At 33.3% G+C, this 57671-nt stretch carries 54 protein-coding genes, 1 tRNA gene and 1 pseudogene (2 of these 56 only partly in view); 9 read left to right on the top strand and 47 right to left on the bottom strand.

The window, feature by feature from the left end:
• Positions 1-965: the 5' portion of an ABC transporter ATP-binding protein gene (locus tag AC38BG_RS06710; RefSeq protein ID WP_489937090.1), read on the bottom strand. 124 nt of this gene lie to the left of the window's left edge; 965 of the gene's 1089 nt are visible here — the first part of the coding sequence; the start codon lies at positions 963-965; its stop codon lies off the left edge, out of view.
• A gap of 52 nt (positions 966-1017) precedes the next feature.
• Positions 1018-1920 carry a UDP-N-acetylmuramate dehydrogenase gene (gene murB, locus AC38BG_RS06715; protein ID WP_489937091.1) on the bottom strand — a complete coding sequence of 301 codons (903 nt, stop codon included), beginning with the start codon at positions 1918-1920 and terminating at the stop codon, positions 1018-1020.
• 97 nt (positions 1921-2017) lie between these two features.
• On the opposite strand from murB, the gene AC38BG_RS06720 reads away from it, so the two are divergent.
• A complete protein-coding gene (locus AC38BG_RS06720; protein WP_489937092.1) occupies positions 2018-2551 on the top strand; it encodes a 3'-5' exonuclease in 534 nt (177 codons plus the stop codon).
• 40 nt (positions 2552-2591) lie between these two features.
• Here AC38BG_RS06720 and tsaE read toward each other — a convergent pair whose 3' ends face one another.
• Genes tsaE through AC38BG_RS06735 form a run of 3 tightly spaced genes read right to left on the bottom strand, consistent with a single transcriptional unit; the run spans position 2592 to position 4770 of the window.
• Positions 2592-3071: a tRNA (adenosine(37)-N6)-threonylcarbamoyltransferase complex ATPase subunit type 1 TsaE gene (gene tsaE / locus AC38BG_RS06725; RefSeq protein ID WP_489937093.1), complete on the bottom strand. Its 480-nt coding sequence runs from the start codon at positions 3069-3071 to the stop codon at positions 2592-2594.
• Positions 3072-3076: 5 nt separating this feature from the next.
• Positions 3077-4060, bottom strand: a complete 984-nt coding sequence (pta, locus tag AC38BG_RS06730) for a phosphate acetyltransferase (protein ID WP_489937094.1) — start codon at positions 4058-4060, stop codon at positions 3077-3079.
• Between the two features lie 29 nt (positions 4061-4089).
• Positions 4090-4770, bottom strand: coding sequence for a uracil-DNA glycosylase (locus AC38BG_RS06735; protein ID WP_489937095.1), 681 nt, complete (start codon positions 4768-4770; stop codon positions 4090-4092).
• A 73-nt stretch (positions 4771-4843) separates the two neighbouring features.
• Between AC38BG_RS06735 and AC38BG_RS06740 the strand changes: the two genes are divergently transcribed.
• Both AC38BG_RS06740 and AC38BG_RS06745 read left to right on the top strand, forming a co-directional pair.
• Positions 4844-5719 (top strand): Cof-type HAD-IIB family hydrolase, encoded by an 876-nt coding sequence (locus AC38BG_RS06740; RefSeq protein WP_489937096.1) that lies wholly within the window; start codon positions 4844-4846, stop codon positions 5717-5719.
• Between the two features lie 13 nt (positions 5720-5732).
• Complete coding sequence (locus AC38BG_RS06745; RefSeq protein ID WP_489937097.1) at positions 5733-6248, top strand: LURP-one-related/scramblase family protein; 516 nt, start codon at positions 5733-5735, stop codon at positions 6246-6248.
• On the opposite strand, the pseudogene AC38BG_RS06750 reads toward AC38BG_RS06745, so the two are convergent.
• The 9 genes and pseudogenes from AC38BG_RS06750 to AC38BG_RS06790 form a co-directional block, all read right to left on the bottom strand.
• Positions 6241-6809, bottom strand: a pseudogene (locus AC38BG_RS06750) (GNAT family N-acetyltransferase). The gene AC38BG_RS06745 and the pseudogene AC38BG_RS06750 overlap by 8 nt on opposite strands.
• Before the next feature lie 9 nt (positions 6810-6818).
• Positions 6819-7274, bottom strand: a complete 456-nt coding sequence (gene smpB / locus AC38BG_RS06755) for an SsrA-binding protein SmpB (RefSeq protein ID WP_489937098.1) — start codon at positions 7272-7274, stop codon at positions 6819-6821.
• Between the two features lie 26 nt (positions 7275-7300).
• The gene (gene rnr, locus AC38BG_RS06760; RefSeq protein WP_489937099.1) at positions 7301-9568 is read right to left on the bottom strand and encodes a ribonuclease R; all 2268 of its coding nucleotides are present in this window, start codon (positions 9566-9568) and stop codon (positions 7301-7303) included.
• Between the two features lie 67 nt (positions 9569-9635).
• Positions 9636-9869 (bottom strand): preprotein translocase subunit SecG, encoded by a 234-nt coding sequence (gene secG / locus AC38BG_RS06765; RefSeq protein ID WP_489937100.1) that lies wholly within the window; start codon positions 9867-9869, stop codon positions 9636-9638.
• Between the two features lie 126 nt (positions 9870-9995).
• Positions 9996-11294 carry a phosphopyruvate hydratase gene (gene eno / locus AC38BG_RS06770; protein ID WP_489937101.1) on the bottom strand — a complete coding sequence of 433 codons (1299 nt, stop codon included), beginning with the start codon at positions 11292-11294 and terminating at the stop codon, positions 9996-9998.
• A 42-nt stretch (positions 11295-11336) separates the two neighbouring features.
• Positions 11337-12092 carry a triose-phosphate isomerase gene (gene tpiA / locus AC38BG_RS06775; RefSeq protein ID WP_489937102.1) on the bottom strand — a complete coding sequence of 252 codons (756 nt, stop codon included), beginning with the start codon at positions 12090-12092 and terminating at the stop codon, positions 11337-11339.
• A 12-nt stretch (positions 12093-12104) separates the two neighbouring features.
• Positions 12105-13316, bottom strand: a complete 1212-nt coding sequence (locus tag AC38BG_RS06780) for a phosphoglycerate kinase (RefSeq protein WP_489937103.1) — start codon at positions 13314-13316, stop codon at positions 12105-12107.
• A 101-nt stretch (positions 13317-13417) separates the two neighbouring features.
• Positions 13418-14440 (bottom strand): type I glyceraldehyde-3-phosphate dehydrogenase, encoded by a 1023-nt coding sequence (gene gap / locus AC38BG_RS06785; RefSeq protein ID WP_489937104.1) that lies wholly within the window; start codon positions 14438-14440, stop codon positions 13418-13420.
• Positions 14441-14491: 51 nt separating this feature from the next.
• Positions 14492-15523: a sugar-binding transcriptional regulator gene (locus AC38BG_RS06790; RefSeq protein WP_489937105.1), complete on the bottom strand. Its 1032-nt coding sequence runs from the start codon at positions 15521-15523 to the stop codon at positions 14492-14494.
• A 238-nt stretch (positions 15524-15761) separates the two neighbouring features.
• Here AC38BG_RS06790 and AC38BG_RS06795 point away from each other — a divergent pair.
• A tRNA-Arg gene (locus tag AC38BG_RS06795) sits at positions 15762-15833 on the top strand.
• A 128-nt stretch (positions 15834-15961) separates the two neighbouring features.
• A complete protein-coding gene (clpP, locus tag AC38BG_RS06800) occupies positions 15962-16546 on the top strand; it encodes an ATP-dependent Clp endopeptidase proteolytic subunit ClpP (protein ID WP_489937106.1) in 585 nt (194 codons plus the stop codon).
• A 58-nt stretch (positions 16547-16604) separates the two neighbouring features.
• Here the strand turns inward: clpP and AC38BG_RS06805 are convergent, their stop codons facing one another.
• From AC38BG_RS06805 to AC38BG_RS06865, 13 genes are all read right to left on the bottom strand, one after another.
• The gene (locus tag AC38BG_RS06805) at positions 16605-17087 is read right to left on the bottom strand and encodes a hypothetical protein (protein WP_489937107.1); all 483 of its coding nucleotides are present in this window, start codon (positions 17085-17087) and stop codon (positions 16605-16607) included.
• Between the two features lie 147 nt (positions 17088-17234).
• Positions 17235-18164 carry a DNA-binding protein WhiA gene (gene whiA / locus AC38BG_RS06810; RefSeq protein WP_489937108.1) on the bottom strand — a complete coding sequence of 310 codons (930 nt, stop codon included), beginning with the start codon at positions 18162-18164 and terminating at the stop codon, positions 17235-17237.
• Entirely contained in the window at positions 18164-19198 is a 1035-nt protein-coding gene (locus AC38BG_RS06815) for a gluconeogenesis factor YvcK family protein (protein WP_489937109.1), read from the bottom strand. The genes whiA and AC38BG_RS06815 overlap by 1 nt, the downstream gene beginning before the upstream one ends.
• 8 nt (positions 19199-19206) lie before the next feature.
• Entirely contained in the window at positions 19207-20082 is an 876-nt protein-coding gene (gene rapZ / locus AC38BG_RS06820) for an RNase adapter RapZ (RefSeq protein ID WP_489937110.1), read from the bottom strand.
• Positions 20083-20140: 58 nt separating this feature from the next.
• Positions 20141-20902: an ABC transporter ATP-binding protein gene (locus AC38BG_RS06825; protein WP_489937111.1), complete on the bottom strand. Its 762-nt coding sequence runs from the start codon at positions 20900-20902 to the stop codon at positions 20141-20143.
• Positions 20895-21794: an ABC transporter permease gene (locus AC38BG_RS06830; RefSeq protein WP_489937112.1), complete on the bottom strand. Its 900-nt coding sequence runs from the start codon at positions 21792-21794 to the stop codon at positions 20895-20897. Before AC38BG_RS06830 ends, AC38BG_RS06825 begins: the two co-directional genes overlap by 8 nt.
• Positions 21794-22780 carry a tryptophan ABC transporter substrate-binding protein gene (trpX, locus tag AC38BG_RS06835; protein WP_489937113.1) on the bottom strand — a complete coding sequence of 329 codons (987 nt, stop codon included), beginning with the start codon at positions 22778-22780 and terminating at the stop codon, positions 21794-21796. Before trpX ends, AC38BG_RS06830 begins: the two co-directional genes overlap by 1 nt.
• Positions 22781-23074: 294 nt before the next feature.
• Complete coding sequence (locus tag AC38BG_RS06840; protein ID WP_489937114.1) at positions 23075-23617, bottom strand: HdeD family acid-resistance protein; 543 nt, start codon at positions 23615-23617, stop codon at positions 23075-23077.
• Between the two features lie 130 nt (positions 23618-23747).
• Positions 23748-26606, bottom strand: a complete 2859-nt coding sequence (gene uvrA, locus AC38BG_RS06845) for an excinuclease ABC subunit UvrA (protein ID WP_489937115.1) — start codon at positions 26604-26606, stop codon at positions 23748-23750.
• Positions 26593-28641: an excinuclease ABC subunit UvrB gene (uvrB, locus tag AC38BG_RS06850; protein ID WP_489937116.1), complete on the bottom strand. Its 2049-nt coding sequence runs from the start codon at positions 28639-28641 to the stop codon at positions 26593-26595. Before uvrB ends, uvrA begins: the two co-directional genes overlap by 14 nt.
• A gap of 95 nt (positions 28642-28736) precedes the next feature.
• The gene (locus AC38BG_RS06855; RefSeq protein ID WP_489937117.1) at positions 28737-30461 is read right to left on the bottom strand and encodes a phospho-sugar mutase; all 1725 of its coding nucleotides are present in this window, start codon (positions 30459-30461) and stop codon (positions 28737-28739) included.
• Positions 30462-30591: 130 nt separating this feature from the next.
• Positions 30592-32403 carry a glutamine--fructose-6-phosphate transaminase (isomerizing) gene (glmS, locus tag AC38BG_RS06860; RefSeq protein WP_489937118.1) on the bottom strand — a complete coding sequence of 604 codons (1812 nt, stop codon included), beginning with the start codon at positions 32401-32403 and terminating at the stop codon, positions 30592-30594.
• Positions 32404-32590: 187 nt separating this feature from the next.
• The gene (locus AC38BG_RS06865; protein ID WP_489937119.1) at positions 32591-33226 is read right to left on the bottom strand and encodes a redox-sensing transcriptional repressor Rex; all 636 of its coding nucleotides are present in this window, start codon (positions 33224-33226) and stop codon (positions 32591-32593) included.
• 213 nt (positions 33227-33439) lie between these two features.
• Between AC38BG_RS06865 and AC38BG_RS06870 the strand changes: the two genes are divergently transcribed.
• Positions 33440-35338, top strand: a complete 1899-nt coding sequence (locus tag AC38BG_RS06870; RefSeq protein WP_489937120.1) for an ABC-F family ATP-binding cassette domain-containing protein — start codon at positions 33440-33442, stop codon at positions 35336-35338.
• A 51-nt stretch (positions 35339-35389) separates the two neighbouring features.
• Here AC38BG_RS06870 and purD read toward each other — a convergent pair whose 3' ends face one another.
• The 17 genes from purD to AC38BG_RS06955 form a co-directional block, all read right to left on the bottom strand.
• Complete coding sequence (purD, locus tag AC38BG_RS06875; RefSeq protein WP_489937854.1) at positions 35390-36652, bottom strand: phosphoribosylamine--glycine ligase; 1263 nt, start codon at positions 36650-36652, stop codon at positions 35390-35392.
• 24 nt (positions 36653-36676) lie between these two features.
• Positions 36677-38218: a bifunctional phosphoribosylaminoimidazolecarboxamide formyltransferase/IMP cyclohydrolase gene (gene purH, locus AC38BG_RS06880; protein WP_489937855.1), complete on the bottom strand. Its 1542-nt coding sequence runs from the start codon at positions 38216-38218 to the stop codon at positions 36677-36679.
• Complete coding sequence (purN, locus tag AC38BG_RS06885; RefSeq protein ID WP_489937121.1) at positions 38218-38799, bottom strand: phosphoribosylglycinamide formyltransferase; 582 nt, start codon at positions 38797-38799, stop codon at positions 38218-38220. The genes purH and purN overlap by 1 nt, the downstream gene beginning before the upstream one ends.
• The gene (gene purM, locus AC38BG_RS06890) at positions 38796-39842 is read right to left on the bottom strand and encodes a phosphoribosylformylglycinamidine cyclo-ligase (protein ID WP_489937122.1); all 1047 of its coding nucleotides are present in this window, start codon (positions 39840-39842) and stop codon (positions 38796-38798) included. Before purM ends, purN begins: the two co-directional genes overlap by 4 nt.
• The gene (gene purF / locus AC38BG_RS06895; RefSeq protein WP_489937123.1) at positions 39842-41317 is read right to left on the bottom strand and encodes an amidophosphoribosyltransferase; all 1476 of its coding nucleotides are present in this window, start codon (positions 41315-41317) and stop codon (positions 39842-39844) included. Before purF ends, purM begins: the two co-directional genes overlap by 1 nt.
• The gene (gene purL, locus AC38BG_RS06900) at positions 41293-43515 is read right to left on the bottom strand and encodes a phosphoribosylformylglycinamidine synthase subunit PurL (RefSeq protein ID WP_489937124.1); all 2223 of its coding nucleotides are present in this window, start codon (positions 43513-43515) and stop codon (positions 41293-41295) included. The genes purF and purL overlap by 25 nt, the downstream gene beginning before the upstream one ends.
• Positions 43512-44192, bottom strand: coding sequence for a phosphoribosylformylglycinamidine synthase subunit PurQ (purQ, locus tag AC38BG_RS06905; RefSeq protein ID WP_489937125.1), 681 nt, complete (start codon positions 44190-44192; stop codon positions 43512-43514). The genes purL and purQ overlap by 4 nt, the downstream gene beginning before the upstream one ends.
• Positions 44192-44440 (bottom strand): phosphoribosylformylglycinamidine synthase subunit PurS, encoded by a 249-nt coding sequence (purS, locus tag AC38BG_RS06910; protein WP_489937126.1) that lies wholly within the window; start codon positions 44438-44440, stop codon positions 44192-44194. The genes purQ and purS overlap by 1 nt, the downstream gene beginning before the upstream one ends.
• A 2-nt stretch (positions 44441-44442) precedes the next feature.
• Complete coding sequence (gene purC, locus AC38BG_RS06915) at positions 44443-45159, bottom strand: phosphoribosylaminoimidazolesuccinocarboxamide synthase (RefSeq protein ID WP_489937127.1); 717 nt, start codon at positions 45157-45159, stop codon at positions 44443-44445.
• Positions 45160-45172: 13 nt separating this feature from the next.
• Complete coding sequence (gene purK, locus AC38BG_RS06920; protein WP_489937128.1) at positions 45173-46297, bottom strand: 5-(carboxyamino)imidazole ribonucleotide synthase; 1125 nt, start codon at positions 46295-46297, stop codon at positions 45173-45175.
• Positions 46290-46778, bottom strand: coding sequence for a 5-(carboxyamino)imidazole ribonucleotide mutase (purE, locus tag AC38BG_RS06925; protein ID WP_489937129.1), 489 nt, complete (start codon positions 46776-46778; stop codon positions 46290-46292). Before purE ends, purK begins: the two co-directional genes overlap by 8 nt.
• A 217-nt stretch (positions 46779-46995) precedes the next feature.
• Entirely contained in the window at positions 46996-47829 is an 834-nt protein-coding gene (locus tag AC38BG_RS06930; protein ID WP_489937130.1) for a competence protein CoiA, read from the bottom strand.
• A gap of 74 nt (positions 47830-47903) precedes the next feature.
• Positions 47904-48605, bottom strand: coding sequence for an adaptor protein MecA (locus tag AC38BG_RS06935; RefSeq protein ID WP_489937131.1), 702 nt, complete (start codon positions 48603-48605; stop codon positions 47904-47906).
• 92 nt (positions 48606-48697) lie between these two features.
• Positions 48698-49096, bottom strand: coding sequence for a transcriptional regulator Spx (spx, locus tag AC38BG_RS06940; RefSeq protein WP_489937856.1), 399 nt, complete (start codon positions 49094-49096; stop codon positions 48698-48700).
• Between the two features lie 231 nt (positions 49097-49327).
• Positions 49328-51061, bottom strand: coding sequence for a phosphoenolpyruvate--protein phosphotransferase (gene ptsP, locus AC38BG_RS06945; RefSeq protein WP_489937132.1), 1734 nt, complete (start codon positions 51059-51061; stop codon positions 49328-49330).
• A complete protein-coding gene (locus AC38BG_RS06950; protein ID WP_489937133.1) occupies positions 51061-51327 on the bottom strand; it encodes a phosphocarrier protein HPr in 267 nt (88 codons plus the stop codon). Before AC38BG_RS06950 ends, ptsP begins: the two co-directional genes overlap by 1 nt.
• Positions 51328-51447: 120 nt before the next feature.
• The gene (locus tag AC38BG_RS06955) at positions 51448-51654 is read right to left on the bottom strand and encodes a hypothetical protein (protein ID WP_489937134.1); all 207 of its coding nucleotides are present in this window, start codon (positions 51652-51654) and stop codon (positions 51448-51450) included.
• A 119-nt stretch (positions 51655-51773) separates the two neighbouring features.
• Between AC38BG_RS06955 and AC38BG_RS06960 the strand changes: the two genes are divergently transcribed.
• Together AC38BG_RS06960 and AC38BG_RS06965 are read left to right on the top strand one after the other, a co-directional pair.
• Positions 51774-53969 (top strand): ATP-dependent Clp protease ATP-binding subunit, encoded by a 2196-nt coding sequence (locus AC38BG_RS06960; RefSeq protein WP_489937135.1) that lies wholly within the window; start codon positions 51774-51776, stop codon positions 53967-53969.
• 110 nt (positions 53970-54079) lie between these two features.
• Positions 54080-54358 (top strand): DUF1827 family protein, encoded by a 279-nt coding sequence (locus tag AC38BG_RS06965; RefSeq protein ID WP_489937136.1) that lies wholly within the window; start codon positions 54080-54082, stop codon positions 54356-54358.
• Positions 54359-54398: 40 nt separating this feature from the next.
• On the opposite strand, the gene AC38BG_RS06970 is transcribed toward AC38BG_RS06965, so the two are convergent.
• Together AC38BG_RS06970 and AC38BG_RS06975 are read right to left on the bottom strand one after the other, a co-directional pair.
• Positions 54399-55970, bottom strand: coding sequence for a peptide chain release factor 3 (locus AC38BG_RS06970; RefSeq protein WP_489937137.1), 1572 nt, complete (start codon positions 55968-55970; stop codon positions 54399-54401).
• Positions 55970-56833 (bottom strand): hemolysin family protein, encoded by an 864-nt coding sequence (locus tag AC38BG_RS06975; RefSeq protein ID WP_489937138.1) that lies wholly within the window; start codon positions 56831-56833, stop codon positions 55970-55972. The genes AC38BG_RS06970 and AC38BG_RS06975 overlap by 1 nt, the downstream gene beginning before the upstream one ends.
• A 102-nt stretch (positions 56834-56935) precedes the next feature.
• On the opposite strand from AC38BG_RS06975, the gene AC38BG_RS06980 reads away from it, so the two are divergent.
• Positions 56936-57382 carry a hypothetical protein gene (locus AC38BG_RS06980; protein WP_489937139.1) on the top strand — a complete coding sequence of 149 codons (447 nt, stop codon included), beginning with the start codon at positions 56936-56938 and terminating at the stop codon, positions 57380-57382.
• A 4-nt stretch (positions 57383-57386) separates the two neighbouring features.
• Here the strand turns inward: AC38BG_RS06980 and AC38BG_RS06985 are convergent, their stop codons facing one another.
• A protein-coding gene (locus AC38BG_RS06985) for a hypothetical protein (protein ID WP_489937140.1) crosses the window boundary here: on the bottom strand, positions 57387-57671 show its 3' portion. The gene runs 189 nt beyond the window's last position; the window shows 285 of its 474 coding nt (coding positions 190-474); its start codon lies off the right edge, out of view — the gene reads right to left on this strand; it ends in the stop codon at positions 57387-57389.

The raw sequence follows: 57671 nt of genomic DNA on the forward strand, positions 1-57671 counted from the left end.
TTAGTCGCATGAATCAACCATTCATTTTGATTATTATCTAGCGCTTTTATCTCATAATGATCTCCCAAAAATAATTGTGAAACCACATTAACCTGAATTTTTCCTTGATTAACACTAGTTATATCTAAATCTTCTGGTCTAATAACTACTTCAACTTTTTCTCCAGCATTAATTCCCGCATCAGCACATTCAAATATTTGATTATTAAACTCTACTTGATAATCTTGTGCCATCCTGCCTTGAATGATATTTGATTCTCCAATAAATCTTGCCACAAAATCATTAACTGGCTCATCATAAATATCTACTGGACTTCCGCTTTGTTGAATCACACCATCATTTAAGACAACTATTTCATCACTCATAGCTAAAGCTTCTTCTTGGTCATGAGTAACAAAAATAAAAGTAATTCCAAGCTTTTTTTGAATTTCACGTAATTCAAATTGCATATCTTTACGCAATCTTTTATCAAGTGCTGACAATGATTCATCTAATAATAAAACTTTGGGTTGATTTACAATTGCCCTAGCAATTGCTACACGTTGTTGCTGTCCTCCACTTAATTCAGAAATCTCACGATTGGCAAATCCATCTAACTGAATCATATGCAATGCATCTTTTACAGCTATCTTAATTTCATTTTGAGGAATTCTTTTCAATTTAAGACCAAATGCTACATTATCAAAAACATTTAAATGTGGAAATAAAGCATAATTTTGGAATACAGTATTTAAATGCCTTTTTGAAGCATCTAAATTAGTGATATCTTTTCCATCAAAAAATATTTGCCCACTAGTTACAGAACTAAGCCCAGCAATCAAACGCAAAATCGTAGTTTTTCCAGACCCAGAAGGCCCCACTAATGAATAAAACTTACCAGACTTAATTTTTAAATTAACCTTATTCAAAGCTACAAAACCATCATCATAGCTTTTTGTAACTTTTTTTAATTCAATTATATTCAATAATATTCACTCCAATAAAAAAGCTACCAGCTTTATTCAAGCTTGTAGTTTATTACTCATTAATTTTTTTACCAATAATTCTAACTTCTGTATGCAAATCAATGTCATATTTTGCTTTAATTACAGTTTGGATCTGATGAATTACTGCTAAATAATCTGTTGCTGTAGCATGACCTAAATTGACAATAAAACCCGCATGTTTTAATGAATCTTGTGCATCACCAATTCGCAATCCTTGCAGCCCAGCCTTAATAATCATTGGACCTACAAAATGACCTTTTGGGCGTTTAAAAACAGAACCACAAGATGGATATTCTAAAGGCTGTTTATAAGCTCTTAGTGCATTCAGATAATTCATTTGATCTAAAACTTTTAAGCGATCTGCTTTTTTTAATTCAAAGGTTGCACTTAACACTATATCTTTATTATCTTGCACTATAGAATGACGATAGCTGAATTTTAATTGCTCATTAGTATATGTTTTTATCTTACCCTCTCTAGTCAAAACTTGAGCTGATTTTAGTGCGTCACAAGTCTCTCCACCATAAGCTCCCGCATTCATAAAGACAGCTCCACCTACACTTCCAGGTATTCCTGCAGCAAATTCCAATCCACTAAGTCCAATTTTACCTGCTGCAAATGCAGTATCAATTATTTTAGCACCTGCATCTGCTATTACTTCATTATTTGTTACTTTAATTTTATTAATCTTTTTTAAAATTATGGTTAATCCAGACAATCCACCATCACGAATAATTAAATTTGAGGCATTGCCTATTATAGTTACAGGGAGAGTTTTTTCGTTGCTAAAAACGAGCAATTTCTTTAATTCATCAATATTTTTAGGAAACGCTAAATATTGAGCAGGTCCACCAGTTTTTGTGAATGTATATTTGCTTAAAGGAATGTTTTGCTGTATATCAACTCCACCGTTAACTAACTCTTCAAAGTTCAATTCTTCGCCCCCTATTAATTTTGTTACTACGCTTCTCTATTCTACACTATGGTTTATCTATGATATACTATTTTTGTCTTTTAAGAGGTAATTTTTAATGAATTTTACAGCAATGGATTTTGAAACAGCTAATCGCTATCCAGAAAGTGCGTGTTCACTAGCATTAGTTTTAGTTCGTAATAACAAAATTATTGATAAGTTTTATACAGTAATTAATCCACAAATGAACTTTGATAGTCAAAATATTAAAGTCCATGGAATTACTGCACAAGATGTCAAAGATGCACCAACAATGGCAGAAGTTTGGCCAAAAATCAAAGACTTATTTCAACCAGGAATGTTAGTCGCAGCACATAATATTAGATTTGATAGTAATGTATTAAAGCAATCACTTGCTAGATATGATATTGAAGAGCCTCATTATCTAATGATTGATACGCTAAAAACTAGCAGGTTATTTGAAAAAGGATTACCAAATTACAAACTTGATACTGTGTCACAAGCACTTGATGTCAACTTGTGGCATCACCATAATGCATTAAGTGATAGTGAAGCTTGTGCAGAAATCTTAATTAGCCAACAGCAGCGCTTTGGGGATGAACAAATAAAAAACTTAGTTCAATTAACTTAAAAAAGAGAGAATGATTCAACTTGATATCATTCCCCTTTTTTTATTTTATATATAATTTTTGCGTTTCTTGCCACCATTTTTTTGCATGATCGCCTTTTGCAATAACTTCAATTTTTCTTGTAGTTGACTCCCATGAATCATCTACTCGCTTAATTGTCAGTTGCAAATATTCATCTGGCAAATCACGTGCAATAATATTAGGCCACTCAATTACTACTATTCCAGACTCTTGTAAGTATTCATTTAAATCAATACTAGCTAAATCATCATTTTCTAAACGATACATGTCCATATGAAATAGTGGCAGTGTGCCTTCACGATATTCTCTAACAATTGTAAAAGTAGGGCTTTTAGCTGGTCTTTTAATTCCAAGGGCTTTTGCAATGCCTTGAGTCAAGGTAGTTTTTCCAGCACCTAAATCACCATTTAATAAAAGTAATGAATGCGCATCAGCGCTTTTACCTAAAGCCTGACCTAATTTTTGCATCTGTTCAGGAGAATCAATGGTTAAATTATCCATTTTATTTACCTTTCCATATTTATACTTTGTGCAGCAGTCAAGATCGCCATGTTATACACATCTTGCATAGAAGCGCCTCTAGATAAGTCATTAATTGGTGCAGCTAATCCTTGTAATACAGGACCAATTGCCTCGAATTTTCCTAAACGTTGAGCGATTTTATAACCAATATTGCCTGATTGTAATTCAGGGAATATAAAGATATTAGCATGCCCTGCAACACTAGAATCAGGTGCTTTTTTAGCAGCGACACTTGGCACTATTGCAGCATCAAATTGTAATTCACCATCTGCTTTAATATCACTATGATCTTTATGAAAAATCTCTACAGCATTACGAACTTTATCAACCATTGCACCTGCGGCAGACCCTTTAGTTGAAAAGCTCAAAAAAGCAACTTTAGGATCAATTCCTACCATATTAGCAGCTTGAACTGCTTGATATGCAATTTCACTTAATGTTTCACTATCTGGATCAATATTCATCGCACAATCAGAAAAAATATATGCTTTATTGTCACGTTCCATAATAAATAACCCAGATACACGCTTCATATTAGGTGCAGTCTTGACAATTTGCAAAGCAGGACGCACTGTATCTGCAGTTGAATGAGCAGCACCTGATACCATTCCATCAGCTAAATCCATATATACTAGCATAGTTCCAAAATAACTAACTTGTTTCAATAATTTTTTTGCTTGTTCTAATGTGTTTTTTCCATTACGTCTTTCGACGAATTTTTCACACATTTTGTCAAAATCCGGATAATTTTTTGGATCAATAATTTCGATATTTGCAAGATTTAAATTATTTTCTTGTGCTAATTTTGTAATTTCAATTTTATTGCCAAGCAAAATTGGTTCTACAAGGTTTTCTTTATTTAGTTTAACAGTAGCTTCTAAAACTCTGATGTCTGACCCTTCTGGGAAGACTATTTTTTTAGTTGAGTTATTAACGACAGTATTTTTTAAAGTTTCAAATATTTTCATTTTTTAGTTCCTCATATTTTTTATCTATATTATGCTGGATTTTGGGGTAATTGCCAATCAATTGGTGTTTCTCCAAATTTTTCTAAAGCTTCATTACATCTAGAAAATGGCCTTGAATGGAAAAAGCCACGACTTGCCGACAATGGACTTGGGTGAGCTGATTTAATAATAAAATTGTTTTTTTGATCAATTAAAGGAATTTTATTTTGGGCAAATCTCCCCCATAAAATAAAAACTACATGCCCTTTATCACTCAATGCCTTGATTGCACGATCTGTCACTAACTCCCAGCCTTTTCCTTGATGGGCATTTGCATGACCATAAGGCACAGTCAAAACACTATTTAATAATAAAACTCCTTGTTCAGCCCAATGTTTTAAATAGCCATGATTAACTGGTTGCGCACCAACATCATCGTATAATTCTTTATAGATATTAATTAAAGATGGTGGCAATTTTGCCCCAGGCATTACAGAAAAACTTAGACCATTTGCCTGATTAGGGTTGTGATATGGATCTTGCCCTAAGATTACTACCTTTGTCTTAGAATATGGAGTTAATTTAAAAGCTTCAAAAATGTGATACATGTCTGGATAAATTGTTTTTGTTTGATATTCTTGTTTAACAAAATTATGCAACTTATGATATTGCTCACTTTCAAAAACTGGATTTAAGATTTGATCCCAATCATTACCAATTAAATTTTTCATAACCTTACCTGCCCTTTTTACTTTATATACATGATATCATGGAATCATAAATAGTTATTGGAGGAATAGTATTTTGATTAAATTAATTGCCAGTGATATGGATGGAACTTTACTAAATGAAAATATGGAAATCTCTTCTGAAAATGTCAAAATGATAAAAGAAGTTCAATCAAAGGGAATTGAATTTATTGTTGCAACAGGAAGGGCTCATAAAGAATCATTACCAATTGTTGAGGATGTCGGTTTAAAAACTAGCTTTATCAATTTAAATGGTGCTATGGTTTATGATGCAGATGGCAATTTAGTTATCAAGCATCCCATTGAAAGCAATAAGGCATTAAAATTAGTAAAGTTATTAAGAAATTCTGGCTTTTATTTTGAAGTTATTACAGCAGATGATGTCTATTCTGATAACCAAGCTGCTAGAATTGAAAGTGTCGCTAGTTTACTAGTAGATTTAAACCCATATATGAGCTTTCAGCGTGCTGTAATATTAGCCGCTGGAAGTCCAACAATTATGAATATTAAGTTCGTTCCTGACTTAGTTAAATTTATTGAAAATAGTGATTTAGAAATAATGAAAGTTATGGCATTTGACAGTCGTGGTCAATCTGCATTTACTCAAATCAAAAAAGATATACTTAAATTAAATGATCTAGTTGTTGCTTCTAGCTCATCTGAAAATATCGAAATAAATTCAATTAAAGCGCAAAAAGGAATTGCTTTGCTTGATTATGCAAAATCAAAGGGCTTAAATCGCAAGCAAGTGGCTGCAATTGGTGATAATTTAAATGACGCTAATATGATTTTAAATGCAGGATTTGGTATTGCAATGAACAATGCAGTCCATAAAATCAAAACTTTAGCTCAATGGGAAACCAAATCAAATGCAGATGATGGAGTCGCATACGCCTTACAACATATTCTAAAAATGAACCAAGAAAATTAGGATCTAAAAAATTATGCAATATTTATTAGCTTTAAATCAAGGTAAGCAATATGGTCAAATACCGGCAATAGATGAAGATGGAAAAGTTAAATATTTAATTTTAGGCAGAGTGAACAGTGTTAACCACACATTGTTTTTAACTACTACTGCCCGCAAAGAAATTGGACGATTGTTTTTAGAAAGAAAGAAATTAGTTGCAGCTTATACAATTGATGTGGTAAATCACTCATTAGTTCATGTGATTAAGCCAAATTCGAATATTGGAAATTTCTTTTATGTCACACGCTTAAATTATTGGATACATGGAAGCATAAAAAAAGGCACTTACAACTTTCGTAGTGGTACTAAAAAAGTCGCAAGTGTCAAAACTGCGATTACTAAAAGTGGGTTATCTTTAATCTGTGATATTGATCGACCAGAAGATGTGCCGTTTGTTTTATTGATTGCAGTTTTATTTACGCAATATCATGTCACACCAATAGAATTACCTAACATTATGCCAAATAATCCAAAATGGTCAACTATTTAAGATCTTTTATCATGTGATGATACTTATGATCGCCAATAGTTAAAACTCTAGTTGTTTTAAACCCTAATTTTGTATATAATTTTTCAGCTCGAGGATTATCAAAGTCAACATTCAAACTGACTTTCTTAAATCTTTTTTTCTTTGCAATATCAAAGCCAGCTTTTAATAATTTCCCCCTATACCCTTACCTTGATATTTTGGATTTACTGCAACTGCATCATAGTACCATTCATGTGGTAGTGCTTCTTGATCTGTGAAAATTGTAGTTTCTGTTGGTAACCCAACTTTAGGCATTTGCTTTTTTAACATAAAATCTATGACACTTTGATCATAATATGAATACATTGCTAATATACCTACAACAACATTATTAGAATTTGTATATACTAAAATTCGTCGATAAGAATAGCGATAATTTTCTGAATAAAATCCTAACTTCATCAGGTCATAAAATTGATCCTCTGGTATTTTTTTGATACTTTGCATGTCCATTTCCTTAAATATTAAATTTAATATTGGAAAAACATATGGAAAATCATCTGGACGAGCTTGTCTAATCATATTTGCCTCTTAAATCTTATATTTTCGTCTTAATTCCCGCTCTTGATCACGTTTTTTAATCGTTTCTCTCTTATCATATTGCTTTTTACCTTGGCCAACACCAATCAATACTTTTGCAAATCCATGCTTTAAATACATCTTCAAGGGAATTATCGTCATCCCTTGCTGTGATTGTATCCCTGCAAGTCTTGCAATTTCTTTTTTATGCAATAATAAACGTCTTTGCCGCAAAGGATCATGGTTATATCTATTGCCTTGTTTATATTCACTAATATGAACATTTTCCAAATAAGCTGAATTGCCAATGATCTGCACATAACCATCTTTGAGGTTAACTCTTCTTTGTCTAACAGACTTAATCTCTGTTCCAGTTAGAGCAATTCCAGCTTCCAATGTTTCTTTTATCAAATAATCATGACGTGCTTTACGATTTTGTGCTAGCAAGGATGCCGTTTTTTCTGCCATTAGTTAACCTCCAATCTAACTAATTCTTATCTTCTGTTATTCCCTCTGAAATTTCTGCCATTTCGACGATTTCTGTCGTTTCTATTATTACCAAAACGTCTGCGATTATTATTGGGCTTTTTAGCATTAGGATCATATAATTCAAAGTCAAGCTGATGTTGCTCAATATTTGCATTAATAAGTGTTACTTTCACTGGCATCCCAATCTTAAACTGTCTATGACTAGTGCGACCAGTTAAAGTTAATGTTTTTTCATTATAGCTATAAAAATCATCAGTTAAGTTTGAAATATGGATCAAGCCTTCAATTAAGTTAGGCAATTGAATAAACATACCAAAGCTCATTACTGACGAAATAACTGCATCAAAATGCTGGCCAACCTTATCCGCCATATATTCAGTCATCTTCAAGTCATTAACTTCACGTTCTGTATCAATTGAACGTCTTTCTTGAGTTGATGTCTGCTCTGCAACTGCTGGCAATTTTTCTTTAAAGTGGTCTTGTACTTGTTCACCAGTACCTTGATCTGCATAAGTATGGATCATGCGATGCACCATTAAATCAGAATATCTTCTAATTGGTGAAGTAAAATGAGTATAATACTGTGCAGCTAGCCCAAAGTGACCTAGTGGTTCTTCTGAATATCTTGCTTGTTTTAAACTACGCAACATAATCATTTGAACTACTGCTTCTTCAGGAGTACCAGTAGTTTTAGCAACAACTTTTTGTAGATCTTTTGGCTTAACATGATTTGGATCTGCCTTGATATTTAATCCAAATGCACTAATGAATTCAAAAAAGCTCTGAATTCTTTCTGCATCTGGTGTTTCATGAACACGATATAGAAATGGTAGATTCTTTTTATAGTAGTCTTCAGCAACAGTTTCATTTGCCATTAACATAAATGACTCGATCATTTTTTCAGCAATGCCACGTTCGTGTAACTCAATGTCAATTGGCTTGCCTGTTTCGTCCACAATGATTTTTGCTTCAGGCTCTTCAAAATCAATTGCACCTCTTGCGTGACGTTTTTGATATAAAGCTTCATGCAAGTCGGCCATATCATGAATCATATCTTTTAATTTTAGATATTTTTCTGGCACATCAGTATCACCTGCCAAAACCTTATTCACATTATTATATGTAAATCGACCATGAGATTTCATTACTGAAGCATAAATCTTATAATTTACACGATCTCCAGCAGGAGTAATTTCCATATCACAAGATAAAGTTAAGCGATCCACACCCTCATTTAATGAACTAATTCCATTAGAAATTCTAAATGGTAGCATTGGAATAACGCGGTCTACTAAATAAGTACTATTTCCACGCTTAAATGCCTCCTGATCTAATGGTGAATTTTCAGTTACATAATGTGATACATCGGCAATATGAACACCTAAATGATAGTTTCCATTTGGCAATTTCCATACAACAACAGCATCATCAAAGTCTTTTGAATCATCACCATCAATTGTTACAGCTGGTTGATCTGTAATATCTATTCGATTCTTGCGATCTTCATCTGTAACATGGTCTGGAATGTCATTTGCTTGTCTCAATGCATCTTCATCCCATTCAGTGCGAATATCATGTGCTGACACAATAGACAAAATATCTACTCCAGGTTGATTTTTATTCCCAATAATTTGTACAACGGCACCAACCATTGTGTCAGGATTTTCCTCATCAGGATATTTTGCAATAGACACTTTTACCATATCGCCCATTTGCGGAATTAGACCTTCTTCAGGTGTTAAAATTCTATATTTTTTAAAGCGCTTATTAGTCGACAATACATATCCACTAAAATGACTCTTTTTTACTTGAAAATCATCAAAAGGATGGTATTCACCAACTAAATCAGTTGTTCCACGCTCTAAAATCTCTTCAACTTTACCTTCAGGTCCTTTACCATTCCAAGGATTACCTTCAGCAATTATTTTTACTTTCACACGATCACTATCTAAAGCAAACTTAGTATTATCAACACCAATGAATACATCATCTGCTTCTTCATCATCTAATCTTACAAATCCAAAGCCTTTTTCATTGGCTCGAAATTCCCCTTCAACGACTCTATCAACTTGAGTTAATTGATATTGTCCATTTCCATCAGTAGTAATTTGTTTTTCATTTTCTAAATATGTTAAAGCTTTTATCAGTTCTGTAAAATTCGCTATTCGTCTTTGTCTAGCCACTTTTTCCAGTCCTGCAACTTTAAATTTTCTTTGTGGGTTTTGTCTGAATATTTCCAAAACTCCAGCTAAAATTTTTTCATTTTTATCCATTAATTAACCTCAAAAATTCATAAAAAAAGCCCTCCGTTTTTGATCGGAAGGCTTATAGTTTGTTTTTTTACTTAGATGATAGCATTGCGATAACTATCGCTAACAAAAAGAAGATAACTAGCAATACAGCAGTTACTTTTTCCATAAATGCTTCAAATCCACGTTTTTTTGTTTGGCCACTAAACACCGCACCACCAGAAAGAGCATTCAATGCATCTTGTTGCTTCTGGGGTTGCATCATTGTAGCAATAATGATTAAGATCGACACAATAATCAACAGTGTCATAATAACGTTATACAATGAGGATGCCTCCATCGTTAATTTAAAATAAGAACTGTTAATAGTCTACCATATTTAGGATAAATTTGCGATAAAAAAAGGACTTTCCTTAAGAAAATCCTTTTTTCATTATATGTAATAAATTAATTAAAATTGTTTACCTAAGTTGTAAAAACTGTGAATACCCTTGTAAGTACCAGCAGAAGCTAATTCTTCTTCAATTCTCATTAATTGGTTGTATTTAGCAATACGGTCAGTTCTACTCATTGAACCAGTCTTAATTTGACCAGCATTTGTAGCAACAACTAAGTCAGCGATAGTAGTATCTTCAGTTTCACCTGAACGGTGTGATACAACTGCAGTGTATCCAGCTTCTTTAGCCATTTCAATAGCTTCAAAAGTTTCAGTTAAAGTACCAATTTGGTTAACCTTAATTAAGATTGAGTTAGCAACTCCCATTTGAATACCTTTCTTTAGGTAATCAGTGTTAGTTACGAACAAGTCATCACCAACGATTTGAACTTTCTTGTTCAAACGATCAGTTAATACTTTCCAGTCATCCCAGTCGTTTTCGTCCAAAGGATCTTCAACAGAAATAATTGGATATTTGTCAACTAAATCTTCAATTAATGAAGTCCATTCTTCAGCAGTATATTCACGACCATCAGCAACAGTTACATACTTGTGTGTTTCTTTGTTGTAAAATTCTGATGCAGCTGCGTCAAATGCGATAGCAATGTCTTCACCTGGCTTGTAACCAGCTCTTTGGATAGCTTCAACCAAAACTTCAAATGGTTCTTCGTTGTTCTTAAGGTTTGGAGCGAATCCACCTTCATCACCAACACCAGTAAAGTCTCCACGTTCTTTCAACAAGTTCTTTAATACGTGAAAAGTTTCTGAACCCATACGAACGGCTTCATGAATTGATTTTGCACCTACAGGCATAATCATGAATTCTTGAATATCAACGTTGTTGTCAGCGTGTTTACCACCATTGATAACATTCATCATTGGAGTTGGTAATACGTGAGCGTTAGGTCCACCTAAATATTCGTATAATGGCAAGCCTAATTCATCAGCAGCTGCACGAGCAGCACCTAATGATACACCCAAGATAGCATTTGCACCTAAACGTGCTTTGTTTGGAGTACCATCTAATTCGATCATAGTTTGATCGATTAAACGTTGATCAGTTACATCTAAACCAATAACTGCTTTTGCAATTTCTTCGTTTACGTTCTTAACAGCAGTTAAAACACCTTGACCGCCAAAACGTGATTTATCACCATCACGCAATTCAACAGCTTCGTGTTCACCAGTTGAAGCACCTGATGGAACAATTGCGCGACCAAAGCCGCCTAATTCAGTATAAACTTCAACTTCAACAGTTGGGTTACCACGTGAATCTAAAACTTCGCGTGCATGGATATCATTAATTACAGACATGGATTTTCTCCTTTATGTTTATAAAATAAATTGTTAACTAGTTTAATCTTGGTAGTTTACTAAAGCCAAGAATGAATCTGGCTCTAAAGCTGCTCCACCAATTAAACCACCATCAATATCAGGTTTAGCCATAATTTCCTTAACATTAGCAGGTTTTACAGAGCCACCGTATTGAATTCTAATATTTTCAGCAGTTTCTTCGTTGTATAAATCTTTAATAGTTTCACGAATAGTCTTGCACATTTCTTCAGCTTGGTCAGCAGTCGCAGTTTTACCTGTACCAATAGCCCAAATTGGTTCGTATGCGATAACCATTGAAGCAACTTGATCAGCACTTAAGCCTTCTAAGTCAGCTTTAATTTGGCCAATTACCCAATCATTTTGCTTATTAGCTTCGCGAACTTCTAGACTTTCACCACAACATAAAATTGGGGTTACACCAACTTTAAAAAGAGCCTTTGCTTTTTTATTTATGTCTTCATCAGTTTCGTGGAAGTATCCTCTACGCTCTGAGTGACCAATAATACAATAGTTAATGCCCATTTCCTTTAAAACTAAAGGTGAGGTTTCACCAGTAAAAGCACCTTCATTTTCAAAGTATGCATTTTCAGCACCAGTATGTAAATTTGAGCCCTTAGCACTTTCAACTAAAGCTTCCAAATCAACTGCAGGTGCAGCAATTGCTGCTTCTACTTTTTTAGGATCTGGCAATTTATCCTTAACAGCATTAACAAATTCTCTGGTTTGTACTGGATTCATATGTAATTTCCAGTTACCAGCAATAATAGGTGTACGCATTAAAATTCCTCCTTATTTATCAGAAATACTTGCGATACCAGGTAATTCTTTACCTTCAAGATATTCTAATGAAGCTCCACCACCAGTGGAAATATGAGTAATTTTTGGTGCGATACCTAATTGGATTGCAGCAGCTGCTGAATCACCACCACCAATAATAGTAGTAGCATCTTTCAAGTTAGCTAATTCCTTACCAATTTCAAGAGTACCTTTTGCAAAGTTAGGCATTTCAAATGCACCCATAGGTCCATTCCATACTACAGTCTTTGCATCTTTTAAAATGCTCTTAAACAATTCAATGGTCTTTGGACCAATATCCAAGCCCATTTCGTTATCAGGAATATCATCGCCAACCACTTCACGAGCAGCATCATTTGAAAATTCGCTAGCAACTACATTATCAACTGGTAAAACAATCTTGCCATCTGCTTCTTTTAAAAGTTCCTTAGCAAGTTCTACTTTATCAGCTTCAAATAATGATTTACCAATCTTATGACCTTGAGCTGCTAAGAATGTGTATGCCATTCCTCCACCAATCAAAATATGATCTGATTTTGGAATTAAGTTCTTAATAACACCAATCTTGTCTGAAACCTTTGCACCACCTAAGATAGTTACAAATGGGTGGACAGGATTTTCAATAGCATTACCTAAGAATTTGATTTCTTTTTCCATCAAAAATCCAGCAGCAACAGGTTTTCCTTCTGCCTTCATAGCAGTTGCAATACCTACGTTTGAAGCGTGACTTCTGTGTGCGGTACCAAATGCATCGTTGATAAACATATCACCCAAACTTGCCCAGTATTGACCAAGTTTTGGATCATTACCTGATTCACGCTTACCAAAGTCGTTATCAATATCTTGGAATCTAGTGTTTTCCATCAATAAAACATCACCATCGTGCATTTTATCAATAGCTTCTTCTAAATCTTTACCTTCATTACTTGCTACAAATTCAACAGGTTTATCTAATAATTCACTTAATCTTTTAGCAACTGGTTTCAAAGATAATTCTTTTTTATCAGCATCGCTCTTAATACGGCCTAAGTGACTAAGTAAAATTGCCTTACCACCATGTTCAATGATGTATTTAATAGTAGGCAATGCAGCAACAATTCTGTTATCATTGCCGATCACACCATTTTTAATAGGAACGTTAAAGTCAACACGAACTAAAACTTTCTTGCCCTTAACATCTAAGTCAGAAATTATTAATTTTGCCATTAGAAGTTTCCTCCGAATATTTTCATCTATTCTTTAAAAAAGGGCGAAGGAGAAATCCCCTCCGCCCTCTTTTATATCACTATACTTTTATCAATTATTGATTAAAGAGTAGCAAATTTTAATAAAGTACGAACCATTTGGCAAGTGAAGCTGTATTCATTGTCGTACCAAGCAACAGTTTTAACTAATTGCTTGTCACCAACAGTAGTTACTTCAGTTTGAGTTGGGTCAAAGATTGAACCAAATGTTGAACCTAAAACATCAGTTGAAACAATTTCGTCATCGTTGTAACCGAATGATTCGTTGCCTTCAGTATGCTTCTTCATAGCTTCGTTAACTTCATCAGCAGTAACTTTCTTGCCTAAGATAGTTACTAATTCAGTTAATGAACCGTCAACAACTGGTACACGTTGTGCATGACCTTGTAACTTACCATTTACTGATGGAACAACAAGACCAATAGCCTTAGCAGCACCAGTTGAATGAGGGATAATGTTTGCAGAAGCAGTACGTGCAGCACGAACGTTACCACCACGAACAGGTCCATCCAAGATCATTTGAGTTGAAGTAAATGCATGGATAGTAGTCATAGTACCTACTTCAATACCAAATTCTTTATCCAAGAAGTAAGCCATAGGTGCTAAACAGTTAGTAGTACATGAACCAGCTGATACAATAGTGTCATCATGAGTTAAAGTGTCATCGTTAACGTTGTAAACGATAGTCTTTAAGTCATTACCTGCTGGAGCAGAAATCAAAACTCTCTTAACACCAGCGTCTAAGTGAGCTTGTGATTTAGCTTTGCTTGTGTAGAAACCAGTACATTCAAGTACGAATTCAACACCATCATTTTTAACCCATGGTAAGTTTTGTGCTTGTGGTTCAGCATAAACACGGTATTTCTTACCATCAACAACGATTGAATCATCAGTAGCTGAAACTTCGTGGTTGAAAGTACCATGAGTTGAGTCATACTTCAACAAGTGAGCTAATAATGCTGGACTTGTTAAGTCGTTAATAGCAACTACTTCGATATCATTTGACTTTTCGCCTAAATCCATAATACGACGGAAAGCTAAACGACCAATACGACCGAAACCGTTAATACCAATTTTTACTGTCATATTTAAAATTCCTCCTCTAGGAACTAGTAACAATTTATTTTAAATGGGATTTCATTTCCCGTTTAAAATCATATTTGAGACAGCCTCATCTGTAATTAGCCATGTTTGATGAGGTGCATTTAACATATAACTTTTAATTGCTTCTGCTTTTTTAGAACCAGATGCAATTGCAAATATATGAGGTATTTTGCTAAGATCTTCAAATTGCAGGCCAATTCGAGGGATCCGTTCTACTATCTTGCCACTGCTGTTGAAAAAACACCCGAAACATTCAACAACAGCTCCTAATTCTCGCAGTTGAGATAATTCAATCGAATTAAACCCTCTTCTTTTTGCCATATCTTCCATAAGACCTATTCCATGAATCACAGCATCACTGCGAGAAATATCTTGCAATACTCCAGCAATTATTGGGTCTCTAATCAGTGAGCGATATGCTTCTTGAGAAACATTTTCTGGTAAATATAGTGTTTTATAATTACCATCTGTTGCTCTAGCCATATTCTGAACAATTGTATTGCTTTGCGTTTCAACACTTTCGCCTAAAGCTCCTCGACCTGGAACAAATTCTAATTGTCGATTTCTGCTTAATATAGGAGTTAGTTGATTTGCAACTTGTGCAATTGTTTTACCACCTAAGACTGTAATAATGCTTTTACCTAATGGTAATAACAAATTTAAAACAGAGTTTAATTGCTCACCCATTAGGTCAAACACTCTATCTTGTAAATCACTATCACCAGGAACTATTATAACGCGATCTATCTTTAATTGCTTAGCTAATTTTATTTCTAATAAACTAGCATTAAATAATCGATCGATTAATGGAGCAGCATCTTTTAACGCTTGTACACCCTTTTCAGTTAAGAACATACCGAAACTTTTAATTTCAATTAATCCTAACTGCTTCAAATATTCAGTTTCAGTTCTAATTGTTCGCTCACTTAAGCCAAGCTGTTGAGCTATACTTCTGCGCCCAATCGGAGACTTTAACGAAATTTGTTCAAGTACACGATAGCGTTGTCGAAACTTTTTTAAAATATCAGGGACAAATGTTTGTAGCAAGGTTAATTCCGAGTCCATTATATTGTCTCCTTTTGGTGGGACTATAAATGACCATGTATGTGTCTATTTACGACCCACGTATTCCAAAAAAATAAGAAAAATGATAATTCACTGTTAAGTTTAACTCACATTTTTCCCTTTCGACGTTTTAAGTATATCATATTTGTAATCCGTTGCAAGCAAAAAACTTAAATTATTTACACCAAAAACAAATTCATATTTGATAACGTTTTTGTTATAATACTTGTATTGTCAAGAGACCTTGGTGTAATGGATCGCACGTAAGATTCCGGTTCTTAAAATCTGGGTTCGATTCCCAGGGGTCCCATTTTTGCCATCAACTTATTTAGTTGGTGGCTTTTTAGTTGACATGATTAATATTGAGTGCAATAATTAGCACAGTGCTTATATGAGTGCTAAAAAATTAAAGAATATTATTTTTATGGAGGTTAACTTATGTTAGTACCTACAGTAATTGAACAAACTGCACGTGGGGAAAGAGCATATGATATATATTCTAGACTGTTAAAAGATAGAATCATCATGCTAAGTGGCGAAATCAATGACCAAATGGCCAACTCAATTATCGCTCAATTGCTCTTCCTTGATGCACAAGATAACACAAAAGATATTTCATTATATATTAACTCACCAGGTGGTGTAATTACCTCTGGTCTTGCAATCATGGACACAATGAACTTTATTAAATCAGACGTTTCTACTATTGCAATCGGTATGGCTGCATCAATGGCTTCAATTTTGTTGACATCTGGTACAAAAGGTAAAAGATTTGCGTTACCAAATTCAACAGTTTTGATTCACCAACCATTAGGTGGAGCTCAAGGTCAACAAACTGATATTCAAATTGCAGCTAATGAAATCCTGAAGTCACGTAAAAAGCTAAATGAAATTTTGCATGAAACTACAGGACAACCTCTTGAAAAGATCTTAAAAGATACTGAAAGAGATAACTACTTAACTGCACAAGAAGCAAAAGATTATGGTTTAATTGACGAAATTATGGTTAATAAAAAGAAATAATCTAAATATACAACTAAAGCGACAAGCTTGATATTATTCAAACTTGTCGCTTTTTTGTTTAGCTTGGGAATTTATCATCAAAAAACTTCTTAATTATTTTATAAATACCATGATGATATTCACCTAGTGCCCACCCATCCATAAATCTTGGATCATTAGTTTTTCCGTATACTTGTCCTAAACTCACTTCATTCCAAATATTAGATAAGCGCAAACTTCCTTCTTCATGAATTCCAAATTCATCACTATTATTGTCTGAATAATATGTTGATGAAGTAGATGATTTTTTCCATTCAGCGGTAATATTGTTCAACAGCCACTTTTGCCAAGATTGAACTCTATGCTGATGTAAATAAAATTCGCCTTGCAATTTATAAATAATTAATAACTCATCATAATTTGATTTTACAAATTCAACAAAGTTTTCATCCAGTATTGCATTATTTCGAACATTAAAATTCAACACTGAACCTATTTCCTTATCATAAGAAATATACGCTAATACTCCAGGCTCTGCATCTAATTCTTGAATATTATTCATCTTGACTTTCAACATAATTTTTATCCAATCTAATTAACTAACAAGAAATATTAATCCACTTTGATGTTCTATGCAATTATAACGAACGTAATTATATCAATTCCAAACAAAAAAGTTTCATCCCTTAAAGGATAAAACTTTCACTTCTTATTTATATTCTTGTGCAATAGCATGAATTTTCTTAAATCGGTGATTTACCCCCGACTTTGAAAGAGGACCACCTGGGATCTTTTCAGCTAGTTCCTTTAATGATAATTCTGGATTTTGCATTCTAAAATTAGCCAAAGTAGCTAACTTTTCTGGTAAATCATCAAATTTTCCATTATTCATTATTACCTCGATATCTTCAACTTGCTTTGCCGCAGCATTAGCGGTCTTTTTTAAGTTTGCAGTATCACAATTAACTAGTCTATTAACTGAATTACGCATATCACGCATAATTCTTAAATCTTCAAATGCAAGCATTGCATTTAGTGCTCCTACAATATGTAAAAAGTCACCAATTTTTTCAGCTTCTTTTAAATATACAATGTATCCTGAGCGTCTGTTTGTTATCTTAGCATTTAATGAGAAATAATGGTTCATTAACCATAATAAATCTTCATTATGATCTTCATAAGCTGAATAAATTTCTAAATGATACCTGCTGGTTTCTGGATTGTTAACCGATCCTCCTGCTAAAAATGCCCCACGTAAATATGACATTGCAAGTGTTTCAGAATCACGAATTTTTTTAGGTATTCTGGTCACTAAGCCTTCATCACTTAAAATGTCTAAATCTTTCATCACAAAAGTTAGATTCTGCTGCAAACGAACTAAATATTGATTGTTTTTCTTCAGTTTCATTTTCCTAGAAACTATTAGTAAAGGTTCTACGTTATAAGCATTTTTAATTAAAGTAAATATTCGCCTTGCAATTGCTGGATTTTCGGTAGTGATATCTAAACTATATTGATGATTGTGAATATTTAAAACACCATTCATTCTCAAAAATGCTGCTAATTCAGCTTTTCCATGCTCTGGATGAACTTTGATTGAAGTTAATTCTTTTTTTACATCACTTGCATATGAAACCATTAAATCAGTCCTTTATATTTACAATGTGATTCAAAAGCCAAATCAACTATCTCATGTGCAACTTTTGTTCCATCATGAAAAACTAAATTATTTTTCTGATCAATAAAATCATCTGTAATTACACGCACACCTTGGTTAACTAATCCCTTAAAGTCATTTGCAACAGGAGTCAAGTATTCATCATAATCTGCGGGATTAAATTTTGACATATCAATTTTTGCACCATTAACAAGGGCTGTGTCGATATAATGACCGCCTAAATGCTCATTTAATACTCTTACATGATCGGCGTCAGTGAAGTTATCAGTTTCGCCTTTTTGAGTCATAATATTACAAATATATATAATTTCGGCACGTGTTTGTCTGATAGCTTCTCCTAAATTACTAATCATTAAATTAGGCAAAATTGAAGTAAACAAACTACCAGGTCCCAAAACCACTGCATCTGCTTGCATAATTGCAGCTAAGACTGGTAATACAGCTTCTGGTTTAGCAGCAGAATTTGTATTAGTAACCCAGATTTTTTTAATCTGTTTGTCCATTGCAGTAATTTCACTTTCACCAGCCTGTACACTGCCATCCATGAATTCAGCATTCAATGTCAATGGTTCATTTGATGCAGGAAAAATATGTCCATCAACACGCATCATTTTGCTTAATGACTGTACAGCATCAAAGATATTGCCTTGCATTTCATTTAAAGCTGCAATTATCAAATTTCCAATTGCGTGACCTGCAAAGAATTTGTCAGATGAATCAAAACGATATTGGAAGATTTTTTTCTCTTCCTTTGGTAAATCACTTAGTGCAACTAACACATTACGAATATCACCAGGTGGAACAACGTTTATGAAGTTTCTAATTGTACCAGATGATCCGCCATCGTCTGCTACTGTAACAATTGCTGTGATATCAGAATTTAATTTTTTTAGTGATTTAACAATTACTGGTAGTCCAGTTCCACCACCAATAACAACTATTTTAGGTCTGCGCCCTTTAATAACACGAACTATTCGGTTTTCCGCATTACTCACTTATATACCTACTTTCTTAAATAGCGACTAATTTCACGGTGAGAAATATCAACTTCATATTTCTTAGCCAAATCTCGTGCTAATGCTTGTGCAATTGAAACACTGCGGTGTTGCCCACCAGTACATCCAATTGCGATAGTTAATTTTTCTTTACCTTCTTGAATATATCCAGGAATTATAGTTTCTAATAAATCTAAAAACTTTTGGTAAAAAACTTTGGTAACATCTTTGTCCATTACATAATCATATACGCGCTTATCTAATCCAGTAAATGGTTTTAAACTTGGTATATAAAATGGATTAGGCAAAAATCTAACATCCATTACGATATCTGCATCAATTGGTACACCATATTTAAAGCCAAAGCTCATCACTTCAATTGAAAATCTCTTATGACCATTTTCACTGAATTGGCTCACTAATTTTTGCTTTAATTGTTTAGGGGTTAAATCAGTAGTATCAATAATAAAGTTGGCAATATTTTTTATTGGTGCTAAAATTGCTCGCTCTTTTTGAATTCCATCTAATAATCTTCCATTAGCAGCTAATGGTGGCAAGCGGCGAGTTTCCTTATATCTAGCAACTAATGCATCATCAGAAGCTTCTAAAAATAAAATATTAGCTTGAACTTTTCCATTATCCTCTAAAGAATTAATTTCATCACTTAAATCTTTATAAAAATTCTTAACTCTTAAATCAATTACTACAGCAACCTTTTGGAAATCATTTGAAGTAATCATTAGATCCCAAAAGCTTCCTAATAGTGTAGGAGGTAAATTATCTACAACAAAATATCCCATATCTTCAAGACAGTGTGAAGCAACGGTTTTTCCTGCGCCACTCATCCCGGTAACAATTAATAATTGTTTTTTATCTGAAGCCATTATTGCATCCCTCTTTTCAATTAAAAATTATAACATACCGGGCGTTTCATTTTGGCGATTATGCAAAATAGTCTGCCAAATCACTAACTGTCAATTTTCTTTTAGCTTGTTCATCATAGTCTGCAACAATTTTTCCTGCATCTAATACAATTAAACGATTACCATAAGCCAAGGCGTTTTCCATATTATGAGTAATCATTAATGAAGTTAAATGTTCATCGTTGATTTTTTGGTTTGTAGTTTCCATTAGTTTTTGAGAAGTCTTAGGATCTAACGCTGCAGTATGTTCATCTAATAATAAAATATCAGGTCTTTTAATAGTAGCCATCAAAAAACTCAATGCTTGTCGTTGCCCGCCTGACAAAAATTCTGTTGCAGTTAACAATCTATTTTCTAATCCATTATTCATTGTTGCAGCAAGTGTTTTTAATTTAGATAAATTTTGATTTAAGTGTCTTGGCACAAGATATCTATGCATCCCGCATTTTTTTGCTAATAATAAATTCTCTGCCACATTCATTCTAGGGGCGGTTCCCATTTTAGGATCCTGAAAAACTTGTCCAATAAATTTAGAACGATTTACCTCAGTAGTTTTAGTAATATCTTTATTTTTTAAAATAATTTGACCAGATGTTATCGTTAAAACTCCACTGATAATATTGAATAAAGTTGACTTACCAGCACCATTTGTACCAACAACAGTAATAAAATCTCCATCATTAATTTTCAAACTAACATCATCCATAATGGTTGTTTGCCGAGGTGTTTTTTGATTAACAATTTTGGTTATATTTTTTAATTCTAAAATTACATTACTCATCTTTTTTCATCCCCTTGACTACAGTCTTTCTAATTCTGAATCTTTTTTCTAATGTTGGCAAAACCATAAATAATGTTAAAACAATTGATGAAGTTAAGTTCAAATCGTTTGCACTGAAGCCCATTGTTAACACTGCCAAAATAATTAAACGGTAAATAATGCTACCTAATGTTACTGCAACTAGTCTTTGATTTAATGTCAAATCTCCAAAGATTACTTCACCAATGATAATTGCAGCCATTGCAGCAACAATGATCCCAATCCCCATATTGACATCTGAATAACCATTATTTTGTGCAACTAATGCACCACTTACACTAACTAACCCATTAGAAAGCATTAATCCAAAAATTGTCATACGATCTGTATGAATCCCCATAGACTTTGCCATATTAGGGTTATCACCTGTTGCAATAAATGCTTGTCCAAAATCTGTCTGTAAAAATAAAATCAATAAAATTGTAATGACTGCAATAACAATAAATCCTACTGTTACACTATCAAAATATTTTGGCAAACTTTGTAAAAATGGATTAGAGAAAATTGTTTGTTTGCCAAGTAATGAAATATTAGATTTTCCCATTATCCGCAAATTCACTGAATAAGCAGCAGTCATGACCAAAATACCTGCTAATAAACTAGGAATATGACCTTTAGTATATAACAATCCTGTCACCATTCCTGCAAGTAATCCTGCTCCAAATGCCAAAATAATTGAAACAAATGGCGACATGCCATGTGTAATCGCTGCTACTGAAACTGCGGCTCCCATTGGAAATGTGCCTTCAACTGACATATCAGCAAAATTTAAAATTCTAAATGATATATACAACCCGACACCTAATAATGCCCATAATAATCCTTGTCCGATCGCTGAAACTATTAAACTCATTATCTATACACCGTCCCTTTCTTTTGTGCTTGTTTCAAAAAGTCTTTTGGCACTACAAGTCCTAATTTCTTTGCTTGCTTTAAATTTAAAATTGGTTCACCTTGTTTAATATATTCAACAGGCATATTAGTTGGCTTTTTACCTTTCAAAATTTTTACAACCATTTTAGCCCCCAGGCGCCCAAGTTTTTCTTGGTTAACTCCATAAGTCGCAACACCACCTTGTTTAACCATGATATCTGCAGCTGGGAAGACCGGCTTTTTAACAGCGTCAGCATTTTTTACTAAAGTCTGCATCGCTCCTGCAATTGTATTATCAGTTGGCACAATAACCGCATCTACTTGTTGCAACATTGTTTGTGAAACTTGATTCAAATCGTTGCTGTTTGCAATTGAATAAGATTGCAAGTTTACATGCATTTGCTTTGCTGCTTTAACAAATTCATCATGTTCAACAGTAGCAGAACTGTCGCTAGAAGTATAAATAATCCCAAACTTTGCATTTTTAGGCATAAATCTTTTATAAAGCGCTAGTTGCTCACGAATTGGAGCTTGATCAGATACCCCAGTTACATTGCCTCCAGGATGTTTATCATTTTTTACTAGTTTTGCCATTTTTGGATTAGTCACACCACTGAAAACCAAAGGAATCTTATGAGTTAAGTTAGCAATAGCTTGAGTTGATGGTGTTGTAATTGCATATAACACATCAGGATTATCATCAACTAACTTATTCGCCATAGTTTGCATATTACCTTGATCACCTTGAGCATTTTGGTACTCAATTTGGATATTTTTACCATTATGATATCCTTCTGCTGCTAATTCTTTGATAAAACCATCATAAATCTGATCTAGTGATGGATGATGCATTAAAGTTAATGCTCCAACTTTAGGAATTTTATTATGTTGCGGCTTAGCTTCTACAAAAAATGCAACCCCTAAAAAAGCAACTATTATTGTAATTAAGCCAATCATTCTTTTCATATTTTTTACCCCATATAACAAAAAAACAGAAGCCCATAATATTCGAGCTTCTGTTTTTATTAATATAAGGATTCAAAGCTCGCATATTATGGAACATCTTGCGAGCCTAGTTAAGCCAGCACAGATGCAATCTGAATTACTCAGACTGCTCTATGCGGCCTGAGTTACTGGCTTTGCCAACGTTTTGAACTAAAGTTTTGTAAATAACTCATTTTCCTTATCTCCTAAATACATATTTCTTATAAATTGATTAATCAAAGAATAAAAGATATATCCAAAATTGTCAAGCATTTTTTAACGGTGCATCCAAGCAAGCACAATTTGGTTAACTCCAAAGAACATAAAGTAAAATGCTACAACCATTAACATAGTTACTAATGCAAGACCTGGGTTCATCAGTAGGTAAATACTTAATCCTAAACTAATAATATTTAATATCAAGTAAAAGAAAAAATACCATCTTGATGATAATCTTCTCAAATGCCAACTAAAGATAATCCCAGCAATGGAGTCAGTCATAAACCAGAAAATGAACAAATAGGTCAAAAATGCAACCCCTGTTCCTAAATTCATCATGATCATAACTCCAATGATCAAATCCAAAATACCTGCGATTAATGTGATCCAGCTTGCACTAAACAATTCACGAAAGCCAAAATACATTGAAATCCATACTACACCTTGGACAATTGAAAGAATTGCAAAAGCTACTACAAAAACACTCAAACTTACTTTAGGATTACGTAAAATAAGAAATGACAAAATAACGGAAACAATTCCAACTAAAAATGGACCCCAGTCAAAACCACGTCTACGATTTATATCAGAATTAAACATATTTAAATTACCTCCTTTAAGCATATTTTACTCTTTCTTAATATATTTTTATATGAATTAAGGTACAAATCTTATACAAAAAAAGCTTTTAAACACTTTATTTCGGTATTTAAAAGCTTAATTAAGTATTTTATTTTTTGTCATCTTTTGCTTCAATTGTACGCTTAGTATCACGCTCTAGGATCGGTCTTAAATATTTTCCAGTCCAACTATCTTTTACTTGAGCTACTTTTTCAGGAGTTCCTTGAGCAACAATTGTGCCACCTTTTGCTCCACCCTCAGGACCTAGGTCAATCAACCAATCCGCATTTTTAATTACATCTAGATCATGTTCAATAATTAAAACTGTATTGCCATTATCAACTAATCGTTGCAAAACTTCTAATAAACGTTTTATGTCGTCAGTATGTAGACCAGTTGTAGGTTCATCCAAGATATAAAAGTTATTTCCAGAAGATAATTTTTGCAATTCAGATGCTAGCTTCATTCTTTGGGCTTCACCACCAGATAAGGTTGTAGCAGATTGCCCCAATTTTACATATCCTAATCCAACATCCACAATTGTTTTAAGTTTTCTATGAATCTTAGGGATATTTTTAAAAAATTCAGTTGCTTCATTGATAGTCATATTCAAAACATCAGAAATATTTTTTTCTCGATACATGACTTCTAATGTTTCAGAATTATATCTTCTACCATGACAAACTTCACAAGGTACATAAACATCTGGCAAGAAGTTCATTTCGATTTTAAGAATTCCATCACCATGACAGTTTTCGCATCGTCCACCTTTAACATTAAATGAAAATCTAGCTTTAGTATAACCTCGCATTTTAGCTTCATTCGTTTGAGCAAATAATGCTCGAATATCATCAAATACACTAGTATAAGTAGCTGGGTTACTTCTTGGTGTACGACCAATGGGGCTTTGGTCAATATCAATGATTTTTTCAATATTGTTATAGCCAGTAATTGATTTATATTTTCCAGGTTTTACTGGATTATGATTTAATTTTTGGGATAAGGCTCGTTTTAAAATTGTATTCACCAGCGTTGATTTTCCAGAACCAGACACTCCCGAAACTACAATAAATTTTCCTAAAGGAAATGAGACACTAATATCTTTTAAGTTATTTTCTTGTGCACCTTTAATAGTAATTTTTTTACCATTACCCTTGCGTCTTTTTAATGGAACAGGGATAAATTTTTGTCCAGACAAATACTGCCCAGTTAAAGATCTTGGATTAGCCATAACTTCTTCAGGAGTTCCAACGGCCATAACTTTTCCGCCATACACTCCAGCACCAGGTCCCATGTCAACAATGTAGTCTGCTTGTCGCATAGTTTCTTCATCATGTTCCACAACAATCAATGAATTGCCTAGATCACGCATTTTTTTCAATGATGCAATTAATCTATCATTATCTCTTTGATGTAGTCCAATTGAAGGCTCATCTAAAATATACATAACTCCGGATAAATTAGAACCAATTTGAGTAGCCAATCTAATTCTTTGAGCTTCGCCACCAGATAATGTTGCAGCAGATCTAGACAATGTTAAATAAGCTAGACCCACATTTATCAAAAATGTTAATCGATCTCTGATTTCTTTTAAAATTGGCTTAGCAATCATCGTCTTTTGTTCAGATAAATCAATTTTAGTGAAAAAATCTAAACCTTTTGATATTGGCAAACTAGACACTTGTGCAATATCTTGTCCCATGACTTTAACAGCTAATGCTTTAGGATTTAATCTTTTGCCATGGCATGTTGGACAGGTTAATTCAGTCATGAATTTACTCAAAACATCCCTCATAAAATTGGACATTGGATGATGATATCTGCGGTCAACATTTACCATTACTCCTTCAAATGGAGCAGTTACATCTTTGACATTTCCAAATTCACTTTTTAGATGAAAGTTGATTTTTTTAGTGCCAGATCCATGTAATAAGATATTTTGCTGACGCTTAGTTAACTTATTAAAGGGTTTATCCATTGAAATTTTTAGTGCATTGCAGGCTTGTTGCAACATCCCAAAATAATAATCAGAACTTGTATGCCAAGGAGCAAGTGCCCCTTGATTTAAAGTTTTACTTTTATCTGGAACTACTAAATCTTCATCAACTGCAAGCTTAACACCTAATCCATCACAATCAGGACAAGCTCCAAATGGAGCATTGAATGAAAATAAACGTGGCTCTAATTCACCAACTGTAAACCCGCAAATTGGACAAGCGTAATATTCAGAAAAGTTTAATTCATCTCCGCCAATTACAACAACATTCATATATCCATCGGATAAGCGAAGAGCTGCTTCAACTGAATCAAATAAGCGACTTCTAATGCCATCTTTAATAACAATTCGATCTACTACAATGCTGATATCATGACGCTTATTTTTATCTAGTTCAAACTCATCAGAGATTTCATACATCTCATTATCAACAATTACTCGAACATAACCTGCACGCTGAACTCTTTTGAACACATCTTTATGTGCTCCTCTTTTTGCTCTAATTACTGGAGCTAAAATTTGCAATCTAGTTTTTTCAGGCAATTCTAAAATTCGATCAACCATTTGGTCAACTGATTGTCTCTCTATCACAGTCCCATCATTTGGACATATAGGTTGGCCAACTCTTGCCCATAATAATCGCAAATAGTCATTAATCTCTGTTACAGTTCCAACAGTTGAACGTGGATTATGAGAAGTTGTTCTTTGATCAATTGAAATAGCTGGATTCAATCCATCAATTGAATCAACATCAGCTTTATCCATTTGACCTAAGAATTGTCTTGCATAAGAAGATAAGGATTCCACATATCTTCTTCGGCCTTCAGCATATAAAGTATCAAAAGCTAGTGAACTTTTTCCAGATCCTGATAATCCAGTAACAACTACTAATTCATCTTTTGGAATAGTTACATCAACATCTTTTAAGTTATGTTCACGAGCCCCATGTATTATAATTTTATCTTTTACCATTCAGCGTTTTCCCTTTTTTCGTAATTGGCTTTTTCACTGCATTTTGTAATTCCATAATAGCATCTCTTAGTGTTGCAGCTTCTTCAAAGTCTAATTTCTTAGCAGCTTGTTCCATCTGCTCAGTTAAAGTATTAATCATGCCCTTTTTTTGCTTGACAGTTAATTCATCAAAATTCAAATCCGCAAAGTTATCAGTATTTTCTTTAGTATCTCCACTAGGTTTGGTGATTGAAATTACATCTCTAATTGGTTTAACAATAGTTTTTGGTGTAATACCATGTTCTTTGTTAAATTCTATTTGCAAATGACGACGGCGATTAGTTGCATCAATAGCTTCTTTCATTGAATCAGTAATATTATCGGCATACATAATTACTGTCCCATTTTGATTACGAGCAGCACGACCAATTGTCTGAATTAACGGTCTAGTTGATCTCAAAAATCCTTCTTTATCTGCATCTAAAATTGCAACTAAAGACACTTCTGGTACATCAATACCTTCTCTAAGTAAGTTAATCCCAACTAATACATCGAATTTTCCAGCACGCAAATCGTGCAGGATTTGCATTCGCTCTAAAGTTTTAATATCAGAGTGTAAGTATCTAACTTTTATTCCTAAATCTTTAAGATAATCAGTTAAATCTTCAGCCATTTTTTTGGTTAAAGTTGTCACAAATACTCGCTCATGTTTTTCAATTCGTTTATTAATTTCACCAACTAAATCATCAATTTGCCCTTGAATTGGTCGAACATCAATCTTGGGATCAAGCAACCCAGTTGGTCTGATAATTTGTTCAACAATATGATCAGTATGACTTAACTCATAATCTCCTGGAGTAGCAGATACATAAAGTATTTTATTGATGTGTTTTTCAAATTCATCAATTTTTAATGGTCTGTTGTCTAATGCTGATGGTAATCTAAAGCCATAATCGATTAACGTTTCCTTTCTCTTGCGATCGCCATTATACATTGCCTTTAATTCAGGCATAGTCGCATGTGATTCATCAATAAAAATCAAAAAATCATCAGGGAAGAAATCAATCAAAGTATATGGTGGTTCACCTTTTTTACGGCCTTCCAAATGACGCGAATAATTTTCGATCCCATTGGTGTAGCCCATTTCACTAATCATTTCCATATCATAAGTAGTTCTTTGCTTGATTCTTTGAGCTTCTAATAACTTACCTTGACCTTCAAATTTTTTAACTTGAACATTCATTTCTGCACCAATTGACTTTAATGCTCTAGAAATTTGCTCTTCACTAGTCATAAAGTGTGTTGCAGGAAATAGTGAAACTGAATCTCTTTCACCAATTACCTCACCAGTTAGTGCATCAACTTCTGCGATTCGATCAATTTCATCACCAAACAATTCAATTCTATAAGCATGTTTAGTATTACCTGCAGGGAAAATCTCAACAATATCTCCATGAACTCTAAATCTTCCACGTTGAAAATCAATATCGTTTCGATCATATTGAATATTTACTAAATCACGCAATAATGTGTTTCTTGGATATTCTTCACCTTCATGAATCGTAATTACACTTTTGGCATATTCTGTTGGACTACCTAAACCAAAAATACAAGAAACAGAAGCTACCACAATAACATCATTTCGCTCCATTAACGCAGAAGTTGCACGATGGCGCAATTGATCGATCTCATCATTAATTGCTGAGTCCTTTTCTATATAAGTATCTGAGCTTGGAACATATGCTTCTGGTTGATAATAATCATAATATGATACGAAGTATTCCACTGCATTATGTGGAAAGAATTGTTTGAATTCACCATATAATTGACCAACTAAAGTTTTATTATGTGAAATTATTAAGGTTGGTTTATTTAACTTAGCAATTACATTAGCCATGGTAAATGTCTTACCAGTACCAGTGGCTCCTTCTAGGATTTGTTCTTTATCACCATCTTCAAAGCCTTTAACAAGCTTATCAATTGCTTGCTGCTGGTCTCCTGCTGGCTTAAATTTTGAAACTAATTCGAACTTTCGATTATTTTGTCGTTTTATCATAATTAATTCCTCGTAAAAAAAGTTGGACAAAGTCCAACTAAATATTTAATATATTTTATTTTACTACTTACGAACATATTTTCCTAAAATTCAGCTTAATTAATTAATTTATCAATAGCCTTGTTATAATCATCTGCTGCTTGTTGTGCTTGCTCATAATTTTTGCCAGTAGCCCCAACATAAGCCTTGATTACTGGCTCTGTTCCAGATGGTCTTAATGCAATCCAAGTACCATCTTCTAAGAAGTATTTCAAAACATTAGCTTTAGGAAAACCTTCTAGTTCATCAACTCCACCATTTTCATAAATAGTTTGCTTATCAAAGTCTTCAATGCGAACGACTTTTTTGCCAGCAATCTTAGTTAAATTATCTTCTCTTAATCTAGCCATAATTTCAAGCATCTTTTGATGACCATCTAATCCTGGCATCTCAATTGCACGAGTCACTTCACAAGTTGCACCATATTTATCCCAGATTTCATTTAATCCATCAAATACAGACATTCCCCTTGCTGCATAATAAGCTGCAACTTCAAAGAACATCAATGCGCCTTGCATAGCATCTTTATCATGGTCGAATGGTTTGAACAAATAACCATAACTTTCTTCAAATCCCATCAAGAATGTACCATCATGATCTGCTTGCATTCTATCAATTTCCTCTGCGATATATTTAAAGCCAGTTAAAACATACTTAGTTTTAATGCCATAACTTTTTGCAATCTTAAATGGTAAAGAACTAGAAACAACTGAAGTTACAATTTCATAATCAGGATCTAATTTTTGATTGTCTTTTAAAGTAGTCAATAAATAATTTGCCATCAATGTTGCAATTTGGTTTCCAGTTAATACTCTAAAGTCACCATTTGGTAATCTTACAGCTGCACCTAATCTATCTGCATCAGGGTCTGTAGCAACAATAATATCTGCATCAACTTTATTGGCAATTTTTATTCCTTCGTCAAATACTTGACGATATTCAGGATTGGGTTTAACTGTTGTCACAAATTCAGGGTCTATAATTGCTTGACTTGGAACAATAGTTACATTATTAAAGCCACTTTGCTGGAAAGCTCGATAATAAACAATTTTACCTGTACCATGAACTGGAGTGTATACAATCTTTAATTTATCAGCGGTTGTATCAATTAATGAATGGTCAACATTGACTGTCTTTAATTCTTTCAAGTATGCTTCATCTACATCTTCACCGATTAATTGCAGAGTTTTACTTGCTCTTAAATCTTCAATTGAAGTGGTTGAAATATTTAATGGATCTGCCACTTTTAATGCTTGATCAACAACAACTGCTGCACTTTCTGGTGGCATTTGTCCACCATCTGCACCATAGATTTTGTAACCATTATATTGTTTAGCATTGTGGGATGCAGTAATCATAATCCCTGCAAAAGTTTTTAAGTATCTCACTGCAAAAGACAATTCTGGTGTTGGTCTTAATTCATCAAATAAATATACATGAATTCCATGATGACCCAGAATTTTTGCAGCTAATTTTGCAAATTCTTCTGAGTGATATCTTGGATCAAAAGAAATTACAACACCTTGTTTTTTAGCAGCTTCACCAGTTTGCTCAATTAATTGAGCTAATCCTTCTGTTACTCGACCTACAGTAACAACATTAATTCTGTTAGTCCCAGGCTCTAATAACCCACGCATCCCAGCTGTCCCAAAGTCAATATTAGTGCCAAAAGCATCTTTAACCCAAGCGGGATTTTTGCCTAATTCAACTAATTGTTTGTGTAAGTATTTAGGTAAGCTAGTTGTATTTAACCAAGTTTTATAAGTTTCATTTGCTGTCATATTAATAACTCCCATTTAACTTTTAATAGATAACATACTTATTCTACTATTTTTTAGACAAAAAATGCTTGCAGATTGCAAGCTTTTAATAATTTTTGTATTCGCTTTCAAGCAAAAATGTTATTTTTATTTATTCAACAGTTACACTTTTAGCCAAATTTCTTGGTTTATCAACATCTAAGCCCTTATTTTTAGATGCATAATAAGCTAATAATTGAGTTGGAATTACCGATACTAATGGTGAAATATAATAATCAACATCAGGTAAAACTACATCATCTGTAGTTTGGGCAAATTTTTTATCAGCAAAAACCATCACATTTGCCCCTCTAGCTTGCACTTCACGGATGTTTCCTCTAGTCAAATCAGCAGTTGCTGGATCATTGATTATTGCAATAACTGGTGTGCCCTTTTCAATTAAGGCGATTGTTCCGTGTTTTAATTCAGCTGCCGCAAAACCTTCTGTCTGAATATAAGAAACTTCTTTTAACTTTAATGCTCCTTCTAGTGCAACATCATAATCAATTCCACGTCCAATATAAAAGGCATTACGAGTATTAGCTAAATATTTTTTAGCTAGATTATCAATTTTTTGTTTACCATCAACTATTTCTTGCATCCCTTCTGCAGCTATAGATAATTGATGTTTCAAATCAAAATCTGCTGCTTTTTTAAATTGCAATTTTTCTCCAATAGCTTTTGCTAAGATTGCCTGTACAGCAATTTGTGCAGTATATGCCTTAGTTGAAGCAACTGCAATCTCAGGACCTGCTTTCAGTAACATAGTATATGTTGCTTCTCTAGATAATGTCGAACCTTCCACATTAGTTATTGTCAAACTAGGCAATTGTCTTTTGTTAACTTCAGTTAAAACGACACGTGAATCTGCAGTTTCACCTGATTGAGATAAGAAAATAAAGAAAGGCTTTTTAGATAACTTAGGGAAATGATAACCAAATTCTGAAGCTAAACCAACTTCAACTGGAATATCAGTTAGATGTTCAATGATATCTTTACCAACTAATCCTGCATGATATGAAGTCCCTGCTGCCAAAATATAAATGCGATCACTTTGACTAACTGCATTGACAATTTTTTGGTCAACTAAAACTTTTCCATCTTGGTCAAAATATTCCTGTGCCAATTTGCGCATCACTGCAGGTTGTTCATCAATTTCTTTTAACATGTAAAATTCATATGTACCTTTAGAAGCAGCTGCTGGGTCGATAGTTAAAGTTTTAACTTTTCGTTCAACTCTTTGACCAGTAATATCTTCAATGACAATTTTATCTTTAGTTACATCTGCTACATCACCATCTTGTAAATCAATAAATTTTTTAGTTTGATCTAAAACGCTAATTGCATCAGAAGCAATAATATTAAATCCATCACCTATCCCAAGCATCATCGGTGATTTGTTTTTTGCAATAAAAATATGATCTGGTTCAGTATTATCTACTAATAAAAATGCATATGAGCCTTTAACTAATCTCAAAACTTTTTTAAAAGCTGTGAAAGCATTTATATTATCTTCTTTGGCAAATTTATCAATCAATTGCACAATAACTTCAGTATCAGTTTCTGATTTGAAATTAACATCTTGTAAATATTTTTCTTTTAATTCTAAATAGTTTTCAATAACTCCATTATGAACTAAATAAAATCTACGATCTTCTGAAAAATGAGGATGTGCATTATCTACAGTTGGTTTGCCATGAGTTGCCCATCTAGTATGACCAATTCCTGTAAGACCTTGTTCATCAGGAGTCAATTTATCTTCTAGATTTTTAATGCGACCAACGGCTTTAGTTAAATATTCATTGCCATTTAAATCATTTAGATAAATTCCTGCTGAATCATAGCCTCGATATTCAAGATTTTTCAATCCATTCAAAATTACATCTCTAGCAGGTTTCCCTACAACACCAACAATTCCACACATATTATTTTCTCGCTTTCAATATTTGGTCTAGTTCAATTATAAGAACTGGATTATTAAATAATTATTGTAACAATTGACATAATAATAGTTTTTTTGATATTGGTCAAGTGCATATTTTAGCATTGGTATGTTATTGGTCTAGACAAAAAAAGAACCATTCGAAATAAATCCAGATGGTTTTTAGTGATTACCTATTTTCTTCTGATTCCAAAAAGTAAATCAAAGTCTGCAATTCAGTAGCCAAATCAATATTTTGAATTCTCACATCAGCTGGTGCATACAATCTAATTGGTGTGAAGTTCATGATTCCCTTAATTCCAGCTTCGATCATTTTATTAGCAGTTTTTTGTGCATTTTCTTGTGGCACAGTCAAAATCGCCGTAGTAATTTGTTGATCACTGATTTGTTGTTTCATATCAGCCATACTATATACAGGAACTCCACTCAAAATTTTGCCTGTAATTTCAGGATTAATATCAAATGCACAAGAAATGCGGATATTATTTGAACGCTTAAAATTATAATTTAATAAAGCATGTCCTAAATTACCTACTCCAACTAATGCAACATTAGTCAAAGTATCTTGATTAAGAATTTTTTTGAAAAAGTTCAATAAATTTTTAACATCATATCCATATCCACGCTTACCTAAAGCGCCAAAATATGAAAAATCTCTTCGAATTGAAGCACTATCAACTTGAACTGCTTCAGACAGTTCTGAAGAAGAAACCTTGTCTTTTCCTTCTTCATTTAATAAAATTAAGTACCTATAATAAAGTGGTAATCTACGTGCTGTTGCCTTAGGGATTTTAATATTATCCATAATTTCCTCCATTTTTTTTGAAATTCATGCACTCCATTTGTGAATGTGAACTAAAATTCAATTATGAATATAATACCTATTTTTATGCTATTTATGCAAGCAATTAATTCACAAAGACACATTTTTATAAATATTAGGATCATTTTTCACAAATAAGGCAACATCCACTCTAAAAAAAGAAGTATGATAAAATTATTTTCAGGTGAATAAAAAATGATAATCGCACAAGGACAGGCTCTAACTCAACAATTTGGAGCACATACATTATTTGATAATATAAATTTTTCAATTCCAGATAATGCCCGCATTGGCTTAGTAGGACCAAATGGCGCTGGAAAAACAACACTTTTAAAAATCATGACTAAACAATTAGATCCAACTCATGGAACCTTTCAAGTAAATAAAGGAATTCAAATTGGCTATATTGCACAAGAACATGATTTAAATGAAGACAACAATATCTGGGATGAAATGATCACTATCTTTCAACCATTAATTGATCGTGAACATAATTTAACTAAACTGCAAAAACAAATTGCCAATAATCCAGAAGATGCTACATTACTGAAAAAATATGATCAAATGCAATTTGATTTTGAACAAGATGGTGGCTATACCTACCAAGCTCAAATCAAAAGTGTCTTAAATGGTTTTAATTTTCCAGAAAATACTTGGCATAAACAAATCTCTAGCTTATCTGGAGGAGAAAAAACTCGACTAGCATTTGTAAAACTGCTATTAAAAAAGCCACCATTATTGCTACTAGATGAACCAACTAATTATTTAGATTTAGATACATTAGATTGGCTAGAAAGTTTTTTGAAAAACTATCAAGGGGCAATCTTGGTTGTCTCACATGACCAATATTTCTTAGATCATTTTGCAACTCAAATCTGGGAATTACGCTTTAACAAATTAAATGAATTCAAGGGTAACTACACTCAATACTTATCTCAAAGGCAGTTGATTGATAAACAGCAACAATTAGCTTATGAAAAACAGCAAGAACAAATAAAAAAAGACGAAGAATTCATTCAAAAAAATATTGTTCGAGCTACAACTACTAAAAGAGCTCAAAGTAGGCGCAAACAATTAGAAAAAATTGAACGCATTACTCCTCCAAAAAGATCAGGCAAAGTTAAAATTAATTTTAAACAAGATCATCCTTCAGGAAAAGAAGTATTAATTGCTAAGGACTTATCTGTAGGCTATCCAGATAAAACTATGCTATCTGATATTTCTTTTCAGATTAATAAAGGTGATCGTGTCGCTATTATTGGACCTAATGGAATTGGAAAATCTACTTTATTAAAAACCATTATGAAACTCCTTCCTATTAAAGCAGGAACGATTAAATATGGTGCTTCTTTGCAAATTGGGTATTATGACCAAGAGTTGCAAGGGCTTGATTACAATAAAACTGTGATTGATACCATTTGGGACAAACACAAAACTATGTTAGAAAAAGACATTAGGTCAATCTTAGCTAGCTTTTTATTTACAGCACAAGATATCAATAAGATGGTTAATCAGTTATCTGGTGGACAGCGAGCTAGATTAGAATTAACAGTTTTATCATTAGAACATGATAATTTTTTGTTAATGGATGAACCTACTAACCACTTAGATATTGAAGCAAAAGAAGTTCTAGAAAAAGCCTTGCAAAGCTATGATGGAACAATTTTATTTGTATCACATGATAGATACTTCATTAATCAATTAGCAAATAAAATCTTGGTTGTCGAAAATGGTCATGCAAAGCTATTTGAAGGTAATTATAGTGATTATCAAAATCGAAAATTGCAGCCTGAAACCCAAGTTGAAAAAGTGACAAAACAAGTTAGTGCCAACCAAGTATCTTATCAAAAGCAAAAACGCATTGATTCTCAAAAACGAAAATTACAAAGAAACATCGAAAAAATCGAAAAACAAATCGAAGACTTAGAAAATCAAAGTTCTGACTTACAAAATCAAATGGCTGATCCTAAAATTGCTACCAGTTTTGAAAAATTAGGACCTCTACAAGAACAATTATCAGATATCCAAAAACAATTAGAAACTGCTAACAACAATTGGGAACAAGCAATTAATGAATTAGATAATTTTAAATAAAAAGAAACTTACCATTTCTCACAACACTTGTGAATTTGGTAAGTTTTTTTCTTAAAATCTTATTTTTGTTACTTTATAACCAATATCATATCGATAAAAGGTTTGCGATTTATTTAATCCACTTAAATAATGATAAACTAGCCTTTGTGCTTGAGCAATAGTATCACTGCGTCCTCGAACCATTAACAATCTACCACCATTGCCAATAAAATCACCATTTTGCTTTTTGACATTTGCATAGTCAATTTCAATTCCGCTTTGTTTTGGAAAGGTACCTAAATTTTGCCCTTTAATTGGATCTTTGGGATATCCTTGTGCAGCTAGCACTACACCAACTTCTGCAAATAGGGAAACTTCAATTTCAGGCATCTTATAATCATTGACACAAGCATTAATTAATTGGGCAAAATCCGTTTTTAGCCTTGGAAGTACCACTTCAGTTTCTGGATCGCCTAAGCGAACATTATATTCGATCATTTTAGGACCATTATTTGTCAACATTATCCCAAAATATAATACTCCATGATAGTTATAATTTTCTTGTTTTAATGCATTAACTGTTGGTTTAATCAATTCATCAATTATTTGTTTTTTATCACTGGCTTTTAATTGTGGTACAGGACTATAAGCCCCCATCCCTCCAGTATTAGGTCCTTTATCCATATCATATGCACGTTTATGATCTTGAGCAATTGGTAAGATTCGATATTCATCATCTTGAATAATGACAAAAAATGAATATTCTGATCCAATTAAATTTTCTTCTAAAACCACCTTATTACCATGTTTGAAAGCATTTTTGATAGCTTTTTGAGCTGTTTTTAAATTCTGTGCAATAACAACTCCTTTACCTCCAGCTAAACCATCTTCTTTAATAACTATAGGCAGTCCAAAATCATTCACCGAAGCTAGAGCATTTTCAGCTTTTTCAAAACTTTCATATTTAGGATGGGGTACATGATATTTTTTCATAAAGTTTAAAGCATATTCTTTTGATCCTTCTAGTTGTGCGCTGCGTTTATCTGGTCCAAATGTTTTTAGCTTAAATTGATGAAAATAATCAACTATTCCTTCAACTAATGCATCCTCTGGTCCAACAAAAGTCCAAGAGATATTATTATCAATGACAAAATCTTTTAGTTTTTCAAATTCATTTTCTGAAATTGGGATACTTTGTACTCCAATCAAATCCATAGCATCATTTCCTGGTGCACAATAGACATTTTCTACTGAAGAACTTTCCTTTAGTTTCCTAGCTACTGCATACTCTCGACCGCCACTGCCAATTACTAACAAATTAAGCTTATTCATTATTATTTGACCTTTCATTTAGCTATTTTAGTGTCTAAAATGACGCACATCTGTAAAGACCATTGCAATTCCGTATTTATCAGCCATCTCAATTGAATCTTGATCTCTAATTGACCCACCTGGTTCAACAATTGCCTTGATTCCATTTTTCCCTGCTAATTCAACACAATCACTGAATGGGAAAAAGGCATCACTTGCCAAAACACTATTTTCATCAAGATATTTTTTTGCATGGTCAATAGCAATTTTTTCAGCGTCAATTCTATTTGGCTGCCCTGCACCAACCCCTAATGTTCGCTCATTATTTGCGACAACAATTGCATTTGACTTCACATGTTTTACCGCTTTCCAAGCAAACATTAAGGCTTTTAATTGATGTTTAGTTGGTGTTGTTTTAGTTACAATTTTCCAATTATGATAATCTTCATCTAATACATCTTGTTGCTGCATTAATAATCCGCCCATAACAGACACTACTTCATTTTTTGGTGCTTCATCTTTTTTAGTAAAGTCTAATTGCAATATACGCATGTTCTTTTTTCTTGTAGTTAATATTTTTAATGCATCTTCATCAAATGCAGGAGCAATAATAATCTCAAGAAAAATTTTGTGCATTTTTTCAGCTGTTGCTGCATCAACTGTGCGATTAAGTGCAATAACTCCACCAAAAATTGAAACTGGATCTGCTTTATATGCTCGATCCCATGCTTGCTGTAAAGTCTCACCTTTACCAATACCACAAGGATTCATGTGTTTCATTGCAACAACTGTTGGCTTATCAAATTCTCTAGTTGCTCTAATTGCTTCATCTGCATCTTTGATGTTGTTATAAGATAATTGTTTACCATGTAATTGTTTAGCAGATAATACAGAATAATCCTTAGGAATGGCATCTTCATATAGCCAAGCTTTTTGGTGACTATTTTCTCCATAACGCATTGTTTGTTTTAAATCATAAGTTAAAGTTAATTTTTCAGGATCACTAAGGCCAACTTGTTTAGTTAAGTATTGAGAGATTATTGCATCATAAGCTGCAGTTAATCTAAATGCTTTAGCAGCTAATCGTTGACGCAATTGCAAGCTAGTTGTCCCAGTACTTACAATTTCATCAGCTATTTTTTGATAATCATTTTGATCAACAACTACTGTTACATCTTGATAATTTTTAGCTGCTGATCTAATCATGCTAGGGCCACCAATATCTATATTTTCAATTGCATCACTTAATTTAACATCTGGCTGTTCAATAGTTTGTTTAAATGGATATAAATTCACACATATCAAATCAATTGGAGTTATTTGCTGCTCTTTTAGTGTTTCCATGTGATTTGCATTATCGCGCTTTGCCAGCAATCCTCCATGAATGGCAGGATGCAATGTTTTAACTCTCCCATCTAAAATCTCTGGAAAATTAGTAACATCTTCAACTGAGATAGTTTTTACTCCTGCCTCATCTAAAAATTTTTTAGTTCCACCAGTTGAGATAATTTCATAATTATTTTGGATTAATGTTTTTGCAAACAAAACTATATTAGTCTTATCAGATACGCTAATTAATGCTCTTTTCATCATTTTCCGTCCTCGTTTATTTTGGTTAATACTTGTTTTAATACTTTTGAATATAACTTGTGTTCATATTCATGAACTCGCATTTCTAAACTATGCTCTGTATCATCAGACTTTATTGGCACATGAACTTGTTCAATAATTGTTCCACTATCTAAGCCTGAATCAATATAGTGAACCGTGACTCCAGTTTGTGCAACTTTATCTTTAAATGCTCGTTCAATTGAATTTAGTCCTGGATATTCTGGCAAATATGCAGGATGTAAATTAATGATTTTACCTTGATACTGATCTAAGATCGTGGGTCCAATAATTCTCATATATCCTGCTAGTGCAATAAAATTTATTTGATATTTTTGCAAAATTTGCAAAATTTTTTCTTCATATTTCTGTTTAGACTGACATGATTTAACAGTAAAAGTTTCTACTGGAGTGCCAAATTTCTTGGCTCGTACAATAACTTGAGCATCAGGATGATCGCAAAATAATAAACTCAACTGTCCAGGTATATCGCCTGATTTAAAATGCTTAGCCAACTCCTCATAATTTGTTCCATTGCCTGAAGCAAAGATCGCTACTTTCATAATTTACCTACTAGCTTTATTTTTTCTTGATCTATACTGCGTTTTTGTAAACTACCAATTTCAAATACTTGTTCATGGCTATCTTGCAAGTGCTTTTTTACTGATTCAGCATTATTTTTATCAACCGCTAGAACCATCCCTAATCCCATATTGAAAGTATGCAGACAGTCCTCTATAGATAATTTGCCTACTTTTTGCAAAAAGTCATAAATTTTTGGAACTTTCCAAGAATTTAGATTAATCACTGCTTGCAAGTCATCCTCAAACATTCTAGGTACATTTTCATATAAACCGCCCCCAGTAATATGAGCAATCCCATGAATTAATTTTTGCTTTATTAGTGGCAAAATAGTTTTTACGTAAATTCTAGTTGGGGTTAATAAAACTTGCCCTAATGACTTTCTATTAAATTCAGGTAATTTATCTGATAATTTGAAGTCATTATTTTCAAACAAAATTTTTCTAACTAAGGAATATCCATTAGAATGCAGTCCGCTAGAAGCTAATCCAAGTAAAACATCTCCATCCTTAGGAATTTTAGTAGTTAACATGGTATTTTTTTCAACTACTCCAACAGTAAATCCTGCTAAATCATATTCATTTGGTGAATACATCCCTGGCATTTCCGCTGTTTCACCGCCAATTAAGCTAGCATTTGCTTGCCTGCATCCATTAGCTATCCCAGCAACTACTTGGGATAGAACTTCTGGGTTATTATGCCCCGTCGCTATATAATCTAGAAAAAATAATGGACTTGCCCCTTGTGCTAAAACATCATTGACACACATTGCCACACAATCAATGCCAATTGTGTTATGAACATGCATTTTTTGTGCAATTAATAATTTTGTTCCTACACCATCTGTACCAGACACTAACATGGGATGTTTAAATTTCAAATTATCTAAATCAAATAGTCCACCAAAGCTACCAATATTTTCAACATAGCCTGGACGCTTAGTTGAGGCAACTAATGGTTTTATTTTATTAACTAAATCATACCCAGCTGCTACATCAACACCAGCTTCTTTATATCGATCCATTATAGTTTTCTCCCTTGCATTTTTAACATCTGTTCAACTGGAATGATATTTAATGGTCCGTGGATTTCTGTTTCATAATCATATAAAGGAGTCGGATATTTACCATCAAAATATGCGACTGTTAATCCACCATTTGGTGCACCATTACTATCAGGAATATTAATTGCCTTAATTAAAGCCGAGATACTTAAAAATCCTAAACTATCAGCACCAATGATCTGGCGCATTTGTGCAACATTATATTTTGCAGCCAATAAATCTTGTCGATGAGAAATATCTATCCCATAAAAGTGAGGATATTTAAAGGGTGGTGATGCAATTCTCATATGGACTGATTTTGCCCCAGCTTGTTTTAGCATCTTCACTAATTGAATTGATGTGGTACCTCGAACAATTGAATCATCAATGATAACGATATTTTTATCTTTAACTACTCCTTTGACTGCGGCTAACTTCATCTTGACGCCTTGTTCACGCAATTCTTGAGTTGGTTCAATAAAAGTTCTTGCAATATATTGATTTTTAATTAAACCCATCTCATATGGCAACTTACTTTGTTCTGCATAGCCACTTGCTGCAGATAATGATGAATTAGGCACACCAATAACCATATCTGCCCCCTTGGGAGCAGGCTGTTCAATTGCTAATAGCCTCCCCATTTGCTTGCGAGCATTATGAATTGTAACTTGGTGCATAATTGAATCAGGTCTTGCAAAATAAATATATTCCATTGAACAGATTGCAAGTTGAGTTTTGTCAGTATATCGATCTTCATGTAACCCATCTTTATCTATAATTAACAATTCACCAGGTTGCACATCTCGCAGTATTTCTGCACCTACTGCATCTAATGCACATGATTCACTTGCTAAAACATACGATCCAGTAGCCATTTTGCCTAAAACTAATGGACGCAACCCATTAGGATCAACTGCGGCATAGATTGCATCTTTGTCCATTAACAAAAATGCAAAACCACCTTTTACTTCATTTAGACTAGCTTTTAAGGCTTGCAAAAAAGGCAACTTTTTTCTGCGAATTAAATGAATCAATACTTCAGTATCAGAGCTTGATTGAAAAACTGCACCTTGTTTTTCAAGTTCCTTTTTTAATGTCTTAGAATTAGTCAAATTACCGTTATGAGCTAGTGCAATTTGTCCATCTAAAAATTGAAACAAAAATGGTTGCACATTAGTAAATGAATCAGATCCTGATGTACCATATCGAACATGACCAATTGCTGCATCACCTTTTAACCAATTCAAATCATTAGGATCAGCAAACACATCTGCTAATAATCCACGATTGCGAAATTGACGCAACTTAATACCATCACTTGCAACAATTCCTGCACCTTGTTGACCGCGGTGCTGGAGTGCATGCAAACCAAAATAAGTCATATTGCTAGCATGAGGTGCATTAAAGATACCAAAAACACCACATTCTTCATTTAATCCATTGATTTCATAAGACATGGTATTGCATCCTCCCAATTTTTTTGTAAATCATTAACATCTAATTGAGCAGTAGCATCTGCCAAATTAAGTTCTAGTTTTGAGTTATTCGTAACTTCACCAATTAAATGAGCATCTGCACCTATTATTTTTTCAAATTCAGCAATATTTTGAGGACTAATTGTAACTAGTAATCTTCCTGGAGTTTCACTAAATATTTGTGCAGCAGTTAAATTAGCACTGATCTTTGCCCCTAGTTTTGTATCAAATAAGCTTTCTGCAATTGCAACACTTAATCCACCTTCACTTAAGTCATGGGCACTTTGAATCAAACCTTTTTGCATAAGTGATAATAACTTATCAAAATAATTTTTGATCTTAGTTAAATCAAAATCCTGTATTTTGCCAAAAATTTTTCCTGTTAACATCTTTTGGATTTCACTGCCTGCATAATCAGCCTTTGTATCACCAATTAAGTAAATTGAATCTCCTGCTTGTTTAAACTTAGGTCTAACAATATAATTCACATCTTTAATTAATCCAACCATCCCTATCATTGGAGTTGGAAAGATTTCATGACCATCTGTTTCGTTATATAAAGATACATTTCCTGAAACTACAGGTGTTTGCAGTATTTCACATGCTTTTGCAATTCCAATAACTGATTGCTTTAATTCATAAAACACTTCAGGATCATTGGGATTGCCATAATTTAAACAATCAGTAATTGCTAATGGTTGAGCGCCACTTGCAATAATATTGCTAGCAGCTTCTACGACATTGCGTTTACCACCAACTTCTGGATTTAAATAAATAAATCTACCATTACTGTCAGTTGTAGCCGCAATTGCTTTTTTAGTCCCTCTAATCCGAATTACTCCACTATCTGCTCCAGGTCCTTCAACAGTCGAAGTTCTAACCATGGAATCATAAGTTTGAGTGAACATTTTTTTAGAAGCAATTGTAGGTTGTTTCATTATTTGTTCAATCGTATTTTTTAAATCAGTGATTTGTGGAGTATAGTTAATTTTTTCATTAACAGTAATGTGCTCAGGCTTTTTAATTTCGCTATTTTCTATTAAAACATCGGTTGTCAAAGTTGATACTGGAATATCACAAACAACTTCGCCTTTGTGTTTTAATACATAATTATGGCCTTCAGTTACGCGACCAATAACTACTGCATCTAAATCAAAAAAACTAAAAATGCGCTTAACTTCTAATTCATGTCCTTTTTTAACACATAAAAGCATTCTTTCTTGAGATTCACTAAGCATAATTTCATATGCATTCATGTTAGGTTCTCTTTGAGGAACTAAATCTAGATTTAATTCCATGCCACTATTTCCTTCACTTGCCATTTCTGCACTTGAAGAAACAATGCCTGCAGCTCCCATATCTTGAATTCCCACTAAACATTCAGAATGGTTTTTAATTAGTTCTAAACATGCTTCAAGTAGTAATTTTTCCATAAATGGATCACCCACTTGAACAGCAGAACGTTGACTTTCATGTTCAGAATTAAATTCATGTGACGCAAAAGTAGCCCCATGAATTCCATCGCGTCCAGTCTTGGCACCAACATACATAATTGCATTGCCAACACCTGCAGCTATTCCTTTTTGTAAATCCTTAGTATCAGCTAACCCAACACTCATTGCATTCATGACAGGGTTGCCTTTATAAGTATCATCAAATGACAACTCTCCACCAATCGTTGGGATCCCCATACAATTACCATAGCCACCAATTCCTGCAACAGTTTCATTTAATAAAAATCTTGTGTGTGAATTATCTAACTCTCCAAAATGCAGAGAATCAAAACTTGCTACAGGTCTTGCTCCCATACTAAAAACGTCTCTTAAAATGCCACCAACTCCTGTCGCAGCACCTTCATATGGCTCTACTGCTGTAGGATGATTATGACTTTCTGCTTTAAAAACTACTGCTTGGTTATCACCAATGTCGACAACACCAGCACCTTCACCTGGACCTTGCAAGACATATTTTCCTTTTGTTGGAAATAGTTTTAAGACAGGTTTAGATTTTTTATATGAACAATGTTCACTCCACATCGCTGAAAACAATCCAGTTTCTGTATAAGTAGGCAGGCGTTTCAACAATTTTTGTGAAATATAATCATATTCTTTTTCAGATAAGCTCCAATCAAGATATGGTTTTTGTTGCTTAATTTGCAAAGGTGTCAATTCTTTATTCATGCCTGTACTCCATCCATATTATTTTCCAAAATTGACTTAAATAATCTAATCCCATCTACTCCGCCCAAAATTTGTTCAACTGCGCGTTCTGGGTGTGGCATCATCCCTAGGACATTGCCGCGTTTATTAATAATTCCTGCAATATTATTTAAACTACCATTTGGATTATCAGTAGTATATCTGAAGACTACTTGATGATTAGTTTCAATTTCGTTTAAAGTTTTTTCATCTGCAAAAAAACTACCATCCGCATGTGCGACTGGTAGTTTAATTTTTTCATTCAAATTATAATCAGATGTAAATACACTCTGATTGTTTTCAACATTCAATTCTACTTTTTTGCATACAAATTGCAGCGAATCATTGCGTTTCAATGTCCCTGGCAATAATCCTGCTTCTGTTAAAATTTGAAATCCATTGCATGTTCCAAAAACAATCTTACCTTCATTTGCCATCTTGATAATTGCAGGCATGATATTAGTAAATCTTGCAATTGCTCCTGGGCGCAAATAGTCTCCATAAGAAAATCCACCTGGTAGCATAACTGCATCAAAGCCGTCAAGACTAGTTTGTTTTGATGAAACATATTCAACTTCAGCTTTTAAGACACTATGTAATGCCTCATATAAATCAATATCACAATTAGAGCCTGGAAACTGAATCACAGCAAATTTCATTAGTTTTCCTCCAAAACTTTGTAGTTATATGTTTCCATATTTAAATTGACTAACAATTCTTGGGCAATTGCCTTTATTTCATCTTCAAGTGCTTTTTCTTTTGGATCAATATCAAGATCAAAGAATTTTCCTACTTTAACTGATTGCACTGACTTATGCCCTAACTCATGAATTGAATTAGTTATTGCTTGACCTTGAGGATCAAATACAGAAGGTTTATAAGTAACATAAATGCGAACTTTAGCCATTTTTATTTCTCCACTGCTGCTTGCAATGCAGCTAATACTCGTTCATAAACATCAGTCAAATTACCAATTTCACGACGATAAACATCTTTATCCATATGTTCTTTAGTCTTTATATTCCATAAACGGCAATTATCTGGGGAAAACTCATCAGCTAAGATAACTTCTCCATCAGGCAAAGTGCCAAATTCAACTTTAAAATCGACTAATTCCATGCCAGCTTTTTTAAATAATGGTGTTAATAATGCATTGACTTGTCTGCTAATAATCCACATTTGACTATGCTGGCTGTCAGTTAATAAATCAAAAGCCATTGCATCTGATTCATTCATCAATGGATCATGCAACTTATCACTTTTCATGAATAACTCTTCAACTGGTCTTTTTAAAACCATCCCTTCTTCTTTCAAGCCATATCTTTTAACAAATGAGCCAGCAGCAACATTTCTAGTTACAACTTCTAATTGAATCATTTTGACTTTTTTGACTAATTGTTCAGTTTTAGATAATTTTTTGATGAAGTGAGTTTTAACACCATTTTTATTCAAATATTCAAAGATCAATGATGATATCTCATTGTTTAACTCGCCCTTATTTGCAAAAGTATCGTGCTTTAATCCATCAAGTGCTGTAGTGTTATCTGTATACACAGCTCTTAATTCTTCTGGATTTTCAGTAGTCCACATTTGTTTAGTTTTGCCTTCATAAAGTAATTCGCTCATGATTTTCCTTCTTTTAAATATCCCAAATTCTTGTTGCTTTAACTTCTGATAATGTTTGTTCAATATTATTAGTCAAAATCGTCACATGACCCATTTTTCGATCTATGCGACTTTCATCTTTTCCATAAAAGTGAAATGACCATTGTGGTTTTTCAGTGATAATCTTGCGTACTTTTTCAACATGTTGACCTAATATGTTAACCATCACAACTGGTGACAATAATTTGATTTTAGGTAGTGGCCAGTTGCAGATAGCTCTGTTATGAACAGCAAATTGTGAAAAATTACATGCTTCAATTGAGTAATGTCCTGAATTATGAGGACGTGGTGCTAATTCATTGATATAAATTTGATTGTCTTTACTGACAAACATCTCTACTCCTAAAACGCCACATAATTTAATTGCTTTGGCAATTTTTATTGCAAGTTTTTGCGCTTCATCAGCTAATTTTTCACTAATTCTTGCAGGGACAATACTTTCATGCAGAATTTCATTTTTATTAATATTTTCACTGACTGGAAAAACGGTGATTTCACCAGCAGTATTACGCCCAACCATAACTGAACATTCTAATAAATAATCTACAAAATGTTCCAAAATGCAATCTTTAGTAGCTAGTATTTTTTTAGTTTTACCTAAATCTTGTGCACTATGTAAAACTATTTGACCTTTTCCATCGTAGCCACCTTCACATGTTTTTAATACACTAGGATAGCCAATTGTTTTTAATGCTTCATGCAATTGCGTTAAATCTTTAACTGCCCTAAATGGCGTTACTTTACATCCAGCTTGTTGCAAAAAATTTTTTTCTCGAATTCGATGCTTAGTTATATATAATAATTGCGTTCCTTGCGGGATAAAAACCTTGTCTTTTACTGATTCGAGTGCTTTTAAATCAACATTTTCAAATTCATATGTCAAAACATCACTGCGATCAGCTAATTCGTTGATAGCCTCTAAATTATTATAAGGAGCAACAATTTGCGCATCTGCAGCTTGTGCCGCAGGACAATTTGGGGTGGGATCCAAAATAATAACCTTCATCCCCGTTGCCTTAGCATCAAAAGTCAGCATCTGTCCTAACTGCCCACCACCAATAATTCCAATAGTTTCACCTTGTTTAATAAAATTAGTCAAGTTTTGCACTACTTTCTACTGCTTCATCATGCATTGTTTGTCGATAATTTATAATTTTGCTTTGAATATCCTTATTTGTGATTCCTAAAATTTGCAAAGCTAGTAGAGCTGCATTTTTTGCACCACTACTGCCAATTGCAGTTGTTGCAACAGGAATTCCAGAGGGCATTTGCACAATTGATAATAATGAATCTACCCCATTTAATGCCTTGGTTTTTGCAGGAACACCAATTACTGGGAGTGGTGTATTAGCTGCAAGCATACCAGGTAAGTGTGCTGCGCCACCTGCGCCTGCAATAATTATTTTGATCCCATTTATTACAGCATTTTGCGCAAATTCAAACATCTCTTTTGGCATCCGATGTGCTGAGATAACTTGCTTATCATAAGGTATGTCTAGTTCATCTAAGATATTGCAAGCTTGCTTCATAAATGACCAATCAGAAATAGATCCCATCACAATACTGATTTTTTCTGACATTAAGTTTTCCTCCTTTTTTCAATTTCAGAATAGCAAATTTTCAATGAAATTCCAAGAAAAAAGTCGAACTATTTTTAAATTAAATACTGTATTTGTTTGTATTATGTTAGGTTTTAAGTTAGATAAACGGTATATTGATTTATATATTAGCAAAATATCGAACTATATATATAAAAAGGCTTACCATTGATCACTGTAATCTATGATAAGTTTCATGTTAGTTATGCAAAAATTTTTCTAATTTACTAATTTTTCCAACTTTATGACATTTTTCAAATAAAAAGTCAGGTAAATCCTCCTGTAAAATTCGTTTTTCATATAATTTCTGTGAAATATTAAGTCCTATCTTTGTTTTTTGTTGGATTTGTTTTGCTAAATATAGCCTAAAATGTTCAATTTGTACTTTAGGCATTTGTATTTTACCAGGCGCATATTTCCATAATTCAGTCAATCCTAAATCACTTAAAGCAAACTTTTTGAATTGATAAAAAACTTTATTACCAACTGGAGCTTGCCAGATATTATATTTCAAGTGTAAATATCCATTCATTGAGTCAACTTCTATCAGATATGTTCCCCAAATATTATTTTCTCTTAAAAAAATTAATTGACTTGAGTTGATTTTTTGATGTAAATAGTGTCTTTTGCCAACTACCCATACATCTTTAATTTGGTTTTCAACATATAATCTATGTCGCACACTATATTCTTTAAAAGACAGTGGCGCACATTGAATTTCAAAAGCTAAATTATTTGATGCTAATACATCTGCTCGCAAAGATCCATTCGCTAACGGCACTTCAATTTGGGCGTTATATCCTATTGCACATAACGCGGCTTTCAGCTGCAATTTCCCTTGCAGATGTTCTTGCTTTTCTCCTTTATTTAAACTATAAATTTTTACATGTTTAAAAAAAGCCCCTTTATTTTGACTAATTATTAACATAACTTGTTTTTTGCACCTAGGACACCGATATTGCGAATTATCCTTTAAAATTTGTGCTTCTTTATTTGCTAAAACTAATTTATTTTTTAGTAATGCTGCGTACATTTTGATCACCCCAAAATGTAATTACGCAAAAAAGCAGGGAAATTTCCCTGCTCAATCTATTCTTAACAAATTCTTTATTTTTGGCCGAAATAATATCTTAAATTAGCTAAGGCATCACGATTAAAAATTTCTTTACCATGTTCTTTGACTAACTTCAATTCAGAGTCATTTATTTCGCTACCATATTCTTCAGCAATTGCCCAAGCATCTTCTGGAGTCAATTCAACATAATTATCATCCAAGAATGCCAAATCCATTACATACTGATTATGATCATAATATAATGCTGAAGCTAAATCATCTACTTTCAAGTTTTCTGCTAAAGCTATCACATCTTCAATATTATCGAATTTGAATCCTTTTTTAGTTGGGATAATATTTTTGGTGTTATTTTGATCCTTGTTTGAATAAAAGTTGGATAGTGCATCACCCAATCCATGTAACATATCTTGAGGACTTAATTGCCTATTATCACCCATAACACCACCTGTGTTATTAGAATTTTGTTTCATTTGATTCCATTTATTTAATTGGTCTTTATTGGCTTTAGATATGATCATCTCTAAGCCCCCATTTGCGGGCATAATTTGGAATGTTACAGGATCGTTTGGGCTAAATTCATGATCCACATCGGCTTCTTGTAAAATGCTAGTAAACAAACTTTGAATCTCTTTTTTATTCCCCAGTAAATCAAGAACAGTAATTCCTCGCTGCTCTAATTCAGCTTTATCCATTGTTACGCGAATTGTATTCTCGTCAATTTTTTCAACTTCCAAAAAAGCACCCCCCCTTTACTTATAAATATTGTAACCTACTTTAAGGCCAAATTAAAAACGTTAGCAATCACTAACGTTTAAAGACTTTAATTCTATAAATCTGCGAACTTTCGTGCTTGTGCAAGTTCTAGACGACGAACTTTTCTTGGTAAGAAGCGACGAATCTCATCTTCATTATATCCTACTTGCAATCTGCGATCATCCATCATAATAGGACGACGTAGTAATCCAGGATTCTTTTCTACCAAATCTAGCAATTGATCAATTGATAAATCATCCAAATTAATGTTTAACTTTTGAAATGCCCGAGATCTTGTAGAAATGATCTCCTCAGTTCCATTTTCAGTTAAGCGCAATATTTGTACTATTTCTTCTCTTGTTAGAGGATCTGAAAAAATATTTCTTTCTTTAAATGGAATATCGTGTGAGGCTAACCAAGCTCTAGCCTTTCTACATGAAGTACAACTAGGCGAAACATATAAATTAACCATATAACCACTCTTTCCTATCTCTAAGACCATATTTTATTTCCTTTGCCAATATTATAGCACGATTACTTTCTTTTTGTAAGTATATTCTTGAAAAATATTTAAAGTTTTTTTCTTATCTACATTATTAATTTAACAGTTAAATTTGAATAAATTATGAAGATTTAAAATATTTTTTCAAAAAAACAAAAAGAATTTATCCCTACAAAAATAAGGATAAATTCTTTAAATTATTTACGCTTTAATTTTTTCCATTAAATCTTTTACCAATTTAATGTTATCATCATTAGTTTCAGAAACATTGATTGCTTTATCAACTAAACCTGCCAAATCAGCTGTATCAATCTTCTTCATTTCACTTCTGATTCTTAAAATTGATGTAGCACTCATTGAGTATTCATCTAGTCCCATTGCAAGCAAAATTGGGAACATAATTGAATCACCAGCAGCTTCACCACACATACCACACCAAATACCATTTTTATGTGCAGAATCAATTGTATGCTTGATTAGGCGCAATAATGATGGATTATATGGTTGATACAAATATGAAACATGTTCATTACCACGGTCAGCAGCAAATGTGTATTGAATCAAGTCATTAGTTCCAATTGAGAAGAAGTCAACTTCTTTAGCAAATTGGTCAGCTAAAATCGCAGCGGCTGGAACTTCAATCATCATACCAACTTGAATATCGCTACCAATCTTAACTCCTGCATCAATTAACTTTTGCTTTTCTTCGTTGTAGATCTTCTTAGCTTGACGCAATTCAGGTAATGTACCAATCATTGGGAACATAATACCTAATTTACCATAAGCAGAAGCACGAAGTAAGGCACGTAATTGTGTACGGAAAATATCTTGTTGTTTCAAAGAAATTCTGATTGCACGGTAACCTAAGAATGGATTCATCTCTTCTGGTAATGGCAAGTATGGTAAATGCTTGTCCCCACCAATATCCATAGTTCTGATTACAACTTGCTTGCCATTCATGCCTTGTAATACTTCTTTATAAGCATTAAATTGATCATCTTCAGTTGGTAATTCAGCAGAATCCATGTATAAAAATTCTGTTCTGTATAAACCAATTGCTTCAGCACCATTAGCTAAAACTCCTGGCATATCCTTTGGAGTACCAATATTTGCAGCAATAATGAAATGCTTACCATCTTTAGTTTCAGATGGCGCGTCCTTTAGTTTCTTCCATTCAGCTTTTTGCTTTTTGAAAGCTTCACCTTTTTCAGTGTATTCATCAACTTCTTCAGATGTTGGATCAACAATAACTGTACCATTAAGCCCATCAACAATAACTTGTTGACCATCTTTTACATCATCAGTAATTGACTTAGTACCAACTACTGCTGGCAATTCTAATGAACGAGCCATGATTGCTGAATGGGCAGTACGTCCACCAATATCAGTTGCAAAACCTTTAACAAAGTTAGTGTTTAATTGAGCTGTATCACTAGGAGTTAAATCATGTGCGATAATTACAACTTCATGATCAATCAAAGCTGGATTTGGTAATTGTTTACCAAGCAAATGAGCCATAATTCTCTTAGATACATCACGTACATCGGCTGCGCGTTCTTGCATATATGCATTATCAGTCATACCTTCAAAAATCTTAATAAATTTTTGAGCAGTTTCATCTAATGCAAATTCACTATTTACACTTTGGTCTTTAATTTCTTGTTCAATTGCGCCTGTAAATTCAGGATCGTTTAAAATCATCAAGTGAGCTTCAAAAACTTGAGCCTCTTGCTTTCCCAAGTTCTTTTCTGCTGTTTGACGAATGTTTTCAACTTCATCAGTTGAATCTTTAACTGCAGCTTTAAAGCGTGCAAGTTCACTATCTGGATCTTTTACTGAAACTTTCGAAAACGAAAGGTCAGGCTCAACCAAGCGATAAGCTGGTGCAACAGCAATACCATCACTGGCAGCGATACCTTTTAATGTTTTCGTCATTATTCAGCTAATCCTTCTTTCTTCATTGTGTCGGCAATTGATTCAATAGCTTGTGCTGCATCATCACCATCGGCTGTGATAGTAACATCTGCGCCTTGACCTACACCAAGTGACATAACACCCATGATAGACTTTAAGTTAACTGACTTACCATTGTATTCTAAGTTAATATCTGAACCAAACTTTGAAGCAGCTTGTACTAATAATGTAGCAGGACGTGCGTGGATACCTGTTTCTGCAATAATATGAAATTCACGTTTTTCCATTGTATTTTCTCCTTTATATTTCAAAATAAAAAATGGTAGAAATACCCATTCGATAATTAGATTATCATGTTTACGCATTTAAAACAATAAAAATGTAACGGTTTACATGTTTATTATGGTCTATTTTTTAATCGTATAGATAATACTGCCGCCTCGTTGTGCAATTCCCCTAATTAATTGTCTTTTATCAAAATCCCGCAATGCCTTTTGAAATAAGAAAGCATCTTTAGCTTCAACAGTATAATTAGGGATCTTGCCTTCTACAAGATCGGATAAAATTTTATCATAATCCATATTTACTACCTTTATTTTTAAATTTGCCTTCATTATTATACTCTAATTTCTAATTCTTACAAAAAAATAGTTGTTCACGAGTCTTAGCACTTGACTACATAGAGTGCTAAGAATACAATAGTGTCAGTTTAAATCAGAAAGGCGGCAATCCTATGTTATGTCAAAATTGTCATCAAAGACCAGCTTCTATTCATGTACATACCGTGGTGAATGGACAGAGTCTTGATATTGATTTATGCCAACAATGTTATCAAAAATTAAGAATGCAACAAGGTAATAATATGAATAATAATGAATTTTTTGGAGATTTTGATGATCTCTTTAATGCAATAAATGCCCGCAACCAAGGACAAATGCCTAACCAAAACCAAGACCCAAGAATGCAAATGGGGGTTAATGGTGGTGGCAACAATCGAAATAACGGTCGTAAGTCATTACTTGATCAATATGGTACTGATTTAACTGAATTAGCTAAAAAAGGCAAAATTGATCCAGTTATTGGTCGTGATAAAGAAATTGCACGTGTAATTGAAATTTTAAACCGCAGAACTAAAAATAATCCAGTTTTAATTGGTGAAGCTGGTGTTGGTAAAACTGCTGTTGTTGAAGGATTAGCACAAGCTATTGTTGATGGTTCTGTTCCAGCTAAATTGCAAGGCAAAAGAATCATTTCATTAAATGTAGTATCACTAGTTCAAGGTACTGGCATTCGTGGTCAATTCGAACAACGAATGCAGCAATTAATCAAGGAATTACAAGATCATGATGACATCATCTTATTTATAGATGAAATCCATGAAATTGTAGGTGCAGGTAATGCCGAAGGTGGTATGGATGCTGGCAACATCATTAAACCTGCATTAGCTAGAGGTGAATTACAATTAATTGGTGCTACTACAATTAAAGAATTCCGTGATATTGAAAAAGATTCTGCTTTAGCAAGAAGATTTCAACCAGTTGAAGTAAAAGAGCCTTCAATTGATGAAACAATCAGAATTTTAAAGGGTATTCAAAAGCGTTATGAAGACTACCACCATGTTAAATACACTGATGACGCAATTGAAGCTGCTGCTAAGTTATCTTCTCGCTATATTCAAGATAGATACTTACCAGATAAGGCAATTGACTTATTAGACGAATCAGGTTCTAGAATGAATTTGACAATTCCATTTGTCGATAAAGAAAAAATTGCGGAAAGAATCAAAGCAGCTGAGCAATTAAAGCAAGATGCACTTAAAAATGAAGATTATGAGAAAGCCGCATATTACCGTGATCAAATTGATAAATATGACAAGCTGAAAGATCAAAAAGTTGATCCAGATAAATCACCTGTCATCACCAATAAGATCATGAACAAGATAGTTGAAGAAAAGACCAACATCCCTGTTGGTGATATCCAAAAACAAGAAGAACAACACTTACAAAACTTAGCAAGTGATTTGGACAAAAATGTAATTGGGCAAACTGCTGCTGTAGAAAAAGTTGCTCGTGCTATTCGTCGTAATAGAATTGGTTTTAACAAATCTGGTCGTCCAATTGGATCATTTTTATTTGTAGGACCAACTGGTGTTGGTAAAACAGAACTTGCTAAACAATTAGCTAAAACTATGTTTGGCTCTGAAGATGCTATGATCAGATTTGATATGTCTGAATATATGGAACCATATTCTGTTTCTAAATTAATCGGATCAGCACCAGGTTATGTTGGATATGAAGAAGCTGGACAATTAACTGAAAAGGTTCGTCATAACCCATACAGTTTGATCTTACTTGATGAAATTGAAAAAGCTCATCCAGATGTTTTGAACCTGTTCTTACAAATTCTAGATGATGGTCGATTAACTGATTCACAAGGTAGAACAGTTTCATTTAAAGATACAATCATCATTATGACTTCTAATGCAGGTCAAGGTATTAAGACTGCAAGTGTTGGTTTTAGTGCGGAAAATGATGATCAAAAAGCTAATGCAAGACATTCAATGAATCAATTCTTTAAACCTGAATTTTTAAACAGATTAGATGATGTCATTGAATTCAATGCTTTAACTAAAGAAGACTTGATCAAGATTGTTGATTTAATGCTTTTAAAGAGCAACGAAATGATCAAAGACCAAGGAATCCATGTTGATGTAACTGATCGTGCTAAAGATAAATTAGTTACTGATGGATATGATCCTACTATGGGAGCTCGTCCATTGCGTCGTACAATTCAAGAAGAAATTGAAGACAAGGTTGCTGATTATGAACTAGATCATCCAAATGGAAAAGACTTACTTGCCGATTTGGATGCTAATGGCAATATTGAAATTAGTGAAGCAAATAAGCAAGCAACTGTTCAAGCAAAATAATGTATACTACCTAAGAAACATCATTTGATGTTTCTTTTTTTTGCTTATTTTATATACCAATTAGAGTATAATAAATGTGTAGAAAACAGATATAAAGCAGAGGTAACCATATGCACTTAATAGATGTAACAAACTCATATGCACAATTAGTACAAAATCAGCTTAATTCAACAAATGCACAATATGTTAAAGTTTATTCTTTAGGCAATACTTCAGTTGTATATACTGAATCACCTGATGAAATTGAAATTGTCTTAGAAAATCATGATCGCAGAATTCGTGATGACGAAATTCAATTTGTAATTAATCGTTTAATCAAAAAAGATACAACATATAATTTAACTGTTGATAATAGTCAAAAAGTTATTGCAATTAGTTGCAAGCGTTAAAAAAAGATTCAAGTTCGTGTAAACTTGAATCTTCTTTTTTTTACAATTTTTCTGTTAATTTGACATCTGGATACTTATCATGGAACCAGCGTTCTGCAAATGCATTTTCAAATAAAAACAATGGATTACCATAGCGATCTTTTACTAATAAGTTACGTGAACTAGACATTTTGGGATCTAATTGATCAGGATCAATCCAGCGTGCAACACGATGACCTAAAGGAGTCATTTCTACTTCAGAATTATATTCATTTTTCATTCTGAATTGGAAAACTTCAAATTGTAATTGACCTACAGCTCCTAAAATATAATCATCTGTTGAATAGTTGCGGTATAACTGAATCGCTCCTTCTTGAACTAACTGATTCATCCCTTTATGAAATGATTTTTGTTTCATCACATTTTTAGCAGTTACTCTCATAAATAATTCAGGAGTAAATTCTGGTAGTGGTGGATAAACTATCTTACGCTTTCCGGCATAGATACTATCTCCTATCTGGAAATTACCAGTATCATATAACCCTACAATATCTCCAGCTACTGCATTAGATACTTGGACACGCTCACTTGACATGAACTCAGTTGCATTATTTAGACGCACATTTTTGCCAGTTCTAGCTAAAGTTACATCAATTCCTTTTTCAAATTTTCCACTGCCAATTCTGACAAAAGCAATTCGATCGCGATGATTAGGATTCATATTAGCTTGAATTTTGAATACAAATCCACTAAATTCAGGATCATCTGGACTTAATTCTTCATCTCCATTAACAGTATGAGCTTCTGGGGATGGAGCTAAACTAACAAAACTTTCTAAAAATGTTTCAACTCCAAAATTAGTTAATGCAGATCCAAAAAACACCGGAGTTTGATCACCTAATAAAATTTTATCTTTATTAAATTTATTTCCTGCTTCTTTTAATAAATCTACATCATCTACAGCAGCTTGATAATAGCTATCTTGACTCAAAGGATTATTATCTGGCAATTTTCCAGCCTTATCTAAATCAATAAAACGGTCTTTGCTATTCTTTCGATAAAGTTCCACACGATTATTTGCAATATCATATAATCCTTTTAGCCCCTTGCCCATGCCAATTGGCCAGTTCATAGCTACGCCTTCGATGCCTAAGACTTCTTCTAGTTCAGCAATTAGATCTAAAGGAGGACGACCATCACGGTCTAATTTGTTCATGAAAGTAAAAATTGGAATTCCACGTTGTTTAACAACTTTGAATAACTTTTTAGTCTGAGGTTCAATACCACGAGCTGAATCAATTACCATGACAGCAGAGTCAACAGCCATTAATGTACGATATGTATCTTCTGAAAAATCTTGGTGTCCAGGAGTGTCCAAGATATTGATTCTTTTGCCTTGGTATTCAAATTGCATAACTGAACTAGTTACTGAAATACCACGTTTTTTTTCAATAGCCATCCAGTCACTGGTTGCATAGTGTCCAGTTTTTCGAGCTTTTACAGTACCTGCACTTCTAATAACCCCACCAAACAACAACATCTGCTCAGTAATAGTTGTTTTACCAGCATCGGGGTGTGAAATAATTGCAAAAGTTCTTCGTTTTTTTACTTCATTTTCTAATTTTTCAGTCATTAATCCTCTGTTTCTTCTTTCTGAGTGTTATTTGTAGTTAACAACAAGGTTACTATACGAGACCCTTTCATCCTTCTAGTTGTTAAAACCATCCCATTATCTAATTGAATGCTTAGTTTTTCACCTTTTGCTGGAATCATCCCTAACTTAGTGATCATATAACCAGCTACAGTATCTACATCTTCCATTTCAATATTTGTATGAAATTGCTCATTGAAATCATCTAAAGGCATTTTCCCGTTAATTACATACTTGTTAGCACCTATTTTTGTGTATAAAACTTCTGCCTTATCAACTTCATCATCAATATCGCCAACGATCTCTTCAATTAGGTCTTCAATGGTCGCAAGCCCCACAACTCCACCATATTCGTCAGTTAATATAGCTAATTGTCTTTGAGTTTGTTGCATCTCAATTAATAATTCAGATAAGTCTGTAGTTTCTGGAGCAAATAATGGTTTAAACATTACTTGTTGATAAGTAAGCTTATCAAACCCTTCTGCTCTAGCCTTTCTTAATACAGTTCTAATATGAATGACCCCAACTATTTTATCTTTATCCTGGTCATATACTGGAACTCTAGAATAAGGTTCACGCAATATATTATCTAAATTATCTAAAAAATTATCATTAATATCCACCATAAATGCATCAGTTCTAGGCACCATAACTTCTCTTGCCATTTTACCTTGAAAATTCAAGGTTCCTTGCAACATAGAAAATTCTGTATCACCTATTTCATGATGCTGGTGTAAATTATTAATTTCATCTTCTAATTGTTCACTTGGGTTCTCGGTATTTTCACCTGTTAATTTTGTTTTTAACTTCTTGAAAAAACTGCCCGCCGCCGGGTCACTACTCATCTTCTTACTCACTTTCTTAAAAAATTGTCACTAAATAAAAATAGTATATCATAGCATAACTCATTATATGTTAAAATACAGCTATGAAATGAGGTTATATTCATGAAAAAAAGCCATTTATTTTTAGTATTTACTTTTCTTTTATTAATACCCTATATCTGCAGCCTAACAATCATTGGCATTGGTTATAATGCATTAGTGCTGCATGCAGATAGCATTTGGCGTCTAGCAATTGGTGCATTAGTTGGAGCTATGATTATGTTTGCAATTAAAGCTACAATTCAAAGACCACTAGATTTAGTGGCAGATGAAGTTCATGAAGGAATCTTCCAGCAATTTTTGAGATTTTTCTCAATTAGAAGAAGGCCTATCTTGCAAATTTTAAACTTTATCTTGGACTTTGTTTTATGCATTGTCGCGATGTTACTGGTTCGCAATATTCTATCATTAGATACAATTATTGGAACTTCTACAGGATATGTATTATTAGTAATGTTCATCTCAACTTGTCTAGGTGCATATATTGAGTATGATAATCTATCAATCTAAAAATTTACTTGCTGGCCTTCAAATATAAAGTTTGGGTCAGTTTTTTGTTGTCATCTAATTCTTGCAAAATATATGGTGTAGGACTATCACCTAAATTTTGATAGTATTTTATTCCATCTTGGTCTAATTGCTTTAAAAAGCCACCAACCAAAGTATTTACTGGCTGCAAAAGTGCATTACTAGAATTTGGAATTTGCTTTTGTGCAACTTCGGCCTTGGGCAATATATAACGTAATAATCCTGCTGGTGCAGCTAGTTCTTTATCAGTTACTACTCCATACCAATACAT

The sequence above is a fragment of the Lactobacillus sp. M44 genome (genome assembly GCF_058130005.1).

Coding starts and splice junctions, on each gene's coding strand:
- AC38BG_RS06720 (WP_489937092.1), top strand. CDS start 2,018: ATGAATTTTACAGCAATGGATTTTGAAACAGCTAATCGCTATCCAGAA.
- tsaE (WP_489937093.1), bottom strand. CDS start 3,071: ATGGATAATTTAACCATTGATTCTCCTGAACAGATGCAAAAATTAGGT.
- pta (WP_489937094.1), bottom strand. CDS start 4,060: ATGAAAATATTTGAAACTTTAAAAAATACTGTCGTTAATAACTCAACT.
- AC38BG_RS06735 (WP_489937095.1), bottom strand. CDS start 4,770: ATGAAAAATTTAATTGGTAATGATTGGGATCAAATCTTAAATCCAGTT.
- AC38BG_RS06745 (WP_489937097.1), top strand. CDS start 5,733: ATGCAATATTTATTAGCTTTAAATCAAGGTAAGCAATATGGTCAAATA.
- smpB (WP_489937098.1), bottom strand. CDS start 7,274: ATGGCAGAAAAAACGGCATCCTTGCTAGCACAAAATCGTAAAGCACGT.
- rnr (WP_489937099.1), bottom strand. CDS start 9,568: ATGGATAAAAATGAAAAAATTTTAGCTGGAGTTTTGGAAATATTCAGA.
- eno (WP_489937101.1), bottom strand. CDS start 11,294: ATGTCTGTAATTAATGATATCCATGCACGCGAAGTTTTAGATTCACGT.
- tpiA (WP_489937102.1), bottom strand. CDS start 12,092: ATGCGTACACCTATTATTGCTGGTAACTGGAAATTACATATGAATCCA.
- AC38BG_RS06780 (WP_489937103.1), bottom strand. CDS start 13,316: ATGGCAAAATTAATAATTTCTGACTTAGATGTTAAGGGCAAGAAAGTT.
- gap (WP_489937104.1), bottom strand. CDS start 14,440: ATGACAGTAAAAATTGGTATTAACGGTTTCGGTCGTATTGGTCGTTTA.
- AC38BG_RS06790 (WP_489937105.1), bottom strand. CDS start 15,523: ATGGACTCGGAATTAACCTTGCTACAAACATTTGTCCCTGATATTTTA.
- clpP (WP_489937106.1), top strand. CDS start 15,962: ATGTTAGTACCTACAGTAATTGAACAAACTGCACGTGGGGAAAGAGCA.
- AC38BG_RS06805 (WP_489937107.1), bottom strand. CDS start 17,087: ATGAATAATATTCAAGAATTAGATGCAGAGCCTGGAGTATTAGCGTAT.
- whiA (WP_489937108.1), bottom strand. CDS start 18,164: ATGGTTTCATATGCAAGTGATGTAAAAAAAGAATTAACTTCAATCAAA.
- rapZ (WP_489937110.1), bottom strand. CDS start 20,082: ATGGCTTCAGATAAAAAACAATTATTAATTGTTACCGGGATGAGTGGC.
- AC38BG_RS06825 (WP_489937111.1), bottom strand. CDS start 20,902: ATGAGTAATGTAATTTTAGAATTAAAAAATATAACCAAAATTGTTAAT.
- AC38BG_RS06830 (WP_489937112.1), bottom strand. CDS start 21,794: ATGAGTTTAATAGTTTCAGCGATCGGACAAGGATTATTATGGGCATTA.
- trpX (WP_489937113.1), bottom strand. CDS start 22,780: ATGAAAAGAATGATTGGCTTAATTACAATAATAGTTGCTTTTTTAGGG.
- AC38BG_RS06840 (WP_489937114.1), bottom strand. CDS start 23,617: ATGTTTAATTCTGATATAAATCGTAGACGTGGTTTTGACTGGGGTCCA.
- uvrA (WP_489937115.1), bottom strand. CDS start 26,606: ATGGTAAAAGATAAAATTATAATACATGGGGCTCGTGAACATAACTTA.
- uvrB (WP_489937116.1), bottom strand. CDS start 28,641: ATGATAAAACGACAAAATAATCGAAAGTTCGAATTAGTTTCAAAATTT.
- AC38BG_RS06855 (WP_489937117.1), bottom strand. CDS start 30,461: ATGACAGCAAATGAAACTTATAAAACTTGGTTAAATACAACTAGCTTA.
- glmS (WP_489937118.1), bottom strand. CDS start 32,403: ATGTGTGGAATTGTTGGTGTTGTAGGGAAACCTGCTAGAGATGTAATT.
- AC38BG_RS06865 (WP_489937119.1), bottom strand. CDS start 33,226: ATGGATAATATTAAAATCCCTAAGGCAACAGCACGTAGATTACCACTT.
- AC38BG_RS06870 (WP_489937120.1), top strand. CDS start 33,440: ATGATAATCGCACAAGGACAGGCTCTAACTCAACAATTTGGAGCACAT.
- purH (WP_489937855.1), bottom strand. CDS start 38,218: ATGAAAAGAGCATTAATTAGCGTATCTGATAAGACTAATATAGTTTTG.
- purN (WP_489937121.1), bottom strand. CDS start 38,799: ATGAAAGTAGCGATCTTTGCTTCAGGCAATGGAACAAATTATGAGGAG.
- purM (WP_489937122.1), bottom strand. CDS start 39,842: ATGGATCGATATAAAGAAGCTGGTGTTGATGTAGCAGCTGGGTATGAT.
- purF (WP_489937123.1), bottom strand. CDS start 41,317: ATGTCTTATGAAATCAATGGATTAAATGAAGAATGTGGTGTTTTTGGT.
- purL (WP_489937124.1), bottom strand. CDS start 43,515: ATGAATAAAGAATTGACACCTTTGCAAATTAAGCAACAAAAACCATAT.
- purQ (WP_489937125.1), bottom strand. CDS start 44,192: ATGAAATTTGCTGTGATTCAGTTTCCAGGCTCTAATTGTGATATTGAT.
- purS (WP_489937126.1), bottom strand. CDS start 44,440: ATGGCTAAAGTTCGCATTTATGTTACTTATAAACCTTCTGTATTTGAT.
- purC (WP_489937127.1), bottom strand. CDS start 45,159: ATGAGCGAATTACTTTATGAAGGCAAAACTAAACAAATGTGGACTACT.
- purE (WP_489937129.1), bottom strand. CDS start 46,778: ATGTCAGAAAAAATCAGTATTGTGATGGGATCTATTTCTGATTGGTCA.
- AC38BG_RS06930 (WP_489937130.1), bottom strand. CDS start 47,829: ATGTACGCAGCATTACTAAAAAATAAATTAGTTTTAGCAAATAAAGAA.
- spx (WP_489937856.1), bottom strand. CDS start 49,096: ATGGTTAATTTATATGTTTCGCCTAGTTGTACTTCATGTAGAAAGGCT.
- ptsP (WP_489937132.1), bottom strand. CDS start 51,061: ATGACGAAAACATTAAAAGGTATCGCTGCCAGTGATGGTATTGCTGTT.
- AC38BG_RS06950 (WP_489937133.1), bottom strand. CDS start 51,327: ATGGAAAAACGTGAATTTCATATTATTGCAGAAACAGGTATCCACGCA.
- AC38BG_RS06955 (WP_489937134.1), bottom strand. CDS start 51,654: ATGAAGGCAAATTTAAAAATAAAGGTAGTAAATATGGATTATGATAAA.
- AC38BG_RS06960 (WP_489937135.1), top strand. CDS start 51,774: ATGTTATGTCAAAATTGTCATCAAAGACCAGCTTCTATTCATGTACAT.
- AC38BG_RS06965 (WP_489937136.1), top strand. CDS start 54,080: ATGCACTTAATAGATGTAACAAACTCATATGCACAATTAGTACAAAAT.
- AC38BG_RS06970 (WP_489937137.1), bottom strand. CDS start 55,970: ATGACTGAAAAATTAGAAAATGAAGTAAAAAAACGAAGAACTTTTGCA.
- AC38BG_RS06975 (WP_489937138.1), bottom strand. CDS start 56,833: ATGAGTAGTGACCCGGCGGCGGGCAGTTTTTTCAAGAAGTTAAAAACA.
- AC38BG_RS06980 (WP_489937139.1), top strand. CDS start 56,936: ATGAAAAAAAGCCATTTATTTTTAGTATTTACTTTTCTTTTATTAATA.